Here is a 56,144-nt window from a genome sequence, read left to right as displayed (position 1 = left end):
ACCTGCGCCTCCTTGCCTTGCGGCTGATGGAACTCCTCGAACGTTTTCGTCCCCATCTCGTCGGTTCGGTCCTCAGCGGGGCAGTAACGGAGCGGAGCGATATCGACCTCCACCTCTTTGCCGAGTCGAGCGAGGAGGTAGAGGATTATCTGGAGTTGCAGGATATCCCCTTTGATGAGGAGGTTGTGACTATCCGTCATGGCGGCGAATTCGTCGATTATTCCCACATTTATCTCGATGAGGAGGGAGTGGTGGTCGAATGCACCGTTTACCCCCTGGCCGATCTACACCGCATCCCCAAGAGCAGTATTACCGGCAAAGCGATGGAACGGGCGACAACCAGGCAGCTGCGGCGCCTGATAGCGACAATGACCGCACAGCCGACCGCCGGGCCCTTGACATCCGGCCAAAGCCCCACATAATTAACCGGAATCAATTATTTGCAGGGGGCTGCTGCCATGGATCTTTCAAAGAGAAATACTTGCACTGTTCCGTCCTCCGTCATGAACGGGCGGACATCGACCGATGATCGGGTTTATACGATCGATCGCTGGTTGGCGCGCAAATTCCTCGCGGCCATGGGGAATCCTCCCCTGCGGCTGACCCTGTGGGACGGGACAATTATCACCGCAGGAACCACCTCTCCGGCAGTCGGGATGGTCCTGCGCGAGCGCAAGGTCCTCTGGAGACTGCTGAGCAATCCTCGCCTCCACTTCGGAGATGATTACAGCGCCGGCCGCATCGAGATCGAAGGGGGGCTGGTCCCCTGCATCAAGAGCGTTTATCGGGCGATGGAGCAGACACCGCGTTTCCGGCGGCGTTCTCTTCCGGACGCTTACCGTCGCAATCAACCGCGCCTCAACTCGCTAAACGGTTCCCGCGACAACATTCATCACCACTACGATATCGGTAACGATTTTTACAAACTCTGGCTCGATGCCGAGATGCTTTACACCTGCGCCTACTTTCCCGCCCCGTCCGTCTCCCTGGAAGCTGCCCAGCTGGCCAAAATGGAACTGGTCTGCCGCAAATTGCGCCTGCAGCCGGGACAAAGAGTGGTGGAAGCCGGCTGCGGCTGGGGCGGACTGGCACGCTACATGGCGAAAAACTACGGGGTCAGGGTGCAGGCTTACAACATCTCTGCCGAGCAAATTGCTTATGCCCGCCAGCGCGCCGGGGATGAAGGTCTGACCGGACAGATCGAGTATATCGAGGACGATTATCGCAATATTTCCGGTCACTACGATGCCTTTGTCGCGGTGGGGATGCTGGAGCACGTCGGGCCGGATCATTATCAAGAGCTCGGTCAGCTTATCAATCGATCCCTGACAGAGGACGGTCTCGGACTGATCCATACCATCGGCCAGAACCGGGCAGCGCCCCTCAGCCCCTGGTTTTTGCAGCGAATCTTCCCCGGCAGCTACCCTCCCACCCTGCGGGAGATGATGGCGCTCTTCGAACCCTGCGATTTTTCGGTCCTTGATGTCGAGAACCTGCGCCTGCACTATGCGAAAACCTGCGAGCACTGGTTGAACCGTTTCGAAAAGAATCAGGAGCGGATCCGGGAGATGTTCGATGAAGCTTTTGTCCGCGCCTGGCGCCTCTACCTCTCCGGTTGTATTGCCAACTTTCAGCTCGGGGATCTGCAACTCTATCAGGTTGTCTTTGCGCGCCCCGGCAACAACCGCATTCCCTGGACCCGCAGCCATCTGACGGTTCCCTGATGGAGAGCTGCGAGGTGCTGATTGTCGGCGGTGGCCCCGCCGGCTCGACCTGTGCTGCCAAACTGGTCGCCGCAGGTCTCGATGTCCTCCTCCTCGATAAGGCGAATTTTCCGCGCGTCAAACCCTGTGCCGGATGGATCACCCCGGCGGTGTTGACGGCACTGGCGATCGATCCCGCCGAGTATGGTCAGGGACGCGTTCTGCAGGCGATCAGCGGATTTCGCACCGGGCTGATAAATGGGCCCGAGGTTGTCACCCGCTACGATCAGATCGTCAGCTACGGCATTCGCCGTGACGAATTTGACCATTACCTGTTGCAGCGGAGTGGCGTTCGCCAAAGACCGGGCGAAGGGGTGATAAAAATCGAAAGCCAGGAAAGCGGATGGTTGGTGAATGGGCGGATCAAGACACGACTCCTGGTCGGCGCCGGTGGCCATTTTTGTCCGGTCGCCCGCCTTCTCGGCGCCCGGGTCGGTGCGGAAGCAGCGGTGGTTGCTCAGGTCGCTGAGGCAGTACTGAACCCGGAACAGGAGCAGCACTGCCCGGTTGCCGGCGACACCCCTGCCCTGCGCTTCTGCCCGGACCTGCAAGGGTATGGCTGGCTCTTTCGCAAAGGGAATGTGCTAAATGTCGGTCTCGGGCGGCGCGATCGGCAAGATTTTGCTCGCCATCTCCGTGAGTTTCGCACCTTTCTCGTTGCGCGCGGAGAGCTTCCCGCCGACTTTACCGGCCATTTTCAGGGCCATGCCTATTGTCTCTATAACCGCCAGACCGGACGGCAGTGCGTCGGCGAGAAGGCGCTGCTGATCGGCGACGCTGCCGGTCTCGCCGCAGTGCACAGCGGCGAAGGAATCCTCCCGGCCATCGAATCAGCTCTCCTTGCCGCCGCGACCATTGTTGCCGCGCAGGGCGATTATCGCTACGCTACGCTTGAATCTTATGCGGCCCGTTTGGCCAGGCACTGTGCCGGTTCCTGGCCGATGGCCCCCTCTCTGCCTCTCCCCGCACGCTTCACACAACGCCTTGGGGCCTGTCTGCTTGCTATCCCCTGGACGACCCGCCACCTGATACTGAATCGCTGGTTCCTCCATTCTTAAAAATAAAATAGTAGAAATAAAAACCAGAGGAAGAGCGGTTGTCCCTGCGCCAGCGTCAGGGAAATTCAGTCTTGACAGAGGTCGGTTCTGTCGATAAGGTCCGGCCTAGACTCTTGCAGAAATTATGAAAGGGCACGCAATGAATCGACTATTCAAGGGTCACATGAAATTTCGCAGTGAGGATTTTGCCAGTCATCGCGAACTCTTTCAACAGCTGGGCCGGAGTCACGATCCGCATACCCTCTTCATCGGCTGTTCTGATTCGCGGGTGGTGCCGAACCTGATTACCCAGACCCATCCCGGCGAGCTCTTTATTGTCCGCAATGTCGCCAATATCGTCCCCCCCTACCGCCAGACCGAAGAGTACGTCTCCACCACCTCGGCGGTTGAGTACGCAGTGCTGGTGCTCAAGGTCGATACCATCGTCATCTGCGGCCACTCCAACTGCGGCGGTTGCGCGGCGATGAACCTGCCGGACCACGAACTTGAGCACATCCCGCATGTACGCAAGTGGCTGGAACTGTCACAGGAGGTCAAGGGAAGGGTCGACCGCCTCATGACCGAGAATACGCCGGAAGAGCGGGAGTGGTTGACCGAGCAGGTGAATATTCTCGTGCAGATGCGCAACCTGCTGACCTATCCGTACATCAAGGAGAAGTACGAACGCGGCGAGCTCAATATTTACGGTTGGCACTACATTATCGAGACCGGCGAAATTTTCAATTTCAACGATGATACCCAGGAGTTCGAACTGCTCGGCTGAGCTCCGCCAAAATCTGAAAACAAGAAAGGGCGACCCGTGCTGCGGGCCGCCCTTTCTTGTTCCAATTGAGAAAAAGACTATTGAGCCGCCGCCACCTCGCGCTGCAGCGCGACCATGTCGACCACCGGCAGGGTCGGAACTTTGCTCAAGCCATAATCTCTGGCCAGATCGATATCCTTCGGCACCGCACCGAGCAGCGCCTCGGCAATCTTCTGATCGGCCTGACGATAACGCAGCTTTGCTTCGATCGTCAGCTTTTTGCTCCCTTTGGGTGCCGTCACCCCGTAATGGACATCGCGATAGCCCTTGGGGGGGATGGTTTCGTGGCGGGAGAAAGCGGTAATAACCCAGGGATCGACGGCAAAATGCATGTCCGATCCCATCCCGTCCGAATTAAAGAGCCGGGTATCTTTAGGCAGTGAACCGTCCGTCGCGACCGCACCGGTGGAGAGAATGACCTTGCCCTTTTCGTCTTTGACGATGACCTCCAGCCACATTTGGCGGATATTGGAGAGCGAGGTCGGGAGGTTATGACCGGCACGCACGTTCTTGACCCGCACCCGCACCTCGGCCAGCGCACCGTTGCGGTAAACCGGTTCAATCTCCAGTTCGGCCGCGTTCTGCAGGCGTTTGACCGCCATCTCATACTGATGCATCAGCCGCCCGGCCTGTTCCTTGTCGCCGGCCTTCTCCGCGGCCTGCGCACCGAGAAAATAGAGCAGATAGTTGGCGCCGTTGAAATAGTGCCGGTAATCTTTGCGCTCCGGCTTTACCAGTGTATCCGCAACCTTGACAAAGGTCTCGGTGCCGACCATGTGGCAATCCTGACAGTGAATATCATTCTGGGAGTAAAGGCTGTGCTTCCACTCATGATAGGTGGCTTCAATCGGGAAGTGCTTGTCGTAATGAAAGACCTGGTGACAAGAAGCGCAGAGATCAGCCTGGGCATGGAATTCCGTTTGCCGGCATTCATGAAAACCATCGCCGCAGCCCTCAGCGGGCAGGCGCGGGCCATGTTTGATCAGCACCGGTCCGTCCGGGCTATCCTCCCCCGGCTTGATCACAAAAGAACCGTTTCCTGGCTCTTTTGTGGGGGTTTTACCATGATTGACGGCACTGATCGAATGGCAGATATCGCAGGAAACGCCGGCCAGAGCCACTGGCGACAGACCGCTGACGCCCGGTCCCTTGATCTCGCCGGTGACAACGCCGGCTGGGGAGTGGCAGCCTTCGCACTGGCGGGAGATCTCGTGCCCCACCGCCTTGACCGCTTTGTTCAACTCACCCTGATAAACCGGATCGATGAAGGCCATGCTGTGCAGCGAGCCGTTCCACTCCCGGTATTTGTCTTCGTGACATTCGCCGCAGGTTTGGGGATCGGTAAATTCGGCGGCCGATTTTTCGTAGACGATGAGGGACGGATTGAACTTGAAGAGTTCGAGGTCAACCTTGAAGGGGGACGCTGACGCCGTTGTGCCGACGCAGACGGTGAGCAGTGTTGCCGCGAGCAGGGAAAGAAAATTCGATTTTTTGGCCATGGCCTTTTCTCCTTGGTGGGGAATGACGCGCCGATCAAGATTATAAGCAAATAATCATCAAGTCAAGGACGCTCGCCACCGCGAAATATTCAAGGATTCATTTGCCGTAAAAAACTGTTATAATCCGCCACTACCAGTCATATCCCGTCACCCCGAGGAGATGCCCATGCCGATTCAGCCGCCATCCGATGCCCTCTTTGCCCAACCGGCCCTGGAACCGATGGAGTTGTTCGGCCGAATGCGGTCTTTGACCATCGCCCGCAGCTTCTCCGGAACCCTGCCGGTCATCTGGCAGTGCTCCGACGAAAGCCAGGGAATCAAGCGCGCCCTCTTCGGTTATGCCTTTGACTGCCCTTCTTTCAATCTCGGCCGCGTTGGTGCTCTGCTCGACCCCACCCGACTGGCGACGGCGGCGCATCACGGCCACGACCTGGTGATCTTCGGCGGCAGCCATCTCGGCGCCCACGAAGAGGGCGGGGTCGGTTATATTGAGCGAATACATGGCCAGATCTCCCCCTGTTGCGGCCTCCTTTGCCGGGTGTTGCAGGAATACCTGGAGGTCTATCAGCGTGCCGCCCTCTTTATCCGCCTGCTACGCACCCCGGAGGGATTGCTTATCGAAATCCCTTACAAGTACCTCTTCCGTAAACCGGCGGGGACGACCGCCCGCATCCAGATCAATCTCGGTCGCTTGACTGCCGGCGAACCCCTCTACGATTCCTCCCTCGGCAAGGTTTACCACCTCCATCCGGCACTGATCGCGCAGCATGCTGCCGAACTTGTCAGTGTCACCGCCGAACCGGGTGCAATCGGCGCCCTCCTCGGGCCGGGTCTCTTCACCTTCAGCAAAGCCCTGAACCCTGACAGTCTCGATCCGCGGACGATGCTGGAAGTGGGGATTTTCGATTTTTGGTCCGATATCGTCACTTCCCCCAACCCGCACCGCCGCCTCGCCAACGTCAACACCTGGCGGCAGTTCCACCGCCTCGCCGCTTATCTCACTGATGCCTTCAGCGGTAAAAACCGCAACGTCCTCGTCGTCGCCGGCCTCACCCTCGACCATTCGATCCGTCGCAATACTGTCATCCCCCAGTTCGCCTGGCTGATGGAGCGGGAATCGTCGCAGCAGGGGCAATATCTCGATCCGCCAACCGTCACCGAGCTGCTGACGGCACAGCCGGTCTTCCGCCCGCCGAAGAGTTATCTCGAATATGCCGGGGTTTCTTAAGGGCGCTTGTTCGCAACCCAGGTTTCAAAGCGCTCGCGCGCTCCCTTTGACAAGATTTTGTTGAAGGTCTCGGGATCGTTGAGATAAAGGCAGTGGCGGATGGAGGAGTAGGGGGTGAAGATCCGTTCCGGGTTGTTGGCGATGAAGTCATCGCGATAATCGCGGATGATTTTGAGATTTTCAAGCAGGCTTTGATGCAAATCGGCGCGGGTAAAGTTGGCGTCGAGGTGCAGGATATCCTGAACAAAGTCATCGACTTTGTCATCCTCGAAGTCAAACTCCTTGAAGAAGTGCCCGGCAATGCGCAGGAAGTTAAAGGCGTTGACGATCTTTTCACTGGCCAGCGCACTGATCGCCCCGCCTTCTTCGCCGCGTTCGGCAACCGAGTCACTGACCGGCGCAGCGGTCGCCTGCTCGATGAGATCGGCGGTGGCGTTGCGGATCTCTTTGAACTCGCGGTCGGCGAGTTCGAAGAGGGCGGAGAGGACGTTGATGCGGCGCTTGAGTTCGATGGGGATCGACTTTTTGTATTTGATCTCGTGATCCAGGACGCTCCATGCATCCTGGATCAGTGAACGGATCTGCACCTCAAAAGGGCAGTCAGCAAAGGCAAAATATTTCGCTTGCACTGCCAGTTCGTCCGGCAGGGCGAGATCCATATGCAGCCCCTTGTAGCCAAAGGAATCCTCAGTACTCTCGATCGCTGCAATTTTGTTCGTCACCTCGATGAGGTTAAAGGACTGGGTCAGCAGCTGCGCGACGCTGGCGATGCGGTCTTCGTAGAGACAGATGATGCGGATACCGATGAGGTCGGAGATGTAGGTTCTGATTTCGTAAGGTTGTTCATCCGCTTCCAGTCGACCCCGGTATTTGCGGTCGAACTTCTTGATACACTCCTCTTTGTCCTTAACCCGACCCTCGATTTTGCTCACAGCATCGCCTGCACCCTGCTTGAGGCAGGCCATGATCAGGCTGACGTAAGCATTCTTCGCTGATTCGAAGTGCTGCCGGTTGCTGTCATAATATTTGCGGAAGGCGCGTTCTTCCCGGTCAAAGTCGAGGGAGGGCATGGGTCTTTCCTTGGGTGAGGTTGCGTGATTGATCTTGGTGCTGGAAGAATAACAGCACCAAGCGGCAGTGTCAAAAGGTGGGGGCCGGGGCGGAGACTAAGGCGTGGTGAGCTGATAAACGTTACTCTGCTCGCCGCCGGGGTTGATGACCTGTAGAGACAGTTCGCGGGCTTCGCGCAGAAAGGGGCGGCGGGTGTAGATCAGGGTGGAACAGTCGACGTAGCGCATCGATTCGCGCACGCTGCCATCAGCAGAGATGTTGCCAAGGGCTTTGCCGATGGCGCTGCCATTGGCGGTGAGGCGCGAATCGGCGAGAAAGTTTTTCCCCTGAACGATGAGCTCGTAACTGACAACGTTGTCGGCGCCACTCAGCACGGCTGTGATCTCCGGCGTGCTGGACAGGAAGAGGGCGTGGGTCAGGGAGCGCTGGCTGTCTGGATTGATCACCTGGACATGATGCAGTCCCGGTTTCACTGTCGGCAGGATAAATACGATTTCGCTGTCAGAGAATTTTTCGATGGGCAGGGCCGCGTTGTCAAGAAGAAGTTGGGCGCCGGGGCGGAAGTCCTGACCGCTGACTGTGATCTGCCGATCTCCCGCAAAGGTGCAGCTGTCGAGAGTGGCGGGAGATAGCAGGGTTAAGCGGGGCGGCGCTTGCACCACGCGCAACCGGAAAACTGGGGGAGTCTGTGTTCCGGCGCGTTCGACGGCCAGAGAATAATCTCCCGCCGGCAGTGTCGCCGGGAGGGTGAAAGTCAGGCGCGTTGGAGCCAGGGTGGTGGCGGCAACGCGCCGATCGCCGACCAATACCAGATCACCGGCAACAAAGGGGCCGCCGCTGAGGGTGACGCTGGCGCCGGGGTTGGCCGTCGATGGGGAGACGGCGGTGATCTCCAGCGCCGCGACCGGCACGACAAAACAGAGACAGAGCAGCATGACCAGCAAGCGGATGCGCATGAGTTTCTCCGGGGGCAGATGTGACTATAATCTTCTTTCCTACGGCACCAGAGTAAAGTCCTGAGTGGCGTCTGCCGTAGCAATATTCTTGGTGAATGACTGCGTCTGGTAGCCGATGGCGGTGGCGACGATGCTGTATTCTCCCGCGGTCGGGCTTTGTTCCGTTAAAGTAATCGGCAGGGTGCCGTCACCGTACGAACCGAGCCAGGGGGCAGCCGTTGGCAGCGACAATGAATAGGCGCTACTGAGAAGATCGACGGGTTGTGATTTGACGGTTATCGTCGTCGTTTCCGGCAGGGTCTGTTTGGCGGTTGCCTCGGCGATCTCGCTGGTACTTGGCGGGTTGAGGAGGATGGTGCCGCTGATGCTTTGCGTTGCCGAAGCTGCCAAGGTGACAGGGCTGTTTGCGCTGCTGATCATGGCGGTGCTGGTCGCGTTCGCGATCGGAACCCCGGAGACGACCGTCGTGGCATGTCCGTCGGCGGTGATGACCAGATCGTAAGTGTCCGGATCCAGGTGAGAAACGAAGAACTCGCCGGTGAGCGGATGCGGGACCGTGGAGCGGACAATCTCACCATTGATTTGGGCTGAGACTGTGACGTTCCCGGCCGGAGAAATAAACCCGCCGATACCGCTCAAGGTGATCGGCAGCACCCGGATGACAGGCTTGAGTCCGTAGCTGCCGTTACCGCGGGAAACCACCGACTTGCAGGCGTTGAAGTCAAGGAGGAGATCGACGCGTTCCCCGGCTAACACCTCGAATTCGTTAATCAGCTTGAGACCGCTCTGCAGGGCGCTGGGGGTATCAAGAGCTATTTCATCGGCTGTCCCGGTGGGAATGACCGAGTTAGAGAGGGTCATCCCTCTATTGTCGGCTAAGACCAGGCGGAGTTGGGTGTAATGACCCGCGGCCAAGGGGATTTCTCCTAACTCTTCCAAGGCGCCGTTGGTGAGACTGAGCAGGTCGATCTTGCGCACCGGGTTGAGGATGATCTCCTCCCAGCCGGGTGCGTTCTCTGCAGCGTTTGGACTTTGGTGGATCATGACTTTTCTGATCGTCACATTCACCGCATCGAAGCCGCAGGCTGGCGCATCAGTGATTGAAACCGCAAGGGTTCCTGTTTGCGCATCGGAAGAACTACTGTTGCAGCCGGGGATGATAAAGAACAGGAAGAAGGTCAGCAGGGTGACAGCCAGCAGGATCAGATGGATTTTTTGCGTAGAAGATCGGTTGGTTTTCATGCTTTCTGCCTCCGCCTTATCGCTTACCGTTTGTAAGCTATTGATTCTGTGCGCTTACCTCAGAGTAACACGAACTTTGATAAAAGCAAGGAGGGGTCCGGTCAAGACGTCAAGGCGGGGTGGAATAAAAAGGGCGGCCGCTGCGGGCCGCCCTTTCTCAGTTATTTTCCGCAGCACTTTTTGTACTTGCGGTCACTGCCGCAGGGGCAGGGATCGTTGCGGCCGATCTTGTTGGCGGTCAGCGGTTGCGGCTTCACCATGCTGCCATCGGTGAAGTACCAGCAGCCCTCAACCCGTTGAAACTGGGCGCGTTCATGGTGCGCCCGGATCTCTTCCTTCTCACGGAAACGGGCGATGAATTCGACCTCGCCGCGGCTATCCTCCGCGCCGCCCTGGACGGTATCGAGAATCTCCAGTCCGAGCCAGGTGGTCTTCTCGGCCCAGCTCTGCGTCGATTGCCGGTCGAGCCCTTGACGATGCTCGGGGTGGGTGCTGTCAAAGATGAAATCGACCTGCACGCCGACATGGGCGCTATAACGGGCGCGCATCAACGCTTCAGCAGTGGCCGCCGGCTTAACGCCGGTGATAATCGGTTCGCAGCAGGCAGCGTAAGGGTTGCCGCTGCCGCAGGGACAGTTGTTCATGGATGGTTCCTTTCGGTGGTGGTCAGAGGTGTTCGCGGGGAATTATTAACCAGATAAAGAACGAAATGTCAAAGGATTGCTGACCATCGCCAGAGTTCACAATAATCCTCACAAAAATCAAATGCCTGAAAATGCCGACCATGCTATACTCACTTCTGTTTTGTGTCGGACTCGTCCCCCTAACCCCCAACAAGAAGGAGAAAGCTCATGAGTAAGGGCATGGACAGCAAGAAGAGCGATAAGAAAGCCCCGGCGAAGACGATGAAAGAGAAGAAGGCCGAAAAAATCATCAAAAAGGCTGAAAAGAAGTAATGAAAATTCCCAAAAGCCTGGAACCCCTGCTGCATGACGGACTGATCGACGAAGTTCTCGGCCAGTTAATGAGCGGTAAAGAGGCCGAGGTTTATATCGTGCGTTGCGCCGGCGAAATCCGCTGTGCCAAAGCCTACAAAGAGGTCAAGCACCGCAGCTTCCACAAGCAGGCGCAGTACATGGAAGGCCGCAAGGTGCGCAACAGTCGCCGCTCCCGCGCTATGGACAAACACTCCAGCTTCGGGCGCAAGGAGCAGGAATCCGCTTGGCAGAATGCCGAGGTCGATGCCCTTTACCTTCTCGCCGCTGCCGGCGTCCGCGTCCCCAAACCCCACTGTTTTTTCGAGGGGGTCCTCCTCATGGACCTGGTGGTTGATGCTGAGGGCGAGGTGGCCCCGCGCCTCAACGATATCGACCTCTCTGCTTCAGTAGCCCGGCAGTATCATCGCCAGCTCATTGCTGAAGTCGTCCGCATGCTGTGTGCCGGCATCGTGCACGGTGACCTCTCCGAGTATAATGTGCTGGTCGCCGGCGACGGGCCGGTGATCATCGACCTCCCGCAGGCGATCGACGCCGCCGGCAACAACAATGCCGGTCGTCTCTTTATGCGTGATGTCGACAATCTCGCGGCCTACTTCGGTCAGTTTGCCCCGGAACTTCTCACCACCGCTTATGCCAAGGAGATCTGGCACCTTTACGAAAGTGGCGAGCTGCAACCGGAATCGATCTTGACCGGTCACTTCGAGAGTTCCGAAAAGGCGGCAAACGTTCACATCGTGCTGCGCGAGATCGAAGATTCGCGTAAGGAAGCGCTGGCCCGCGAGGCCGGTCGCGCCGCGGTGGCCTGAAACTTTGATCCAAGGTTGATTGAGCGGGGCACTCCTCACGGAGTGTCCCGCTCTTTTTCTGTCCTCCCTTCGTCGATTGACATGACACAAACCGGTGTTATCCTGATGTTGAAGGCCCTCCCCTTGGTGCACGGAGTCCGCGATGTCGTCGACAAGCCCCCCCATTCCCGATATCCTCCCGGTCTACCCGCTGCGAGAACAGGTGGTCTTCCCACACATGGTTCTCCCCCTCTTTATCGCCCCTGCCGGGATGGCGACCGTTGATGCCGCCCTGCGCAGCGACAGCCATCTATTTGTCGTAGCGTGGTGCAGCGCCCCGTCTGAGCCGATCTTCTTTGAGGACCTTTCCCGCATCGGCACCCTGTGCCGCATCAACCAGACGGTCCGTTTTCCGGACGGCGGCTGCAAAGTGGTCATCGAGGGGGTGGAGCGGATCCGCCTCATCAACCCCATTCAGATGACGCCGGCGATCTCGGCCCGTGTCGAGGTGGTTGAGGAGGAGGATGGCCGCGGTCTTGTCGCCGATGCGCTGGCGCAGAGCGTCAATGCCCTGCTCAAGATCGCCCTTGCCTACGGCCGCCCTCTGCCCGGCGACGTCCTCAAGATGATCGACCAGATCGATGACCCCGGCCGTCTCGCCGATCTGGTGGCGGTCTATCTTAACCTCCCTCTCAAGGAACAGCAGCGCCTTCTCGAACTCCTCAACCCGGTGGAGCGCCTCAAAGAGGTTTATCTCCTCTTGACCAGTGAGGTGCAGAAGATTCAGGTGCGCGGCGAGGTACAGGTCGATGTCGCCAAACGTCTCGGCCGCTCGCAGAAGGAATACATTCTGCGCGAGCAGCTCAAACAGATTCAGGAAGAGCTCGGCGACGACGACCCGCAACGCAGCGAGATCAGCGAGCTGCGGCAGCGCATTACTGCCGCGTCAATGCCGGAAGAGGTCGCCAGGGTGGCGGAGAAGGAGGTTGCGCGGCTCGAACGGATCAGTCCGGCTTCGGCGGAATATACTGTCGCCCGTACTTATCTTGACTACCTGTGCAGTGTGCCGTGGCAGCACAGCAGCGATGAAATTAATGATCTCCCCTTTGCCCAGCAGGTGCTCGACGAGGATCACTACAATCTCAAGGAGGTCAAGGAGCGCATCCTCGAACACCTTGCCGTGCGCACGCTTCGCCCGGAGAGTCGCGGCCCGATCCTCTGCTTCGTCGGCCCCCCCGGCGTCGGCAAGACCTCCCTCGGTCGCTCTATCGCCCGCGCCACCGGTCGCAAGTTCATCCGTATGTCCCTAGGCGGCATGCGCGACGAGGCGGAGATTCGCGGTCATCGCCGCACCTATATCGGTGCCCTTCCCGGCCGCATCATCCAGGAAATCTGCCGTGCCGACAGCAATAATCCGGTCTTCATGCTCGATGAAGTCGACAAGATCGGTCAGGACTTCCGGGGCGATCCGGCCTCGGCCCTTCTTGAAGTCCTCGATCCCGAGCAGAACAACACCTTTACGGACCACTACCTCGACATCCCCTTCGACCTCTCCCGTGTCATGTTTATCACCACCGCCAATCTCCTCGACCCCGTTGCTTCCCCCCTCAAGGACCGCATGGAGGTCATTACTCTGGCCGGCTACGGCGATGACGACAAACAGCAGATCGCCTTTACCTACCTGATCCCCAAACAGATCGAGGAGAACGGCCTCGGAGATGCCCCCCCCGAGTTCACCATCGCCGCTGTCGCCCAGCTGATTCGCGATTATACCCGCGAGGCCGGGGTGCGGGGACTGGAGCGGCAGATTGCCTCCATCTGCCGTAAACTCGCCAAGGAGCGGGCCCTCGGCTTTGTCGGCGAGCGGCGCGTCATCACTCCGGAGTTGGTCGAGGATCTCCTCGGGCCGCGCAAGTACTTCGCTGACGTTGCCGCCGAGGTCGACCGAATCGGGGTCGTCACCGGTTTGGCCTGGACCGAGTCAGGGGGGGATATCATCTTCGTCGAGGCTTCGCGCATGACCGGCAAGAAGGAGCTCCTTTTGACCGGCAGTCTCGGCGAGGTTATGCAGGAATCAGCCAAGGCTGCCCTTTCCTACGTCCGCGCCCATGCCGCTGACTTTGCCATCGATCCGGCCATCTTCGATAATAGTGATATCCACATCCATGTCCCGTCCGGGGCGACCCCCAAGGACGGACCGTCGGCGGGGATTACCATCGCCACCTCCCTTATCTCCCTTTTTACCCATCGCCCGGCGCGCCGCAACGTCGCCATGACCGGTGAACTCACCCTCTCCGGGCGCATCCTCCCTATCGGCGGGGTCAAGGAGAAGATCCTCGCCGCCCGTCGTGCCGGGGTGACGACGATCCTCTTCCCCGAACGCAATCGTGAGCATCTCTACGATCTGGATAGCAAGCTCCTCGCCGGGCTAGACCTGCGCTGTATCGCGTCTGTCGCCGAGGTGGTGGAGGCAACCCTGCTTCCGCCGGCCGGCTAACCAGTACAATTGCTGGTCTGAGAACTTTATTTTTCTGGCTGAGAAAGAGAGGCAGGGCTGGTTCCGGACGTTGCTGCTGGCGGAAAAGAGGCGGCTCTGAAGTTGGTGTTGATCACGCTCTCGACGACTCTTGCTATTACGATCTGCCGTCCTCCCTCGTCGCTACACATCCTCAGCAGAGAATAGGGCGCAGCGATGACCTCGATCGTTCAAGCTCTCTTCACGGCAGATAACTCACCTGTATAATCGCCGCCGCCATCTCCTCTCCCATGCATTCATACTGATGCGGAGAATCCGCCAGAAAGTGCAGAAACTCCCCTTCAACAATCTCAAATATCTTCTTCGCCACAGTGACCCTCAGTTTTCCTTTGGTCAAAAAGAGGTATTCATAAACATTCCCGTTATGTGGTTCACCATGAAAGACCGTCCCCGGATCGATCTCGAAATAATAGGTTTCGAAGGGCTGCTGCGGGCTGAAAGGAACCATCGGGAAGAGCCGGTAGCGTTCCCCTTCGGCGCTCAACGGCGTCCCGGCACGAAATGATTTTGCCTCGGCCTGAACCGGGGCATTACAGAGCAGTGCGGCAAAGGAAATCCGTAAGCCATTGGCGATCTTCCACAGGGTGGAGATCGTCGGACTCGATTTGCCGATCTCGATCTGACGCAGCATGCTCTTGCTGACCCCCGTCATCTTGGCAAGTTGATCGAGACTGAGGCTGCGGCTCTCGCGGTGGCAGCGGAGATTGCCGGCAATCGCTTCGACGGGCTGATCCATATAGCACTCCAATTGACAACATGTTAAACAATGATTATTTTAGCGCACAAAAGACCGTTAAATGGTATAGCAACGCCTCGCCTTTTTCAAGGAAAGATCGAAATGATGCCGAAAGAGAAGTCACACTATCTCCCCCTGATTGCCTTTGTCGCCCTGGGAGTGATCTGGGGGAGTAACTTTATCTATATGAAGATGGCAGTGAAGCTCATCTCCCCCCTGCAAATCGTCTTTTTAAGGGTCCTGTTCGGCTTTGTCCCAGTCGTGATCTATGCCCGCCTGCAAGGGGCCCTGCGCCGGGAGCACCTCCGGCACGGCGGTCATTTTTTTGTCATGGGCCTGCTGGCGACGGCGCTTTATTATTATGTCTATGTTAAAGGGACTTCCCTCCTCCTTTCCGGGGTGGCAGGAGCGGTCAGCGGGGCCATCCCCCTCTTCTCTTTTGTCCTGGCCATCGCCTTTATTGCCGAGGAAAAGGCGACCCGGTTGAAAGTGGCCGGAACGTTGATCGGCTTTCTCGGTGTCTTGATCATGGGGCGGCCGTCAGGGGCCGATCTCGCCGGCACCAATCTGCAAGGGGTCCTCTACATGGTTGCCGGTTCCCTCAGCGTCGGAGCCTCCTTCGTCTATGCGAAAAAGTTTATTATCCCGTTGAAGATTCCGGCAGCTGCTCTGACCACCTATCAGCTGGGGTTTGGCCTTCTCGTTCTGACCCTATTGACCGATTACCGCGGCATGACAAAACTCTTTTCCAACACCCATACGGCGATAGGCCTGATCGTCGGCCTCGGGATTCTCGGAACCGGTCTGGCCTACATCATTTACTACTATATCATCGCCAAACTCGGGGCGGTCGCCGCCGCTTCGGTCACCTATATCCCCCCGGTCGTAGCTTTGCTGATCGGGGCACTGCTGGTTGGCGAGCCGATTGACAGGGTCGATTACGGGGCCACGCTCCTGATCTTTGTCGGTGTTCTTTTGTTGAGGAAGAGATGAATGTTCCCGCAGAAATTTTAAAGCCACTGGTGCAGGGCTTTTCTCTTGGCGCCGGCCTGATCATTGCCATCGGCAGTCAGAACGCCTTTGTCCTGCGCCAGGGGCTGCGCAGGGAATATGTCTTTACTATCTGCACCATCTGTTTTCTCTGCGATGCTCTTCTGATCCTTTTAGGGTGCGGAGGCTTTGGCGCTTGGATCGCTTCTTCGCCGCTGCTGATGCTGGCAGCCCGCTGGGGCGGAGCCCTCTTCCTCTTCTATTACGGTGTGCGCTCTTTTCGCTCGGCGTTCCGGGCCGAGACCCTGCGGGTTGATGAAACCAGAACTCCGGCCGCAGGGCTGAGATGGGCGATTGCCACCACCTTCGCTTTGACCCTGCTGAATCCGCACGTCTATCTCGACACCGTGATCCTCCTCGGCAGTATTGCTGGTCAGCTCCCCGTGCAGGAGAGAGGGCTCTTTGCCGGCGGTGCAGTCGGCGCTTCGCTCTTCTGGTTTTACGGCATTGGCTACGGCGCCCGCATCCTTACGCCCCTTTTTCGTCAAGCAATCGCCTGGAAAATACTCGATGTCATCATCGGCGCAATCATGTGGTCCATTGCCGCCAGTCTGCTCAGGCCCATCATTGCAGGACCATAAATCGGTGAATTGCGGTGTGAAGGTCGATGCCAGAGGCAGAAAAGGCAAGACCCACGGAATGCGGGCCTTGCCTTTTCTGTCCCAGCTAAATCCAGATTGATCAGCCAAACTCACCGAGCAACTCCGCAAACGTTTCACGCGGCAGCTGCAGATCCGCTGCGACCAGCGGCGTGGCGCTGTAGCCGTGCAGCAACTCCTGATACGACCTCTTCTTCCCATCCTGATAGATTAATCCTGTCACCAGATCTTCATGCTCCAGCAAGGTACTCAGCGCCTGATTCTTGCTCGTCGCATCATAACCATCAACGTCGGCGAGGCTGGTCAGGTGCTGCGTGAACCATTCGTAAGTGTTGACCTTGTTGTAAGTGACGCAGGGGCTCATGACGTTGATGAAGGAAAAACCCTGGTGGCGGATGCCGGCGGCGATCAGGGCGGTGAGCTCTTCGGGGTTTTTCGAGAAGCCCTGGGCGACAAAGGTGGCGCCGGCGGCGAGGGCGAGCTGGAGGACGGAGAGGGGGGGCTCGATGACACCGTAGGGGGTACTCTTGGTCTTGAAGCCGAGACCGCTGTGCGGCGAAGCTTGCCCCTTGGTGAGGCCGTAGATCTGGTTGTCCATGACGATGTAGGTCATGTCGATGTTGCGGCGCAGGGCGTGCAGGGTATGGCCGATGCCGATGGCAAAACCGTCACCGTCACCGCCGGCAGCGACGACGGTGAGGTCGCGATTGGCCAGTTTCATCCCTTGGGCGACGGGGAGGGCGCGGCCGTGGATGGCGTGAAAACCGTTGGTGTTGAGATAACCGGACATCCGCCCCGAGCAGCCGATCCCGGAGACAAACATAAATTCGTGCGGTTCGCGGCCACTGGCGGCAAAGGCGCGTTGAATGGCGGTCTGGACGCCGAAGTCGCCGCAGCCGGGGCACCAGTTCGGTTTGATGTGGTTCTGAAAGTCTTTAGCTGTGGCCATGCAGCACCTCGCGGATTCGGGAGTCAATCTCCCCCGGCTTGAAGGGGTTGCCATCATATTTGCGCAGGGAGACGATCTTCTCCGCACTTGCCGGCACATGCATCTGCAAGAGTTGCGCAAGTTGACCGGTGGCATTCTGTTCGATGACGATGACCTGCCTGGCTGCCGCCAAAAGCGGGGTCAGGGTCGCGGTCGGAAAGGGCTGAAAGAGGCGCACCTGAGCGCAGTTGGCGCTGATATTGTCGGCTTCGAGGCGCTCCCGCGCTTCCGCGATTGCCCCACCCGTGGCGTTCCAGCCGACCAAGAGGAGGTCGGGGTTCGCATGGCGCTGATTTATGCGCACCGGGTCGGCAAAGGTCAGGGAGTCGAGCTTGCGCAGCCGTTTTTCTGTCTGCGCCTGGCGATTGGCGGCACTCTCTGCCGGCCGCCCGATTTCGTCATGTTCGAGGCCGGTGACGTGAAAGATACCGTTCTGTACCCCCGGCAAAAAGCGCGGCGAGATGCCATCGGCGGACAGGAGAAAGCGTTTACGCGGTATCGGCTCACTCTGCTCCGGCAGTTGCGGGTGCAGGTCGAGTTTACCGCGGCGGATCTGAATCCTCCCGTAATCGAGGTCAGAGAGGGTCTGCTGCGCCATGCCGAGCTGGAGATCGCTGAGCAGAATCACCGGACACTGAAACTCTTCCGCGAGATTGAGGGCTTCGATGCTGTCGTAAAAGGCGGCTTCGGCACTGTCGGGGGCGATGACGATCTTGGGGATCTCGCCGGGACTGGCGTAAAGTATCGCCAGGAGATCAGCCTGCTCCTCCTTGGTCGGCATGCCGGTACTCGGGCCGGCGCGTTGCACGTCGATGACCACCAGCGGAGTCTCGGTCATCCCCGCCAAGCCGATCGCTTCGGTCATCAATGCCAGGCCGGGGCCGGAGGAAGCGGTGATCGCCCGCACCCCGGCATGGTTGGCACCGATCGCCATGGTAACAGCGGCAATTTCGTCTTCGGTCTGCACCATCACCCCGCCGAATAGCGGCAGCTTTCTGGTGAGGTATTCCATGATGTCGGAAGCCGGGGTGATCGGATAAGCCGCCATAAATCGGCAGCCGCCGGCAAGAGCACCGAGGGCGGTCGTTTCGTTGCCGATCATGAAGAGGCGCTTCCTGCCGTCCCCGGGGGCGAGGCGGAGATCGGGATGCTGCTCCGGAAAGAGGGCGCGCAGGGCCGTCTCGCCGCTTTGCAGGGCCACAAGATTGCTGTTGACGACCGCTTCCCCCTTGGCAGCAAAGATCTCCCGCACCACATTTTGACAAAGCTCACTGCTGATACCAAGCAGGGCCAGGGATGCACCGATCGCAACCATATTCTTCATGCGGGCGGCACCGGCTTCGGTCGCAAGGGCAGTGAGAGGGAGGGGGCAGAGGATGGCATCCTTGCCGGGGGGGAGGTGCGGCTGGATGGCGCTTTCAGCCAGAATCATGGCACCGGGACGGAGCTCATGGAAACAGAAGTCGATGCTCTCCTGATCAAAGGCGACAAGGATGTCGACCTGATCGGCGATCGCCTGTACCGGTGTCGTGCTGATGCGGATATTATTATTGGTGTGTCCGCCCTTGATGCGGGAGGAGAAGTGGCGATAGCCGTAGAGATGATAGCCAAGACGATTCAGGGTCTTGGCAAAGATCTCGCCGGTACTTTCGATCCCTTCCCCCTGCTGTCCGCCAACCTTCCATGATACTTGTTGCACCATAATTTTAATCCCTGATTAGAAAAGATTTCCTGTATCCTGCGGCGATTTTCGCCGTATCGCTGTCAGATGTAAATATACTTTATGTATTTACCAAGTAAACTCAATAAAGATGATGTTTAAATGATAGACTTTTTCCGAGTGATTATTGTAATTATCTTCGATTATTGTCAGCGTGGCGCGGCAGCTTCTTCTGTTGCGGTGCCAGATCGATCTCCCCACGCAATCATGCGTAGAATGACACATAAGGAAGGTGACTCCCTATGAGCAAAGTTCTGATCATCGGCGCCGGCGGCGTCGGCCAGGTGGTAACCCATAAATGTGCGCAGCGGCGCGATATTTTTAGCGAGATTACTCTCGCTTCCCGCACCAGGTCGAAGTGTGATGCCATTGCCGCCCAGATCGACGGGCCGATCAAGACCGCGCAGGTCGATGCCGATAATGTTCCGGAACTGGTTGCGCTGATCCAAGCGGAAAAGCCGCAACTGGTACTCAACGTCGCTCTGCCGTATCAGGATCTGACGATCATGGACGCCTGTCTCGCTACCGGCGTCGATTATCTCGATACTGCCAACTACGAGCCGGTCGACACCGCCAGGTTCGAGTACTCCTGGCAGTGGGCTTATCAGGAGCGCTTCAAGGCCGCCGGCATCATGGCCCTTCTCGGCAGCGGCTTCGATCCGGGCGTGACCAACGTCTACACCGCCCTGGCCGCCAAAAAGTACCTTGATGTTATCGAAGAGCTCGACATTATCGACGCCAACGCCGGCAGCCATGGCCTCCCCTTTGCCACCAACTTCAACCCGGAGATCAACATCCGCGAAGTGACCGCCACCTGTCGCCACTGGGAAAATGGTGCCTTCGTCGAGACGCCGGCGCTGTCGACCAAGCGGGTCTTCGACTTCCCCGAGGGGATCGGGCCGATGAACTGCTATCGCCTTTACCACGAGGAGATGGAATCGATCGTCAAGCACATTCCGACGATCAAGAAGGCGCAGTTCTGGATGACCTTCTCCGACAACTACCTCAAACATCTCGAAGTGTTGCAGAATGTCGGCATGACCCGCATCAACGAGGTCGAATTCCAGGGACAAAAGATCGTGCCGATCCAGTTCTTGAAGGCCCTCCTCCCTGATCCCGGCACTCTCGGGCCGCTGACCAAGGGGAAGACCTGTATCGGTGTTATCGCCCGCGGCACCAAGGACGGCCAGCGCAAGCAGGTCTACATCTACAACATCTGCGATCATCAGGCCTGCTATCAAGAGGTTAAGTCGCAGGCGATCAGCTACACCACCGGCGTCCCGGCAGTCGTCGGGGCGATCATGATGCTCACCAAAAAATGGCATGCCCCCGGCGTCTGGAACATGGAACAGTTCGATCCTGAACCCTTCCTTGATGTTCTCGGACCGATGGGGTTGCCGACGGTGGTGATTGATGGCGGCGACTGGCCGGAGCTGTAATTCTTTGGTCTTAATGATAGCCGCAATTGAGGTAACGCTATGAAACGATTTATTCTCTTTGTTCTGCTTCTTTCTCTGGTGACGCCGTTGACGAGCTTTGCCGGCGGGCTGGACGATTTTCTTTCGCACGTCAATGTCCAGGCACGGGTTGACCTGCCCGGATTTTCAGCAAAAATAAGCAATCAATTCGGGGTGCCGCAGGTACAGGTACAGGCGGTTTTACGGAGCGTTCGCCAACCGGCTGATGCCTTTATGGTCTTTCAACTCGGGCAGATGACCGGAATAGCACCCGAGCGGGTCATGGAAGTTTATAGTCCCGACAAAGGCTGGGGAGTGATCGCCAAGGAACTGGGCATAAAACCCGGCTCCGCTGATTTCCATGCGCTGAAGAACGGCAATCTTTCTTTTACCGGTAAAGCTTCCGGTCATAATGATCCTGCCGGTCATGGCAAAGGTAAAGGCAAAGGACATAAATAGGGATTTATCAACGACGTGACCGGTATCGACATCCCAAAAATTCTCCAGCTTTCCCCGTCGCCGGCCTACGTCGTCGATCTCGGACGGCTGCGTCATAATCTTGCCATCCTTGATCAGGTGCAGCAGCGCAGCGGCGCCAAGATTTTGCTGGCGATGAAGGCTTTCTCCATGTGGAGCGTCTTCCCGCTGATTGCGCAGACGCTGCACGGCGTTTGCGCTTCTTCCCCGTGGGAAGCGCGTTTGGGTCGCGAGGAGTTCGGCCGCGAGGTCCACTCCTTTGCTGCCGCCTTCAAGGAGAGCGATATTGTCGATCTCCTGAAGATCTCCAATCACCTGGTCTTCAACTCTTTCAACCAGCTGGAGCAGTTCCGCCCCCTGTGGGAGCAGGCTGCCGGCCGTGTCTCCATCGGCCTGCGCGTCAACCCCGAGCATTCGGAAGGGCACACGGCTATTTACGATCCCTGCGCTCCGAATTCACGCCTCGGCATCCCGCGCCGCGAGTTCGACGGCAAGTCGCTGGCCGGGGTCGACGGACTGCACTTCCATACTCTCTGCGAACAGCTTTTCGAACCGCTGGAGCGGACCGCCAAGGTCTTTGAAGAAAAGTTCGGCGCCTTTCTGCCGGGGTTAAAGTGGATCAATTTCGGCGGCGGCCATCACATTACCCGCGAAGGCTATGATCTCGACGGTCTGGTAAAACTGGTCAAATATTTCCGCGCCAAGTACGGCGTCGAAGTCTATTTAGAGCCGGGGGAAGCGATCGCTATCGGCACCGGCATCCTCGTCGGCGAAGTCCTTGATGTTGTCAAGAACGGCATGGAGACTGCAATCCTCGACATTTCGGCGACCTGCCATATGCCGGATATCCTTGAAATGCCTTATCGCCCTGCTATTACCGGCGGTTTTGCTCCCGGCGTCAAGGCACATACCTACCGTCTCGGCGGACCGTCATGCCTGGCCGGCGATGTCATTGGCGACTGGTCTTTCGACCAACCGCTGCAGACCGGCGACCGCCTCGCCTTTGAGGACATGGCCCACTACACCATGGTCAAGACCACCACCTTTAACGGCATCCAGCATCCGGCGATCTGTACTTTTGAGCCGGACAGCGGCGAGCTGAAAGTGGTGCGGCGCTTTGGCTATGAAGATTTCAAGAGTCGTTTATCTTAATTTTGCCGGGACGATCCGCTCGGTCGCCCGAAGAAGAAAGGTCTCATTCATGGAAAAAAAATGGTCGATCAACGACTCTGATAAAATATACAACCTCAGCAACTGGGGGGCCGATCTCTTCTCGATCAACAAAAAAGGGAATATCTGCGTCCACCCTTCATCGACCTCCAAAGACTCCATCGATCTGCGCGCCCTGGTCGACGACCTGATCAAGCGCAAGATCAAACCGCCCATCCTGCTGCGCTTCATGGATATCCTTTCGGGGCGGATTGCCAATATCAACCGCGCCTTCAAGAACGCCATCACCGAAAACGAGTATCCGGCCAGGTACCAGACCTTTTACCCGATCAAGGTCAATCAGCAGCGCCAGGTGGTCGAGGCGATCGCCCACTATGGCAAACGGCACAACATCGGCCTTGAAGTCGGTTCCAAACCGGAACTGGTCATCGGCCTCTCCTTTGCCGCCGTCAACGCTATCCCGATTATCTGCAACGGTTACAAGGATACCGAGTATATTGAGACTGTCCTTTATGCCACCAAGCTCGGCTACAACATCACCATTGTCGTCGAGAAGATGTTCGAATTGGAGAAGATCATCGCCTTGGCGAAGAAGACCGGCATCCAGCCGCGCCTCGGCATCCGCGTCAAGCTCTCCTCCAAGGGGACCGGGAAGTGGGCGACCTCCGGCGGTGAAGATGCCAAGTTCGGGTTGCGCACTTCAGAGATCATCGCCGCCATCGACATTCTGCGCGAAGCGGAGCTGATCGACTGTGTCAAACTCCTGCACTTCCATATCGGCAGCCAGATTACCAAGATCGACAAGATCAAGACCGCTCTGATCGAAGGGACGCGGGTCTATACCGAGATGAAGAAACTCGGGGTCGGTATCGAGTATGTCGACATCGGTGGAGGTCTCGGCGTCGACTACGACGGCTCGAAGTCGAGCTACTTTTCAAGTGTCAACTATACGGTCGAAGAGTACGCCAATGACGTCGTTTACCAAATCAAGAATATCTGCGACGAAGCCGGGGTGGAGTGTCCCAACATTATCTCCGAATCGGGGCGGGCGACAGTGGCACACTACTCGGTGCTGGTCACCAATGTTCTCAACACCAATACCCAGCACCTCACCCCCGATTTTGAGGAGGAGCTGAACAGCGCCGAAAAGCTGGCGCCGACGGTCAAGAAACTCGCTGACATCTACAAAAGCATCGATCGGCACTCCCTGCGCGAAGATTACCACGATACCATGCAGCTCATTCAGGAAGCGGTCAGCCTCTTCAATCTCGGCTATCTCTCCCTCAACGAACGCGCCATGGCCGAATGGCTCTACTCGAAGATCCTGCGCAAGATCAACTCCATTGTCGAGAAGATCAAGCCGATCCCCGAAGAGCTGCAGAACTTTCAGCTGGCGCTACGCCAGACCTACTTTGCCAACTTCTCCCTCTTCCAGTCGATCCCCGACTCCTGGGCGATTGACCAACTCTTCCCGATCATGCCGATCCAGCGCTTGCAGCAGAAGCCGGATGTCATGGCCTCGATCGCCGACATTACCTGCGATTCCGACGGCGAGATCACCAGTTTTGTCGGCGAGAACGGCCGAACCAAGTTCCTCCCTCTCCACAAGATCCGCAAGGACGAAGATTATTACATCGGCTTCTTCCTGATCGGCGCGTATCAGGAGATCCTCGGCGATCTGCATAATCTCTTCGGCGATACCAACGCCGTGCACATCACCTTCAATAAAAAGACCGGCTACATGATCGACACGGTGATCAACGGGGACGCCACTTGGGAAAGCCTGAAATATGTCGAGTACAAAGGGCCGGAACTCCTCAAGAAGATTCGCGAAAGTCTGGAAAAAGAAGTGGCGCTGCGCAAGGTCTCGATTGAGGAGAGCAGTCATTTCATCGAACTTCTCGACCGCACTCTGCTCGGCTATACTTATCTTGGAGATTAGAGAGATTCGTTAGCAAGGCAGCAATGGCAAAGGGGTGGCAATGATGAAAAAGATCGGCATCTTGACCAGCGGCGGGGATAGTTCGGGGATGAATGCGGCGATCCGCAGCGCAGTGCGCACTGCCTTGCGGCTGGATGTCGAAATCGTCGGTTTTCGCAAGGGCTATCTCGGGCTGATGAAAGGGGATTGCATCCCCCTCGACAGCCGCGCCGTCTCCGGCATTCTCCATCGCGGCGGCACCTTTCTCCAGTCTGCCCGCTCTCCGGAATTCCGCACCCGCGAAGGACAGGAACTTGCCCTCGCCAATCTGCGCCGTCTCGGCGTCGAAGGGCTCGTCATCCTCGGCGGTGACGGTTCCCTCAGCGGTGCCCTCGCCCTGCATCAGCTCGGCTTCCCGACCGTCGGCATCCCTGCCTCCATCGACAATGATATCTCCGGCACCGATATGTCTTTAGGTGTCGATACCGCCCTCAACAACATCATCTATGCTGTCGACTGCATCAAGGACACCGCCAGCTCTCATGCCCGCGCCTTTGTCATCGAAGTCATGGGGCGCAACTCCGGTTATCTTGCCAGCATCAGCGCCATCGCCACCGGCGCCGAGTTCGCCCTCGTCCCCGAGCGCGAGTACGACCTTGCCGAGATCTGCCAGCAGCTGCGCGGCCGTTATGAGGAAGGGCGCGACAATGCTATTATCATCCTCGCCGAAGGGGTCGGGAATGCCCAGACCATTGCCGACACCATCAAAGATGCCATCGGTTTTGAGACCCGGGTCACCGTCCTCGGCCATTATCAGCGCGGTGGCGCCCCTTCGGTCTTTGACCGCCTCCTCGCCAGCCGTTTCGGCAAGAGTGCCGTAGAACTGCTGCTGCAGGGGGAACAAGGGGTAATGGTCGGGCTGGCGTGCAACGCCATGATCACCACCCCGCTGGAGACGGTGATCCGCGGTGCCAAACGCCCCCAGGACGAGATGGTGCGCCTGGCGGAAGAATTGGGAATCTGACGAATAAACGGAGTTAGCCGATGATACGTCCTAGTTTGATCCTCCTGTTCGGGGTTACAGTTGTCGTCCTTGGCGCCTGCGCGCCGCAGTCCCCTCTCCTCGGTAATCCGCAGGCCCCTTATCCACCGCCCACCAAGCCACAGGTTGGTGACATCCTCCACCTCCGCACCGGCCACTTCGTCAGCGCCGGGGAGATGGCGAGCGCTGCCACTGACAGCCGCATTATCTATGTTGCTGAAACCCATGACAATCCCGCTTCGCACCGCGTGCAGCTCGATCTCCTCAAGGCACTGGCACAACGCTATCCAGGGCGGACGGCCGTGGCGATGGAGATGTTCACCCCGGCGCAACAGGATACTCTCGACGCCTGGGTTGCCAATGCGCTCGATGAAAAGAATTTTCTCAAACTCTGGTACAGCAGCTGGAAGATGGATTTTGCTTATTACCGCGATATCCTGAACTATTGCCGGGAGGCAGGAATCCCGATTATCGGTATCAATGCCGAGAAGTCAATGGTACAAGCTGTAGGGCGCAAGGACTTTGCCGCACTGACGGCCGAGGAACAGGCCCGTCTCCCCACCACCCTCGATCCGGGCGATCCCTATCACCAGGCGCTGACCGCAGCAATCTTCGGTGGCCATATGCAGGGAAAGCCGCTTGACGGCTTCCAAAGAGTGCAGACCTTGTGGGATGAAACGATGGCCGGGAATATTGTCCGCTTCTTGACTTCACCGCAAGGGGACGATATTCACCTCCTCGTCCTCGCCGGCGGTAACCACGTACGCTACGGTTTCGGCATCCCGCGTCGGGTTTTCAAGCAACTCCCCCTCTCTTATACCCTGATCGGCAATGAAGAGCTGGAGGTGAGTGAAGCGAAGAAGAAAGAGGCTTACATGGATGTCAAACTGCCGAACTTCCCCATGCCGGCATACGATTACCTGGTTTTTACCCGCTATGAAGAGCTGGAGAAGAAGGACGATGTCAAACTCGGGATCATGCTTGCAGAAAAAGAGGGGAAAGTGATTGCCAGCGGCATCCTGCCGAATGGGGCTGCGGCGCTGGCAGGAGTACAGACCGGGGATGTGTTGCGCCGTCTCGACGGGGAAGAGCTGACAGAGTCGTTTGATCTCATTTATGCTTTGAAGCAGAAGAAGATCGGGGAGAAGGGACAGCTGACGGTGGAACGGGGCGGAGAAACGCTGCTCCTCGACCTGACCTACACCGCGACTCCGCCTCTCGAAGAGATGCACCACAAACCGTAGGGGCGATTCATGAATCGCCCGCCTTGCCTTGCCGCAGACCGCCGGGGATGTCAGGTATTTAAGGCACGGGGGGTATGAAGTGTTATCGGCAGGAGAGGCTGAAACAACGTAAAATCTTCATCCGTGGTGAATATGGGAATCTTGTGGCGCATAGCTATGGCGCAGATGAGAAAATCAGTATTTGATCCTTGAATGCCCTTGCCCCGGCAAAGATTAAAGAACTCAGCCGCTGTCTCGTAATCGCGGGTTGCTACTTCCATGTCGGGGAACGCTCGCAAGTGATTGCGCAATTTTTGAAACTGGATCTGGTTCTTGATCCCGGAGAGGAGTTCCTGGCGCACTGGTCCGATCATCTGACAACGCACTTCTCTGATTAATTCGATTAATTCAGTGACCTCCGGTTTATCAGCAGGCTGATTGCGCCGTAGTGCCAAGGACCATACGGATGTGTCAACAAGAACTCTCATCTCTTTTTACGCTGGTCTTTGTAGTCATAGTCGGAATTATACTCAACTTTATGAAACAGGTTGATGATTTCGGCTTGCTTGCGGCGTTGAACATACTCTGCAAGCGCTTCATTCACCACCGCCTTCTTGGTTGCATGTTTGCCGACGAGGCGGGCTTCTTCGAGCAGGTTGTCGTCAATAGCCAGATTTGTTGCCATGGGGCACCTCCTTTACACAATTGATTACACCTTGCATTGTGTAAAGTCAAATGGAACGGGAACAAAAAGCGGGCGAGGCACATTGAGTGCCCCGCCCGCTTTCTTCTTTTTAGCAGAAAATACGTTCCTACGCCTTACCAGCGCTGCCCAAAACCGCCTGATTTTTATGCTTGATCAACGTCACCAGCTCTTTGCGGGCGGCGCCGAGATATTTACGGGGATCGAATTCACCGGGATTCTTGGCAAGAAATTCCCGTACTTTAGCAGTGACCGCGAGGCGGCCGTCGGAATCGATATTAATCTTGCAAACGGCGCTGGCGGCGGCCTGCCGCAACTGCTCTTCGGGGACGCCGACGGCGCCATCCATCCTGCCGCCGTACTGATTGATCAGCTGCACATACTCCTGAACAACGCTGGAGGCGCCGTGCAACACAATCGGGAAGCCGGGGAGACGTTTTTGACACTCGGCGAGGATATCGAAGCGTAGCGGCGGGACCGACTCGCCCTCTTTGAGTTTGAATTTGTAAGCGCCATGGCTGGTGCCGATCGAGATGGCGAGGGAATCGACGCCGGTCTTCTTGACGAAATCCTCGACCTCCTCGGGTTGAGTATAAGTCGAGTGCTCGGCCGACACTTCGTCTTCAATACCGGCGAGGACACCGAGTTCTCCTTCGACACTGACATCAAATTGCCGAGCATAGTCAACAACCTGGCGGGTCAGGGCAACGTTTTCGTTGTAAGGAAGGTGCGAGCCATCGATCATCACCGAGGAAAAACCGCTGTCGATGCACGATTTGCAGATCTCGAAGGAGTCACCGTGGTCGAGATGGAGACAGATCGGGATGTTGGAACCCATCTCCCGCGCCATCTGCACCGCCCCCATCGCCATGTAGCGCAGCATGGTGGCATTGGCATATTCGCGGGCCCCCTTGCTGACCTGAATGATCACTGGTGAACTGGTCTCGGCACAGGCGGTGACAATCGCCTGCAACTGTTCAAGGTTGTTGAAGTTATAAGCTGGGATGGCATAGCCGCCATGCACGGCATTCTTGAACATCTCACGGGTATTGGCCAGTCCAAGTTCGCTAAAGTGCACTTTCTTTTCCATGTTGCTGCTCCTCCTGTGGAATGTGAGTGATCCGCCAACAAGTCTACTGCAAAAAACCGAATTTTTTCATGCGATAGCGAAAAGCATCGATGCCGAGATTCAATTTTTTGGCCGCCTTCGACTGGTTTCCTTCCGAGACTTCAAGGGATTGCCGAATCAGCTCCCGTTCGACATCTTCGATATCGATCCCTTCCGGCGGCAGGCGCAGAGTGAGGGGGCCGCTCGGTCCACTGCCGCTGCCGCTGCCGCTGCGGGAGACAATCTCTTGCGGTAGATGTTCCAACATGAGGGTCTCTTCACTTTCAAGGATAATCGCCCGCTCGACAATGTTTTTCAGCTCGCGGATATTCCCCGGCCAGGAGTATTCGACGAGGAATTTCTCCGCCATCTTCGACACCCCTTTCACCGATTTGCCGAATTCACGGTTAAAATGGCTGATGAAGTGGTTGGTCAACGGCAGGATGTCCTCACGGCGCTCCCGCAAGGGGGGGAGGAAGATGGGAATGACCTGCAAGCGATAATAAAGATCAGGACGGAAACTCTTGTCTTCCATCGCTTTGAGGAGATCTTTATTGGTCGCGGAGACGATACGGACATCGACCTGAATGTCGCGACTGCCGCCAACGCGGCGGACGATGCGATCTTCAAGAACGCGGAGGAGCTTGGCCTGCATCCCCGGTTCCATATCGCCGATTTCGTCGAGAAACAGGGTGCCGCCGTCGGCGAGTTCAAAGAGACCCTTTTTCTGCGCCTTAGCATCAGTAAAAGCGCCCTTTTCATGGCCGAGGAGTTCGCTCTCGAGCAGGGTCTCGGGGACGGCCGCGCAGTTGACGGCCATAAAGGGCATGTTGGCGCGGGCGCTTTCGTAGTGAATGGCTTTGGCAATCAACTCCTTGCCGGTACCGCTCTCTCCCTGAATCAGGACAGTGCTGGCGTCGCTCCTCGCCACCTTGGTGACCATCGCCAGAACATTCTGCATATGGCGACTGTCGCCGATCAGATTGGTAATGCCGTACTTCCTGGTCTGTTCGCCGCGCAGATGTGCGACCTCGCGTTTGAGGGCACCGGTTTCGAGGGCTTTTCTGATGACGATCGCCATCTCGTCAAGATTGAAAGGTTTGTTGAGATAATCATGAGCGCCCATGCGCATCGCCTTGACCGCGGTCTCAAGGACGCCGAGGGCGGTGACCATAATCACAATAATCTCTTCGTCAATTTCCTTGATCTTCTCCAGAACCTGCAGTCCGTTCATGCCGGGAAGCTGAACGTCAAGGAGGACGAGTTCCGGGGGATCTTCACGCAACAGGCGCATAGCGTCTTCACCGGAAGGTGCGGTCTGGACTTCGTACCCCTGTTTTTTGAGGTTTTGCTCCAAAGACCAGCGAATCAAATGTTCGTCATCAACAACCAGGATCTTATGTCGGCTCACTGTTGTTTACTCCTGTGGGTTCTCCCGATAAAGAGACAGCTGGGAGCAAGATACTGAAAGTTGTTCCTTGCTGGGGAGAACTATCCACCTCGATAATGCCATGGTTGTGTTCAACCAACTGCCGGCAGATCGGCAGACCGAGCCCGGTACCCTGCGTTTTGGTCGTGAAGAAGGGGACAAAGATCTTGGCCAGGAGTTCCGCGCCAATCCCCTTGCCGGTATCGCGGATGGTCACCCGCACAAAATCGTCATCACCCTGCTTGACGCGATCCGTCGTCAGGGTCAGTAATCCCCCCTCCGGCATGGCCTGAATGGCATTAATGATGATGTTGAAGAAGACCTGCTGAATTTGTTTGATATCGATCCAGACCGGCGGTAATTCCCGGGTCAATTCGAAGATCCGTTCGACATTTCGGGCTTCCGGGTGTTGCGCTACGAAAAAGAGGGTCTTCTTGAGGAGTTCGTTGATATCGACATAGGAGAACTCCGGCGTCCCCGGTTTGCCAAAAGCGAGGAGGTCAGTGGCGGTCTTGTCGAGACGGTTAATCTGTTCGAGGACTTTGCTGACGATCTCCCGCCGCGGATCGTTGATATCATAATCATCTGCTAAAACCGAGACAGCGCCACTGATGCAGGCCAGAGGGTTCTTGATTTCGTGGGCGATGCCGGTCGCCATCTCACCGACCGCAGCGAGGCGATCCGCCCGTTCCATCTGTTGATAGTGATACTTCTCCAGTTCGATCTTGGTCTGTTCAAGTTTGTCGACCATGGAGTTGAAGCTCCCCATCAGTTGGCCGATTTCATCGCGATTACGCGGGTCGAGACGGACCGAAAGATCACCGTTTTCAACCTTTGCCATCTTTTCGGACATTTCCTGAATCGGCTGGCGGACAAAACGGAGGAGAATAAAGGAGACACCGAGGGAAAAGATAGCGATAAGGATGAGCATCGAAGAGAAGGAGATATTGGCCGACTCATGCAGCCGCTGAATCGTCTTTTTCAGGTCGAAGTTCATATTGAGGACACCGACGACCCGGCGCCCGACGCCGTGGCAAAGATAGCAGCGTTCATCGGTGACAATCGGCAGGTTAATGGTCAGGGATTCGTGACCATTGACGCGAAATATCCCCTCGGATTTTCCCTCTTTAAAGAGATTGTAGTCGGCAGGATTGACGGGACGGCCGATTTCTTCGGGGTTGGCCGACTTGAGAATTGTGCCGTCCGGATGGAATATACGCAAATTGAGGAGTCGTTCGCCTTTACCGACGAGCTCGATAATCTGCTGAACCTGAGGACTGTCGCCATTCTTCATGGCGGTGAAAATCGATTTTTCGATAGTGGCAAGGAGAAGATTTGCCGTCTCCTGATTCGATTCGATAAGGTGAACCTGCTCCCGCCGGACATTGATCAACGTAAAGATGCCGATACCGACTGCCATCAGCAGGATATTCAGAAGGATAACCCTGACGATCAAACTTTTATATAGCAATCAGACCTCCTGGATTCTGGTGCCGGCGACAGGGGGACGATTCACTTTTTGTTTTCCCCGCCGACCATGTACGAAAGGATGATCTCGTCGAGACTCAGTCCCGCCGGTGGGGAAGGAGGGGGTGGCTGTTTTTTTTCCGGCGGGCTCAGCGGTGCAGAGAACGACGCCGGGGTGGTGGTCACGGAAGGTGCAGGCGGCGGGGGGGACAGGATAACCGGTGCAACGACAGGCGCAGTCACAGCAACAAGCGGCGGCGGGATGACCGGTGCAGGTGCAATCATTACGGCCACCGGAGAGAGGGAATCCGCAACTTTACGGGCCGGCGGGGTCAAGCCGAGGAGCTCGTCGAGATCACCATTTTTCAACAATCGCAACATCTCGCGATGCTGTGACTTCATCAACTCCTCGACAACGGCTTCGAGATTGTCGACCTTGATGATATCTGCATAGGAGGTCTTTTTTGAGGAAAGAATCGTTCCACCCCGATAAAGGAGGGTGATAATGTGCGGGTTTCTGACCCCGCTATCCTCGGTCTGGACGTGGTAGACCTGGCCTTTATAGCTGAAGTTGTGGTTAAAGCCGACGACCATACTCGATCCTTCGAGATGCTTAATTTTTCACAGTTTTAACATATTTGCCAAAATGGCACAAGGAGCTATTCAGTCTTTTGGCGGAATAGCTCCTTGATTTTCGCGACGGCTTCCAGGGCATCGGCGGCGTAAAGGTCCGCACCGATCAACGCGGCATAATCCGGAGTGACGACGGCGCCGCCGACCATGGTCAGCACCTTGATCCCTTCCTTGCGGAGCAGCGCGATCGTCTTCTCCATCTGGTTTAACGTTGTCGTCATCAGGGCGGAAAGACCGACGGCATCGACTTTTTCGGCACGAGCCGTGGCGAGAATTCTGGCTGCCGAAACATTCTTGCCGAGATCGATGACCTCAAAACCGTGATTTTCCAGAAGGGTGCAAACAATATTCTTGCCGATGTCGTGAATATCCCCTTCCACGGTCGCCATCAAAATCTTTCCCTGCGAAGCGCTGACGCCCTGCAACTCCTGCTTGAGGCGGGTAAAAGCTGCCTGCATGGTCTCCGACGCAAGCATGACCTGAGGCAGGAACATGCGATTATCGCCAAAGCGCCGCCCGACCTCTTCCAGTCCCGGCAGCAGCCCTTCATTACTGATCTCCAGAGGGAGCAGGCCGGCCGCCAGTGCTGCTTCGACGAGAGGGACGATCCCTTCCCGGTCGCCGTTGATGATGGCGTTGGTCAGTTTCGAGCGCAGCGGTTGTTCGCCGCTAGCGACGGGAGCAACGGGAACTGCCGGCAGATTGGCATAAGCGGCAATGTAGCGATCAGCCCGGATATCCTTACCGAGGAGGACCATCGCCCCGCGCCAGACATCGAGCATCCGTTCTTCCTTCGGGTTGACAATGGCGGCGCAAAGGCCAGCTTCCAGGGCCATGGCAAAGAAGGTGGCGGAGAGAACCGGTCGGGCAGGGAGGCCAAAGGAGATATTACTCACCCCGAGGACTGTCGGCAGTTGCAGCACTTCGCGCACCAGGCGCAGGGTACGCAAGGTCTCAGCGGCTCGTTTCTGTTCGGCCGAGACGGTCAGGGTCAGACAGTCGATGACAACATCTTCGCGGGGAAGACCGGCGGCGGTTGCAGCGTTGACAATCGCTTGTGCCACCGCGACGCGGTCTTCGGCACTCTCGGGGATACCGGCACCGTCGAGAGCCAGGCCGATAATCGCCGCTCCGTACTTGTACGCCAACGGCAGAATCGCTGCCTGGCTCTTGCTCTCGCCGGAAACTGAATTGATCAGGACCTTGCCATCCGCCGCCTTGAGGCCCCGCTCCAGAGCCAGCGGGTCCGAGGAGTCGAGGACCAGCGGCGCGGCGGCAACACCGCTGACCGCAAAGACCGCGCGCTCCAGAGCAGCGGCTTCGTCGATCCCCGGCGTACCGCAGTTGATATCGAGGAGAGAGGCACCGGCGGCGCACTGCTCTTGTGCTTCCCGGCGGATATATGCGGTCTTCCCTTCGCGCAACTCCTGCGAATACCCCTTCTTGCCGGTCGGATTGATCCGCTCGCCAATGAGGGCACAGGGGGCATTGTCGCCAATCTCGACGACCGCGGTCCGACTCGAAAGGAAAAGACGACGCGGCGGCGGACTCCAGCGCTGCTCTTTGCCGGGCAAGGCGGCGCGCATGGCGCGAATGTGGGCGGGAGTAGTGCCGCAGCAGCCGCCGATAATCCGCACTCCGAGGGCAATCATCCGCTCGTGATAGGCGACCATCTCGTCGGGGGTTCCGGGGAAGATGGTGACGCCGTTGCACAGGATCGGAAGACCGGCATTCGCCTGCGAGATGAGGGGACGTGACGTGACGGTACGCATCCGCCCGAGAATGTCGTAAATCCCTTCAACGCCGAGGCCGCAATTGGAGCCGATAATATCGACACGCAAGCCGTCAAGGGTAACCGCAGCGGCTTGCGGCGGGGTGCCGAGGACACTGCGACCGCCGTCGTCAAAGGTCATCTGGGCGATGACCGGCAACGTGCAGACTTCGTGGCAGGCGATGATGCCAGCGCGCAGTTCGCGGATATCAAGAAAGGTTTCAAAGCTGATCACATCGGCACCGGCCGCGGCGACGGCCCGAATCTGTTCCGCAAAGATCGTCACCATTTCGTCAAAACCGGCATCACCGACCGGTTCGAGAAAACGGCCGGTCGGGCCGATGGAGGCGGCGACAAAGGTGCCGGGACGGGCGGCGCTGCGGGCAATCTCCACGGCCCGGGCATTGATGGCAACGACCTGCTCTTCGAGGCCGTAGTGGGACAGCTTGCTGCGGCTGCCGCCAAAGGTGTTGCTGACAAGGATGTCGGCACCGGCCTCAGCATATTCGCGATGAATGCCGGCTACGACCTCGGGAGCGTGCAGATTCATCGCTTCGGGACAGCCGCCGGGAGGCAAACCCCGCTCTTGCAGCAGAGTGCCCATGGCGCCGTCAAGAATCAGGACCCGTTCCTGGATGGCCTGGAGAAAATGGTTCATGATTATAGACTCCGCTCCGAAGAGGTGCCGGGTTTAACCGGTAAAGTTGGCGGCAGGGCGCGTCGCACCAAAGAGAAATCGGCGGCAAAGGGCTCGTTCAGATCGACATGCCCTTTCAGTGTTTCGGCCGGGACGCCGTCGATCTCGATCGAAAGTTGCTGCACCCGGGGATAGTTAACCGCCAGCGTATTGACAAGGGCGGCAAGAACGAGGCGCTCACTCTGCACGCCGCCGGGAAGGTGCTGAATGGTTTCACGACTGAAATTGATGGTGGCGGTCGCACCCTCAATAAAGATCGAAGGAGGACCGTCGGGCAAACGCAGGACAGGAAAGAGCCCTGCGCCGGGATTCTCACTCAAAGCGAGGAGGAGATCCTCCAGACAGACCGCTTCATCCCGACAGGCAGGTCGCTTCTGAAGAATGCCGGAGAGGCCGCTGCCGTCGGCGAGGAGATAAAAGAGACTGACTGTTCGCCCGGGTTCTTCGGTTGCCGGAGCAGAGAGGACCGGCGACATGATGTTAATCGGCGGCACAGGGGGCTGAAGCCACAGGCGGTAAACAGCAAAACCGAGGGCGAAGGCGCAGAAGGCAACAAGGGCCAGGTGCCACCCCTTCAAACTCTTTGCGACAGTTTGCGGAGGGCGACGGGACCATTTCGGCACAGAGGAATCAGGTGAAGCCATGGCGACCAATCCGATCGATTAATCGATCTCTACCTGTTGTACATTGGAGAGCAGGTCGCCAAGAAAACTCCCGCCGACCAGCTCGAAACGGGTCGGGAGGTCGGTGACAAAAAAACGGGGCGGCGCCGGCGGAGACTGCCGTAACAGACCATCGCGATGCAGAACTTCGCGGACACTCATGGCCGTTTCGGCAGCAGAATCGACCAGGGTCACGTCATCGCCGAGGAGGGTGCGCAAGGTCGGTTTCAGCAGCGGATAGTGGGTGCAACCGAGGACCAGGGTGTCGATATCGTGCCGCAGCAACGGGGCAAGATACTCCTCGGCGATGAGACGGGTCACCGGATGTCCGGACCAGCCCTCTTCAACCAGAGGGACAAAGAGCGGGCAGGCGGCGGAGACGACTTCGATCTGTGGATCGATGGCATGAATCGCCCGCGTATAAGCTCCGCTCTTGATCGTCCCTTCCGTGCCGATGACGCCGACCCGTCGTTTCCTGGTGACGGCGACCGCTTTGCGCGCCCCCGGTTCGATGACACCGATGACCGGCAGACGAAAACGTTCTTCGAGATCAGCCACGGCCACAGCCGAAGCGGTATTGCAGGCAACAACAATCATCTTGACGCGATGACTGACAAGAAAGGTCGCAGCTTCCTGTGCATAGCGCAACACCGTACTCGGGCTTTTCGTTCCGTAGGGGACGCGGCCGGTATCGCCGAGGTAGAGATATTCTTCGAGGGCCAGTTGCCGGGCAATCTCCCGATAAACGGTCAGCCCCCCGACCCCTGAATCAAAAATGCCAATCGCTCTGTCTGCCACGTGAAGACCACTCATCCTTCTGAGAAATGAACCGGGGTCGTGAATCGCCCCTGTTTTTGTGCCCCTGCTGCACCAGACGTGGCAGGGAAAAAGAGGTGAGTACCCTAGCGAACATCTTTATGCAAGTCAAGAAGAACACCCGAGACAAGCATCGCTACGGCCGCGAGGAGAGGAGGACAGCAATCGTAAAAAAAAAAAACAATCAGGGACAGGAGCTATGCTAAAATAAATCATCTTTTTAAAAAGGGGTAAAAGATATGGCTGTATCCGTCGATTCCCTTCTGGGGCAGCTCAAGAAACTCGACAATGACTACATTATCGAGTTCCTTGGTGAGATGCAACTTGCCGAATATATCCATAACCCCTGGTTCCTCGGGGCCATGACCGCATTGGCGATCTGCTGCCTGGTCTTCAAATGGCGCGTTCTGCTGGCAACGATTATTGGCATGACCGGTTTGGCCTGGCTGGTCGATTATACGACGCGGCAGGGGACAGAAGTGAGTGAGGGGCTGCAAAGCAATAGTATGATCTTCTTTGTCGGCGGTGGGTTTTTGATCGTCGCCTTGATGATCTACCTTGTCTTTATCAAGGAAGAGTGAAGGTCAAATTATCCAAATGGAGTGTTCTGAATGAGTCTAAAAAAACGTGATGCTCTCTTTATTATTGTTGTTCTTGCTGTTTTCGGCACCTTCTTTGCCATTTCCGGCAAAGAAAAGACCAGGAAACTCCCGAAAGACCCGACGCATGCCCCCTTTGCCCAGATGCGGGCGGAAGGAAAACCGAAAATTGAAGTGGATGCCCTGTGTGCCAAGTGTCACGACGGTATCCAGATCCCCTTCCCCGAAACCCATCCCGCCAAACCCGGCGCCGGCGTTATGCGTTGTCTCTTCTGTCACAAGACCGATTAATCGACAAAGTGCGCTGCATACAGGTTCGTTGGCCCTAAAAGGAGGCAGCAGGTTTTTCCTGCCGCCTCCTTTGTTTATGGTTTTTTCTTGCGTAATACCAAAGCAATAACGCCGACGATCGCGAGAGTAAGGAATCCGCCGAAAACGCCGGCAGTTGAAGTTCCGGATTTTGACCCCTCCCCTCCCTTAAAATCATAATCGGGGAGAAGTGCAGTCTTTTCCTGTAAAGAAGCAAGGGAGGAGTGGATTCCGTGTTCCGGTGATTCTAACTCTCCTTTTCCCGAGACGATTGCCAACGACCATTCGAGGCCATCGGGATATTCGGAGGCAAACCAGCTGGCAAAGCCGCCGGTGAAGAGGGCGACGACCAGCAGGGAGACAGCGACCTGCCTGATGGAAAGAGCCGGAGCCTGCTCCAGTTCGCTGGCGCGGATAAAGTCCGGACGGGCTTTGTAGATAAAGGTGACAACCGCCGCCGTGACCAGTCCTTCGATGATGCCGATAGCGAGGTGGATCGGCTGCATGGCGAGGACAAAGGTATTGAAGGGGAGTTCGGCCACCCCTGAAAAGGTCGTTTCAAGGACGACACCGAATGCGCCAAGTTGCAGGCCGACCACTGCCGCCAGAAGGGAAACAGCCAGGATCCGGTTGACACCGGGATTGCTGCCGATCAGCGGCCGATAGACGAGAGGATAGGCAATAAAGCAGGTCGGCACGCCGAGATTGAAGATGTTGCAGCCGAGGGCCAAAAGTCCGCCGTCGGCAAAGAAGAGGGCCTGGACGGTGAGGACTGAGGCCATGGCAAGGAAGCCGGCCCAGGGGCCGAGGAGGATGGCGAGGATCAGCCCGCCGCCGAGATGTCCGCTCGAACCGGTGCCGGGGATGGTAAAGTTGATCATCTGTGCCGCAAAGATGAAGGCGGCAAGGACTCCCATCAGGGGAATACGGGGTTCATCGCTGTCCTTCCTGAGAACCCGGGCGCTACAGGCGAGAGTCGCGGCACTTGCCACCCAGAAAGTCGCGCCGACGGCCGGAGAGATGAGAGCGTCTGCCATGTGCATGATGTTGCCTCCGTGTACGGATAACAGCTGTAGTGCGCCTGTCGGTACCACCTGCCTGCACAACCCTTATAGCAAAATATTCACACGGTGGGAATGCCGGGGGCGGCCATATTGACCGCGCCGGGCCTCTGTGCTAAAGATTTTCAAGTATTTGTCTTATTCGATTGCCGAATTGACAAAACGTCAAGGATCTGTCCGGCGCTCCCTCATTCGGGCTTCATTTAAGGACACCTCGGGACTCTGATGGCCAAGATCGAATCCGCCTTCTTTGATATCGCCACCCTCGACCGGCTTGCCAGTCGCGATAACTTACTGAACCGTCTCGACCCCCGGGCTAAAGTCGTCACCACCCTGCTCTTTGTTGTCACGGTGGTCTCCTCCGGCAAGTACGAAGTCAGTGCCCTCCTCCCCTTCTTCCTCTTCCCCTGCACCCTCATCGCGGTGGCGGATCTTCCGTTCGATTATCTCCTGAAAAAATTACTGATCGCCGCGCCCTTTGCCTTGCTGGTCGGAGTCTTCAACCCCTTTTTCGATCCCGCTCCACAGTTATATCTGAACGGATTTTCGGTCAGTGGCGGCTGGCTCTCCTTTACCTCGATCATGCTTCGCTTCACCCTCACCGTCAGCGCCGCCCTGATTCTTATTGCCACCACCAGTTTTACCGGAGTCTGCCTCGCCCTTGAACGGCTCGGGGCACCCCGGGTCTTTGTATTGCAACTCCTCTTTTTGTATCGCTATCTCTTTGTCCTCATCGATGAAGGCGCCCGCTTGAACCGGGCACTGACCCTGCGCTCCTTTAGCGGGCGCGGGCGGAGTCTGAAGGTGCTGGGGAGTCTTCTCGGCCAACTGCTGCTGCGCACCCTGGATCGCGCCCAGCGGATTCACATGGCAATGCTCTGCCGTGGCTTCGATGGTGAAGTGCGCATGACCCGGCGGCTGCATATCGGCGGCCGCGAAGTTATCTTTGTCGGGGGCTGGGCCGGTACCTTTCTCCTCTTCCGGACCCATCATCTGCCGCAGTCCCTCGGACGGCTGCTCGAAAGGTTCATGGAATGAGTCACCATATCGTCGCCGTTCAAGACCTGCATTATACTTACGCCGACGGCACCCCGGCGGTGCAGGGAATCTCTTTCCGAATCGAACATGGCGAATCTGTCGCCATTGTCGGCGCCAATGGTGCCGGGAAGTCGACCCTCCTTCGCCATCTCAACGGTTACCTCACTCCGCAACACGGCACTGTACAGATCGGCGATTTCGCCCTGAGCAAAGAGCTCCTCCCACAGGTACGGCGCACCGTCGGCATGCTCTTTCAGGATCCGGACGATCAGCTCTTCATGCCGACCGTACGGGACGATGTCGCTTTTGGCCCCCTGAATCTCGGCCTGTCTCCTGACCAGATCGAAGATCGTGTCACTGCCGCCCTCCGGCGCGTCGGCGCCGAGCATCTCGCCGACCGCCCGCCTTATCGCCTCTCCGGCGGCGAGAAACGGACCGTCGCGATCGCGACGGTCCTGTCGATGCAGCCGCAGATTCTCGTCATGGATGAGCCGAGTACCGGTCTCGACCCAGCCGCCCGACGACGGCTCATTGAGCTTTTGGCGTCTTTTCATCATACCCGGATTATCGCCACCCACGATCTCGACCTGGTACTCGACCTCTGCACGCGCACCATCGTTATTCATCAAGGCAAGGTCATGGCCGACCGGCCGACCCTGGAGATCTTCGACGATGCCGAGCTCCTGCGACGCAGCCATCTCGAAGCGCCGCTGCGCCTGCAAAGCTGTCCGGTCTGTGCCCAAAGACTGCCGCCCCGCCACGACCCGGAAGCGCATCATCACAATCATTTAGTGGAGCCGCACAGCCATGCTTAGTACTTTTGCCGAACTTCCTACGCTCCTGCAAGCCCTTTTTGCCGGCCTCTTTACCTGGCTGCTGACCGCAGCCGGGGCGGCTTGCGTCTTCTTCTTTCGTACCGTCAACCGCAAACTCCTCGACGGCATGCTCGGCTTTGCCGCCGGGGTGATGATCGCTGCTTCCTATTGGTCGCTGTTGGCACCGGCGATCGAGATGACCCGCGCGGCCGGCGGCATCCCCTGGCTCCCCCCCGCCATCGGCTTTTTGGCCGGCGGCGCTTTCCTCTGGAGCATCGACAAGCTCATCCCCCATCTCCACCTCGGCTTCCCTCTCAGCGAAGCCGAAGGGCCGAAGACCCACTGGCAGCGCAGCGTCCTCCTCGTTCTCGCCATTACCATGCACAACATTCCAGAAGGACTGGCCATCGGAGTTGCCATCGGCGCCATCGCCGCCGGTCTCCCTGACCACAATCTTGCCGCCGCCCTGGCGTTAACGATCGGCATCGGCATCCAGAACTTCCCGGAAGGACTTGCAGTCGCCGCGCCGCTGCGGCGGGAGGGGATGAGTCGACTCAAAAGTTTCTGGTACGGGCAACTCTCCGGTGTGGTCGAACCGGCGGCAGCCGTCATCGGTGCTGCGGCGGTGCTGACGATGCGCCCCCTCCTCCCTTATGCCCTTTCCTTTGCCGCGGGAGCGATGATCTACGTGGTCGTTGAAGAACTCATTCCGGAATCGCAATTAGGAAAGAATACCGATCTGGCGACCGTCGGCACCCTGCTCGGCTTTACGGTGATGATGATTCTGGATGTCTCTTTAGGGTGATCCATAACAAAAGGAACAAACCATGACCACTTTCCGTCCCCGCAACAAGCGGCCGCAGCCGGCCAAGAGTCAGGCTGAAATTGACGCCACGGTCCGGCGCATGCGCGCCGAAGCGGAGTCATCAAGCAACTACCGCGAACGCTCTCTCAAGCTGCATGGCTGGATCTGCGCCAAATGTGCCCGCGAGGTCGATCTCGCCACCTTGCACCTGTTGACCGTCCACCACAAAGACGGCAATCACAACAATAATCCTGCTGACGGCAGTAACTGGGAGAACCTCTGCATCTTTTGCCACGATGACGAACACAGCCGCTCGCTCCTTGGCGACTATCTGCATGGAAAATCGTGATCCCCGATAAAGACTGAAATGCTTTTGAAGAGAAGGAAGGTTTCATGAACAAAGCCGCGATGATCGCCCTCTTCTGTGCCGGCGGGGGGCTGACGCGCTACTATCTTTCGGGCTGGGTTTATTCTCTGCTCGGCCGCGCCTTTCCCTACGGCACTCTCGTCGTCAACGTTATCGGCGCCTACCTGATCGGCCTGATCATGGAGTTGGCGCTGCGCAGCACCGCGCTCTCTGATACCGTGCGACTGGGGCTGACCGTCGGCCTGCTGGGAGGGCTGACAACCTTCTCTACTTTCAGTTACGAAACCTTCAAACTTTTAGAGGACGGACAGTTCCTCCTCGCCGCTGTCAATGTTCTGGCGAGCGTCTTCATCTGCCTCCTCTGCACCTGGCTGGGGATTGTGACGATCCGTGCCCTTTCTTAGGGGGAAGAGATCATACAGAAAAAGGCGCAGCAGCTGATTCCTTCCAGCCCTGCGCCTGCATCTTTTTCAAATCGACCTTCCTGTTCCTACCCCAAAAGAATCTTGTCCCGACAGATCAGAATCTCGAACGCAAGGGCGGCTTTGTTCAAAAGCCGCTGCACCTCCGGCAGCCTGTCAGCAAGATCGCCTTCCCCTCCTTCGACATAAAGAATATCGACGACCCGGCCAAGGACGACCACCGGCATGACCAGCACCGATGCCGGGGCTTGCCCGCAAAGAGCGGCAAGCAGACGTTGATTGAGGGGGTTGGCTGTCAATGGTCCGAGGTAATAACTCTTCCCTTCCGTCACCGTCTTTAGCACCGAAGGCCGGGCAAAAGGGATATGTGTCATCTCAAAGTCGGAGATTTCGACACCGTTCCGGAATGCCCGCCACCCGGAGGCATTATCGCCACGAACAATAAAGAGCGCCGCACAATGGAACTCCAAGGCTAATGCTTCCAGGACAACAGCGGCAATCTCTTCACGGTCTTCGACATAAGCAAGACGCCGGGAAATTTCGTCAATCGCATAATGCTGCAATTTTTCGACCCAGGCACCCTCGACCGGCTCACTGTCGGCAGCCGGGATGAGCCCCGCTGCCGCAGCGTCAATGGGGCGCAACACTTCTTCATCAAGATCGACAAGATCGATCACGCCCTCAGCAGAACCACTTGCCGCCGCAATGACAGCGGGAGGTGCAGTGACCGCCGGCGCCGCAGCCGCCATGGGCTCCACCCAGCTCGCCGCCACGGCTTCGCTCTGCAAGCGGTCGATAATCCGCTGAAAGCGGGTGCTGATATGCAGTCCATAATAAAGATTGAGCGCTTGCAGCAGACGGAATTCCGGGGCGATCATCGGCTTGATGACAAAACCGGTGATAAAACTGATTTCGTCGACAGCCGCCAGATCCGCCGGATCGGACATGACCAGCGACAAACGCTTCTGCTTCATCTCCAGAGGAATAACCCGATATTTAAGAGCCATCTCTTTGGGGATGCAAGCGATCGTCTCGGCCGGAATGTTGAGGAGGGCTTCGGGAGAGATATAAGGAACCATCAGCTTGCGGCCGAGGAACCGGGCGAGATCCTCTTCACGCAAAAAACCGAGTTCGACCAGACTTGTTCCGATCTTGCCGCCAAAGAAGACGCGATTTTGCAGCGCATCGTCGATCTGCGCCGGCGTAACCATTTTGGCATTCAGCAACATGTCGAGCAGTGTAATCGCCATGAGCGCACCTCCAGGCAGCAACGGATTCAGGACATTACCACGGGTAGACCTGCGGCTCACCCTTGCCGAGAAAGATAATCTCGCCGCCGCGAATACAAAAACGATCGCCGGTGGCGCGAACCGTCCATTCATCCCCTTCTTCCGGAGGGAGGGGGAATTCCCGACTGCCGAGATAATGATCTTCGCCGTCTATGATGGTCCACCACTCAAGGGCACCGGTCTGCCATAACTGATTTTTCAAATTATATGCCATTGTTCATCTCCTTTAGATCCTTCCGGGCGCATCATACGGGAGCGCCGTTCCTAGGTCAACCGTCGTGCGGCTACCGGTCAAGGGCGCGATCACTCACCCGCGGGAGTTGCCAGTTGCGCCAGATCGCCAGCAGCCGGATGGCGATGGTAACAACGGCGGCGACGATAACGGCAACGGTCGGCGGGACCGCGGTGCCATGCAATACCACCAGGATGGCACCGCCGGCGATACAGGCGGAGGCATAAACTTCCCGCTGCAGAACCAGGGGCACCTGTCCGGAAAGGACATCGCGCACCATCCCGCCGGCGGTGGCCGTCGCCACCCCCATGAGAATGGCGGTAAGCGGTCCGGCCTGCATCGCCAGCGCCTTGCCGGTACCGATGACGACAAAGGTGCCGAGACCGATGGCATCGAAATAAAGGAGCGGATGATGGAGACGCTCAAAATGGCGATGCCCGACAAAGACGGCGAGGGAAACGATAATCGACGTATACAGGTAGGTTTCGTCCTTGAGGGAGAAAGGAGGAAGATCGCCAAGGAGGATGTCGCGGAGGGTGCCGCCGCCGGTGGCGGTCACCAGTCCAAGGACGATGACGCCGAGGAGATCCATCTGCCGCCGGATTCCCGCCCAGGCCCCGGACGCGGCAAAGGCAGCGGTCCCGATGAGATCAAGCGCATAAAGAAGTGACATAAAAGTATCCCTGCCCGCACTCAGGCGACGGTAACGCTGAGACTGCCGACCTCAGCGATGGTGGCGGTCACCTTATCCCCGGAGTGCAGACGACTGACCCCGGCCGGGGTGCCGGTGAGGATGACATCACCGGGCTCCAAGGTAAAGATGGCGGAGATTGCTGCGATCAACTCGGGGATGGAACGGAGCATCAGCGCCGTTGAAGCGTCCTGCCGCACTTGACCATTGACCCGCAGGGAGATGGCGAGGTTCTGAGGGTCGTGCACCGTATCGCCGGCAACAAAGTCGGAGAGGGGACAGGCGGTGTCGAAAGCCTTGGCAACCTCCCAGGGGAGGCCCTTGCTCTTCAATTCGTTCTGGACATCGCGCAGAGTCAGATCGAGGGCAACACCGTAGCCGGCCACGGCACTCAGCGCTTCGGTGGCGGCAATCCCCTTGATGGTGCAGCCGATGAGAACGGCGAGCTCGACTTCGTGCTGACAGTCCTGTGAATACGGCGGGATGACGATGCTACCCCCGGCGCTGATGACGCTGCTCGCCGGTTTCATGAAGAAGACCGGACGATCCGGGACTTCATTGCCGAGTTCCCGAATATGTTCGGCGTAATTTCGCGCAACACAGACGATCTTCCCCAAGGGAAGAAATGCCTCTTTTCCGATAATCCGCACTTGCCGCATCGCTGATCTCCCTTGCCTTCCACGGATTCATTTTCGACCTGCCGCCGCACAAATTACCTTGTCATTCCGCCAATTGCAATCGCTTATCAGTGATCATGCCGCGAACCCTTTCCGTTCGGATTTTGCCCCACTATTTTTTACCGATACCGATACAAATGTTAAAAGACGTTTCCCTGCTGGACGAACTCCCTCCTTTTCTTTATAATGCCGCCATTAAAAATGGAAGAGACCGGCCACGCCCTGATTGCGGTGGTCATTTCAGGAGACATCATGACTATTTCCGATCGTTATCGGCAGATTGTTGCAGAGCTTGAAACCTGCCAAACCCTCCTCGCCGCCGGTAGCGAAGACCTCTCCGGAGAAAGCCGTATCGTCGCCGGAGCCGCGACTCAACTCCGTGAATTGCTTGATCAGGTCGGGGAGATTCCCCGCATCCGTCTCGAAACCCAACTGACACCGGTCCTGCTCAAGGCCCACAGCCAGCTCGATCGCGCCCGCCTCCTTTTGGAAGAGCGCGATCAGGACGAAGCGGCGGACAGCGTCTGGGATTTGCAGCAGGCGATTTACCGCCTCCTCAACGATCTTTGAGGGGTTATGACCAACTTTTTTTCCTTGATTTTCCACAGTCATCGAAGCGGCGCAAGACCTGATGACCAGCGAAAAGGTGATGTTTATGAGTAAAAACCTATGGTTGGCCTGCATAATCGCGACGGCGCTGAGCCTGCTGACAACTCTGGCGAGTGCCAAAGACTTTGTTGACATCTCAATCTCTGCGGGCGTGGCTGACGACGGACTCGGCAAGGGGGTCGCTTTCGCCGACATCAATAACGACGGACTCGTCGATCTTTACGTCTCCAATAAAGGCGGTGTCAACAAACTCTTTCTCAATAAAGGCAACGGCAGGTTTGAAGAGATCACCGCAAGGGCCGGCAAGGGGATCGATCATCCGGGCTTCTCGATGGGAAGCGTCTTTGGCGACTATGACAATGACGGTTATGCTGACCTCTACCTCGCCACCGGGGGCCAGACTCAAGCCGAGGCAAACCGCCTCTTCCGCAATAATGGCGACAACACCTTCACCGATGTCACTGAAAAAGCCGGCGTCGGCCTGAAAGCCTTTACCTCCAGCGCTTCCTTTGTCGATTACGACAATGACGGCTGGCTCGACATTTTCTGCGCCAACTCCGGTGACGACCAGAAGAATATTCTTTATCGCAACAATGGCAACGGCACCTTCAGCGATGTCACCGAACTGGCCGGCGTCGGCGACCGCTCGTCGAGCTGGATGGGGATCTGGTCCGATATTAACAACGACAATTTCCCGGATCTTTATGTCGTCAACGGCAGTTATTCCCGCGGTCAGCCGAACAAACTCTACATCAACAACCGGAACGGCACCTTCACCGAGACGGCACAGCCGGCCGGTGTCGACGATCCGAACTGGGGCATGGGCGCCACCTTTGCCGATATCGACAACGATGGCGATCTCGATCTCTACGTCTCCAACTATGTCGGCCCGCACAACCTCTATCTCAACAACGGCAAGGGCAGCTTCACCAAGACGATCAGCCAGATCAAGGGTGGACACGATGGCTGGGGCAAAGGCCCGACCTTCGGTGACATCGATCACGACGGCGACCTCGACCTTTACGAAGGGGATTGCAAGCTCGCCAACCAGCTCTACATCAACGACGGCAAAGGGACGTTCACCAATCAGATCAGCAAACAGCCGATCCTCAAGTGCGAAACCGTTCGCACCAAGGCAACCGCCTTTGCCGATATCGATAACGATGGCGACCTCGATCTTTACGTGGTCAACTGGGGCGCGCCGAACAAACTCTTTAAAAATACCCAGGATGACAAAAACTGGCTGAAAGTGAAGCTGACCGGCACCGTCTCCAATCGTGACGCCTACGGCAGCAAGATCAAAATCTTCGAAAACAGCAAGAACAAGCTTCTTTCCCTGCGCGAGGTCCGCTCCGCCACCGGTTTCTCTGCCCAGGAGCCGAAGGTTGCCCACTTCGGCCTGGACGCTGCCAAAAAGTATGATGTTGTTGCGATCTTTCCCAGCGGCATCGAAGCAAAAATCTTCGGAATCAAGACCGGTCAGACAATTGAAATCATCGAACCGGCCCTGCAGAAACCGAACATGCTCACCAGACTTGTCCCCTGATTTTTCGCCGCACCCATCCATGAAGCCCAAGGAGAAGAAGAATGGAAAAGAAAGAACAGAAACTCGAAATCCAGATCGATGAAGCAACTGCCCAGGGGATCTATGCCAATCTCGGGATCATTAATCATACCGACAGCGAGTTCACCATCGATTTTGTATATCTGCAACCGCAAACACCGCAGGGGAAAGTCCGGGCGCGCATCATCACCTCCCCCCGCCATGCCAAACGTCTTCTCCTCGCCCTGGAAGAGAATGTCCGCCGCTTTGAAGCCAACTTCGGTGCTATCGAGCCCGGCCCGGCCGGTAACGAGGGGGCCATTATCCAGTAAGCCGGTGACGGTGCCGGCGACAGGGGAGGTCGTATGGATCGTCGTGAATTTATCCGTTCCAGCCTGCAACTGGCCATCGCCGCGGCCGCTATCGGCGGCACGCCCTGGCTCGACCTGACCGCCCTGGCGTCCCCCGCGCCCCTGACCCCGCCCCTGGCAGTGCGCAAGGGGAAGGATATCCCCACCACCGTCCGTGCTGCCGTTACCGCCCTCGGCGGCATGAGTGCCTTTGTCAAGGCCGGTGAAGTGGTGGTGGTCAAGCCGAATATCGGCTGGGACCGTACCGTCGAACTCGCCGCCAATACCCACCCCCTGGTTGTCCGCACCGTTGTTGAACTCTGCCTCGAAGCCGGCGCCAAAAAGGTTCTGGTCTTTGACCGCACCTGCAACGATCCGCGCCGCTGTTATGTGCAGAGCGGCATTGCCGGCGCTGTCGAGGGTCTCAAATCGCCAAAAGTCAGCATGGAACAGATCGACCGCCGCGCCTTTATCGATGTCGATATCAAGGGAGGCATCGATCAGCAGCGCTGGTCCTTTTACCAACCCGCTCTGGACGCCGACCGCTTCATCAATCTGCCGATCGCCAAACATCACAGCATCTCCACCGTCACCGTCGGCATGAAGAACATCATGGGGGTGATCGGCGGCAATCGCGGCACCATGCACCGCAACATCGCCGAAGCCCTTGCCGACATCAACACCGTTATCCGCTCCGATCTCACCATCGTCGACGCCACCCGTATCCTGGTCGCCAACGGCCCGCAGGGCGGGCAACTGAAGGATGTCAAGATCCTCGACACCATCATCGCCTCACCCGATATCGTTGCCGCCGATGCCTACAGCGCCACCCTCTTCGGCCTGCAGCCGCGCGATATCTCCTTTATCGTCGCCGGCGCCAAACGCGGCCTCGGCACCCTCGATCTGCAGAAAGTCCGAATGGTGTGAGCAGCGTGAATCGTTGGCGCCGCCTGCGTCGTAGCGTTCAACTGATCTGCCTTCTCGGCTTTCTTGCCCTCTTTGTCGCCACCGAGTACCGGGGGGAGGACCGTCTTTCCTGGCCGGTCTCCCTCCTCTTCCGGATTGACCCCCTGGCGCTCCTCGCCGACCTCTTTGCCCCCGGTGCGCCGCACCTGAACCTCCTCTGGCCGGCCCTCCTCGTCCTCCTCTTAACCGCCGTTGCCGGCCGTTTCTTCTGCGGCTGGATCTGCCCGCTCGGCACGACCCTCGACGGCTGCGGCACTGTCATCGGCCAAGGGAGAATCATCGTCAAGCCGGGCTGGCGGCAGATCAAGTACCTGCTCCTCATCGTCCTCAGCGTCGCCGCCCTCCTCGGCGTGCAACTCTTCGGTCTTTTCGATCCGCTGGCAATCTTCCTGCGCACCCTGACCTTTGCCCTGTATCCGACTTACAATCTCGGCGCCAACGCCCTCTTTGACGCGGCCTGGCAGCACCCGGTGCCGGTGGTTTCGCCGGCGATTAATCAGCTCTTCCCTTTCTGGCGCGACCATCTGATGGCCTTCCGCCCCCCTTTCTTCACCCTCGGCCTCTTCACCCTGCTGATCTTTCTGTGCATCCTCGCCCTGGAGCGGGTCGAACGCCGCTTCTGGTGCAAGAACCTTTGCCCCCTCGGCGGGCTCCTCGGCCTCTCTTCCCGCTATGCCCTGCTGCGCCGCACCCCGTCTAAACTCTGCAGCGACTGCGCGCTCTGCGCCAGCGCCTGCCGGATGGCGGCGGTGGGGACGGAAACAGTGCGCAAGTCGGAATGTATCCGCTGCTTCGATTGCGGCGATTACTGCCCACAGCGCCGGGTCACCTTCAGCTGGTCGCCGCAGCCGAGCCCCGAGGTCAGCACCGATCTCACCCGGCGCGGCGTCCTGGTTGCCGCCGCCGGCGGGCTCCTGATCGCGCCGTCGATCCGCATTGAACCGGATGCTCGTCTGCACAACTCCACGCTGCTGCGGCCCCCCGGCGCCGTCGACGAAGCAGAATTCCTGCGCCGCTGCATCCGCTGCGGCGAGTGCATGAAGGTCTGCATCGGCAGCGCTCTCCACCCCGCCTTCCTCCAGGCCGGGGTCACCGGCCTGTGGACGCCGCTGCTCATGGCCCGCCTCGGCTACTGTGAATACAACTGCACCCTCTGCGGTCAGGTCTGCCCGACCGGGGCGATCAAGGAGCTCAGCCTCGAGGTCAAGCGCAAGACGGTCATCGGCCTGGCGGTCTTCGACAAGAACCTTTGCCTCCCCTACGCCCGCGGCGAAGAGTGTCTGGTCTGCGAAGAGCACTGCCCGACCGGCAAGAAAGCGATCATCTTCGACGAACGTGACATCACCTACGGCGGCGTCACCCGTCGCCTCAAACAGCCGGTGGTGGTCAAGAAGCTGTGTATCGGCTGCGGGATCTGTGAAACCAAGTGCCCGGTCGAAGGGGTCAGTGCGATCAGGGTGATCCACGAAGGGGAGAGCCGCCGCCAGCGCGATGCGGCCTCCGGATTGGACGGTTACTGATGCAACGACGGATTCTTTTTTCTTTACTGTTGCTCGGCGCCGGAGTGGCGACCGCCCTGGCCGGGGAGATCCTCCGCATCGACGATTTTGAGCAGGGGCTCAGTCCGCGCTGGGAAGAGAAGTCTTTTCGTGGCAAGACCAGCTATCAGGTCGTGACGGAGAAAACGGGCAAGGTGTTGCAGGCACGAAGTCAGGGGGCAGCCTCCGGCCTCGTCTTCAAGAAAGAGTACCTCTTGCAGGACTATCCCATCCTCAGCTGGCGCTGGAAGGTCAAGGGGATCATCCCCAAGGCCAATGAAAGGACGAAGAACGGCGACGACTATGCCGCCCGCGTTTATGTGATCTTCCCGCACTGGTTCTTCCCGAAAACCAGAACGATCAGCTATGTCTGGGGGAACACCCTCGCCAAAGGTACGACGGTGCCGAGCCCTTATACGGGGAATGCAATGATGGTGGCGGTGGAGAGTGGCACAGAGAAAGTCGGAGAATGGCAGAGAGCGAAGCGCAATGTGCTGGAGGATTACCGGAACCTCTTCGGTGCAGAGCCGCCGGCGGTCGGGGCGATCGCCATCATGACCGATACTGACAACACCGGCGCCAGTGCCGAGGCGTGGTACGACGATCTGCAGATTGAGAAACCGTAAGAATTGGTTACAGCCAGTTCGACAACATCACCCCGATTCCGAGGGTGTTGATGCGGTGGTCGTAGTCGATGAGACTCTCGCCGTAGCCGGAGAAGTATTGCAGGTAGCCGCGCAGCTGGTTATGGATCGGAAAGTTATAATCGAGCTGCACCGCGCCGCGATTGTTGGCGGCGAAGCGCAGGTTGTTGCGGAGCATGATGCCGAGACTCTGATTGCGCCAGTTCTTGAGGGCATAGAATTCAAAGTTGCCAAGATATTTCTCGATATCGGGATTGTCATCATCGCTGCGCGACTCGGGGAGACGCCACCAGGGTTTAAGCGCAAAGTAAAGATCCCCCTGCTGGAATATGAAGAGACCATAGATCCGGTTCCAGCTGCGGGAGACTTCCCCCCACTGGCCGTTGGACTGGTGCATCAGACCGAGATTGGCCCCCTTGAAGTGGAGGGAGCCGAGCTGGCGGTCGGTGGCAAAATCGAACCAGGCCTCGGGTTCATGGTTGGTTTCCCGAAAAGGGGAGGAGCGTTGGGCGTTGAAAGCCTGCCAGAAGCTGCGATTGGTGTAGCCGACCCAGAGATCGCCGGTTTTGCCGATCAAATCGGAAATCAGCAGGGTCTTGAGACTGAACTGGAACTTGAGTTCCACCGGGCTGATACTGATATCCTCTTCAGGGAACTGGGCTTCAAAAGGGGCGGTTTGCGGTGCGGAGAAGTAGTAGCTGCCAATCAGGTAATTCGGCTTGTGCGCAACCAGCGCCAGCGGGCGCAGCGACTGCTTCTTGTCGAGCCGCCGCTTCTCTTCGATGAGCTGGCCGGACGGGGCGATGAGCGGATCGACCGGGGCAACGAGGATCACCTCCGGCACCGGGACGGGTTCGACAATTCCAGCCGTCGCCGACGCAGTCAGAATCAGTAGCAAGAAGCAGGTCACGAGGCCGTAACGGTTCACCGGAGGTCCTTTCTTGGTACGGAACAGTAGAACCTGCACACGGATGACACGGATTTGACGGATAACTTCAGATCAAGCCAAAAACTGACTCTTTGATTTTAACCTCAAAAAGCCCTTAATCCGCCCTGATCCGTCTCATCCGTTAAATCCGTGTGAAACGCTTTTTGTCATTCGTCAAAAGGATTCTCTTAAATTCCGGTTTTTTCCCAAAATTCAGCAGCAACCCGACTTCTTTCTCAGTCGCCTTCAAATAATTGGTCAATTGCGCAAAGTGCTCACACCTTAATGAGTCAGCAGCTTTCAATTCCAAAATGACCAAACCATTGACGACCATGTCGGCATAATAATCACCAACCTGTTCCCCCCGATAAAAGACCTTGACGCCCTCTTGCTGCCCAACCTGCAGGTCGCTCTTTCGCAATTCCAGTGCAAGGGCGTTCTCGTAGACCTTTTCCAAAAAACCATAGCCGAGCATGTTGTAAACATTGTAATAAGCACAAATAACTCTGTTGGTTAACTCTTCATGCAGCATAATCCCCCCTCCTCATTGGTTTACTCGCACTTCATCCCGCCGTCGATCCAGGCATTTACCTCCGCCTTCCAGCGCTCCATCCCCCCTTTGACCAGATCCGTTTCGGCCTTGCCGCCAGGGAGCTTGCCACTGTTAGCCGTCGCCCCTTCAATCCCCCACAATACGCGCGGATCTTCGAAGAGGTGCTTCTTCATCTCTCTGGCCAGCAGAGCCTGACTCTTGAACTCGGCATGCGCCGCCTTCTTGATCGTTTCGCAGGTTTCACGGGCATCCATCCCCGACTTATAAAGATCGGGCTGGGCAAACCACTCCTCGGGGTGCTCAAAACCGGTCACCGCCTGACGATGGCAGCCCGTGCAGGAGACAGGAGCGCGCCCCTTGTGGCTGGCAAAGGCAAGGCCGCCGCGCTCCTGACTGTGAAAATCGTGGCAGACCGTGCAGGCTTTTACTTGAAACTTGGCAAAGAGATGGGTGCTGAAGAGGCTCTCGTCCGCCGCCTGCGCCGCCATTGCCCAAACCATTACTCCCGCTATAACCAGCAGTATCTTTTTCATCGTTTCCTCCTTCAGAATCGGAAATGGATTAAATTGAAGTGATAGGACTTCCTGTAAAAACTTTTACATCCAGCACACGGATGACACGGATCTGACGGATAGCTGCGGATCAAGCGAAAATATGCCTTTGATTTTAACCCCACAAAAGCCTTTAATCTGCCCTGATCCGTCCCATCCGTTAAATCCGTGTGAAAAATGCTCTCTGAACTACGGCTTGCTATAAGCGTTCAAGGCGATGGTGATTGACCTGCCAGGCGGCGGCAAAATTACAGCTTCTCCTGCACGCTCGCGATCTTCTCTTCCATACTCTGGGCCCGATCGGTCCGCGTCCCCACCTTGATCGTGGTGGTGATCCGCGGCGCCCCCAGCTCATGCACTGCTTCATGGCAGCGCTTGACCGCGGCAAAGACCTCATCCCACTCCCCTTCCACATTTGTACCATACGCATGAAGCGCCGTCTTCAGTCCCGCCGCACTGAGGACTTTTTCGCAAGCAGCAATATAAGGGGAGAGGGAGACCCCGACCCCGAGCGGAACAATACAGAGATCGATCATGACCTTCATTTCTGTTCTCCTTTGGCTATTAATCCAGCACTCGCCATCTCCAGCGCCCGTGCCAACTGATCCGGGCACGAGGTGTCGCCCTGACAGGCGATCCCCTTGAGGCGGCGCACCGCCTCGTCGACCTCCATCCCCTTGACCAGGACGGCCACTGCCGTGGTATTGCCGGCGCAGCCGCCGATGAAGTCGGCGCTGGCGATCAGCCCGTCCTCAATCTCGATATCGATCTGTTTGGCGCAAGTGCCGATGGGGTTGTAACTGAGTCGCATGCAATATCCTCGTTATAAAGATGGTGTCGTGGTCGAATATAATACAACAGCGCCCCCCTTAATCTCAAGGAAGGCGCGATGAGTCGGTAGCGCCGCTGTCTCTTTTATAGCCGGCACACGGATGACACGGATTTGACGGATAACATCGGATCAAACTAATCCAGTCTCCTGGTGTTTACCTTCCCAAAGCCTTTAATCTGCCCTGATCCGTCCCATCCGTTAAATCCGTGTGAAAAATGCCTTTTGCCGACAAAGACTACGGCTTGATATAAGCATTCAAGCCGATAGTGATCGGCTTGCCGTCGACCTCGGCGGTGGTGACGGCATTGCCGCGGGTGCTGGCGACGACCAGGGTCTTCCTGGAGGCCGAGGGGGTCGGTTTTTCGAGATCGATCTCGATACAGAGCTTGTTCCCTTTGATTTCTACGGTCATGGCCATGAGGTTTGCTCCTATTGTTGTGGGGATGATAACAATGCTGACGGATGGAAAGCCGGCGGCAGCGGGTCAATTGCCAGCCCCCTCCTCTGGTCACTGCGCCCACTGCTGCAGGGTGGTGCGAATGATTTCGAAATAGCCAGGCACCCGCACGACCTCCTGATATCCCGGAACAGCTCCCACCCACTTGCCCAGTCGGACGTTGCGTTCCCGGGTGAGATAAAGGGTGGACAATCCCATCAGCGCCGGTCCGTCCATGCCGGCAGTGGTCACGCCAATCTGGCCCACCAGAGCGTGGCGGCATCGCAACTCTTCAAAGAGTTGCAGTTGAACCCGGCGCATCTCCGGCCCCTGGAAGAGCGGCTCTTTCCAGCACAGGGTCAGGTTGACTCCCCTCGCCGTAACCAGCTCCAGAGGGACTCTATCGCCGAAAAAGATCGGTGTGAGCCCGGCCTTCAGTACCAGTTTGGATAGCTGACGCAACTCATCGCAACAGGTATTGCGCTGGGCATCGTGGTCACCCGTTCGGACCCAAAGGAGCACCTTCTGTTCTGCCTTTCCTCCCACCTTGCCATCGATCCATGCTCGTAAGGTCGCCGACGGCGATTCGTCCCCCAGAAAGGCGGCGCGGAGGGTGGACTGTGCTCCTGCCGCATCGGCGCGAAAAGCCGCGGCGATGATATGCGTCAGATGCTTGGGACTCGCCGGACGAGACCGATAGGGGCGAAGGGCTCCTGTTAAGCCGGCATCGTGTAGGAATCGCTTGGCCTGCAATTCCTGGAGAGCGCCGGGTCTGATCTGGATGGAAAGGCCGGTCAACAGGGCCGCGGCAGACAGGTACCAGCCTTCGCCAAAGGAGAAGCCGGGATCGGCATGGAACGTATAAGCGCGGTTGCGCTCCAGGACGATTTTCCTGGCGGCGATTGCGGCAACCTCAGCTCTGCGGGCCAGCGCTCTCGCTTTGGCCGTATCCAAAGCCTGAGCAAAACCTGCGGCCGCCCATGCCGCCTCTTCGGCATTGCCAGCAATCTCCTCGACCCGCTGCCAGCCGTCTTCGCAATCTTCCCATGTCGGCGCCCGCTGAGAACCGCGCGAGAGCTGCCCGGCACCATAGCGCGCATCCTCGGCCCGGGCCCCCAAAGCCCGAACCAACACCCATTGGAGCAACGCAACCTCTCGACTTTCCCCCGCGCCCTCCAGCGCCCTGGTGGCCAGCAGCACAACCTCCTCCAGCCGGGAGCGATAATCATCGCGCACACCGGGCAGATGCAGCGATCCCTCCAAAGCCGTGGCCTGTGCCAACAGAGTGGCGGCCTTTTCGGCGAGCGCCCCGCTATCAGGTTCGTTCAGAAGCAGCCTGGTCACAGGATCTTCTGCGACCAAGTCTTCGGTGCGAGGGGTCCGTCTATTTCCAACTCAACATTGTGGACAAAAGGGCGGGGACCGCGAGCCTTTATCCAGTCGATCATCACGGCCAATCCCTCTTCGAGTTTCACCTTCGGCTGGTAATCAAGGAGTCGACGGGCTTTGTCGGCGCAGCAGTTGGCAAAGAAGACCTCCTGGGGGCGGCTTTCGATCCGGTTCGGCTGCAGATCAAAATCGAGGAGCCGGGCGATGGTAGTTGCAAGTTCGTTGATGGTCACAAACTCATCGTCAGGGCCGATATTGATGATCTCATGGACACAGCGGTTGTCGGTGGCCATCCGCAGCAGAGGATCGACCACATCGGAGACAAAACTGAAGCAGCGGCGCTGATTGCCGTCCCCGTAGATATAAGGTTGGCGTCCCTGCAACATCAGGTTGATGAAGATCGCGGCGACATTGCGATAAGGATCGTCGTAGCGCTGCCGGGGCCCGATGATATTGTGAGGAACCGCCACCACCCATTCCATGCCGTGGGTTTCGGCAATATTGGCCAGCAGACGTTCCGCACACCATTTGGCGATGCCGTAGGGATCCTGAGGAGCCGGTACCATATCCTCGGCAAAGGGAACCTTGTTGGTGCCGTACCTGGCCATGGAGGAACAGAGAACGAAGCGCTTCACCCCTCCGGCCGCGGCTGCGGAAACAACGCCACTGGTCGCCGTGACAACGTTCCGGGTGACCAGATGCGGGCTGAATACGGAGAGGCCTTCATAGGCTGTGGCAGCGCAATGGTAGACAATATCGACGTCTTTCATCAAAGCGGCCAGGGACGCAAAATCATTGCAGTCGATTTGATGAAACGCAGCGCCATCCGGAACATTGTCCAGATAGCCACCCATCAGATTGTCACATCCCGAAACCCGGTATCCTTCAGCCAGACACCTCTCGGCAATATGACTCCCTAAAAAACCGGCTATACCCGTAATGAAAATTCGTTTACCGCTCAATTGAAACACTCCATACCTGATTTTTTATGAGAAGCTGAATCAGTTGTGATCACTAATCCTGATACCGTATTAATAGTTCTTCGACTCCAGAACGAATATATCGAGCAAGCGATTGATCAGAAGATGATCGATCTGCGCGACCCGGCCGCGATGCTCGATGCGGAGATCATGGTTCGCCGCCCAGTTCTGCGAGTCTTTGTAATTGAAATCGAGGTAATAGGCGGAGTTTTGATTGCAAGACCTGACCCCGGCGATTTTTTCTAGTGAAGCGATCTTCTCCTGCTCTTCGCCACGGAGGATGACGATTTCGATGTTGGAGACGTAGTGAAGCGGGGCGCCCCGGTGGATGGGGGTGCGGGATTTTGTGGAGAGGGAGATTTGGTGGGGTTTGATGAGCATATTGTGAAAAAAACTATTTTTCTGTTACAGCAGCAAGCAAATCAATTCCCATCTTCTTGGTTTTAACCGAGAACTCTTCGGCTTCACGCGACAGTTTAAAAAACGGCTCTTGCTTTTTAATCCATCCCATTTCTAACAGCTGAGTTGTCATCTCATCTTGCTTCCCTGCATAGAGCAATGCCAATAAACCAACTTCAATTTGAGACAGTGCAATTCCATTCAGCCGATAGTCGAGAAATGCTTCCCATACCATAGGAACCCATTTACTGACTATCTCATTACCAATAACATTTGCATATTGCCTGATTTCGTACTGAGCGTGAGAGTCCATCCTGAGGGCAAGAAAATGAAGCAGGTTATGAAGATCAATTTTCCAGTAAGCTTCTGTATAGGTCGAAAGTGGAAGGTCTTTGCGAGCCTGCTCGCGTGCTACTCGAGGGTGTAAAAAACTTTGTGTAAATGGTCATCGTCGGTTACAACCCGTAACCACTGGAGGAACCGATGGCCATACCGAAAGACGTGCTCGACTGCC

59 protein-coding genes and 1 pseudogene (1 of these 60 running past the window's edge) are annotated in these 56,144 nt (G+C 57.5%); 28 read left to right on the top strand and 32 right to left on the bottom strand.

What is annotated here, in order from left to right:
• From CVU69_06225 to CVU69_06210, 4 genes are all read left to right on the top strand, one after another.
• Positions 1-422 carry the 3' portion of a hypothetical protein gene (locus CVU69_06225; GenBank protein PKN12630.1) on the top strand. Its footprint begins 232 nt before the window's first position, so the window shows 422 of its 654 coding nt (coding positions 233-654); its start codon lies off the left edge, out of view; it ends in the stop codon at positions 420-422.
• An 81-nt stretch (positions 423-503) separates the two neighbouring features.
• Positions 504-1,724, top strand: a complete 1,221-nt coding sequence (locus tag CVU69_06220; GenBank protein PKN12629.1) for a cyclopropane-fatty-acyl-phospholipid synthase — start codon at positions 504-506, stop codon at positions 1,722-1,724.
• Positions 1,724-2,821 (top strand): NAD(P)/FAD-dependent oxidoreductase, encoded by a 1,098-nt coding sequence (locus CVU69_06215; protein PKN12628.1) that lies wholly within the window; start codon positions 1,724-1,726, stop codon positions 2,819-2,821. The genes CVU69_06220 and CVU69_06215 overlap by 1 nt, the downstream gene beginning before the upstream one ends.
• Before the next feature lie 139 nt (positions 2,822-2,960).
• Positions 2,961-3,584 (top strand): carbonic anhydrase, encoded by a 624-nt coding sequence (locus CVU69_06210; protein PKN12627.1) that lies wholly within the window; start codon positions 2,961-2,963, stop codon positions 3,582-3,584.
• 77 nt (positions 3,585-3,661) lie between these two features.
• Here the strand turns inward: CVU69_06210 and CVU69_06205 are convergent, their stop codons facing one another.
• Entirely contained in the window at positions 3,662-5,122 is a 1,461-nt protein-coding gene (locus tag CVU69_06205) for a cytochrome C (GenBank protein PKN12626.1), read from the bottom strand.
• Positions 5,123-5,288: 166 nt separating this feature from the next.
• On the opposite strand from CVU69_06205, the gene CVU69_06200 reads away from it, so the two are divergent.
• Positions 5,289-6,350 (top strand): hypothetical protein, encoded by a 1,062-nt coding sequence (locus CVU69_06200; GenBank protein ID PKN12625.1) that lies wholly within the window; start codon positions 5,289-5,291, stop codon positions 6,348-6,350.
• Here CVU69_06200 and CVU69_06195 read toward each other — a convergent pair.
• From CVU69_06195 to CVU69_06180, 4 genes are all read right to left on the bottom strand, one after another.
• Positions 6,347-7,420: a (p)ppGpp synthetase gene (locus CVU69_06195; protein PKN12624.1), complete on the bottom strand. Its 1,074-nt coding sequence runs from the start codon at positions 7,418-7,420 to the stop codon at positions 6,347-6,349. The genes CVU69_06200 and CVU69_06195 overlap by 4 nt on opposite strands.
• Before the next feature lie 96 nt (positions 7,421-7,516).
• Positions 7,517-8,377: a hypothetical protein gene (locus CVU69_06190; GenBank protein PKN12623.1), complete on the bottom strand. Its 861-nt coding sequence runs from the start codon at positions 8,375-8,377 to the stop codon at positions 7,517-7,519.
• 39 nt (positions 8,378-8,416) lie between these two features.
• Entirely contained in the window at positions 8,417-9,619 is a 1,203-nt protein-coding gene (locus tag CVU69_06185; protein PKN12622.1) for a hypothetical protein, read from the bottom strand.
• A 161-nt stretch (positions 9,620-9,780) separates the two neighbouring features.
• Complete coding sequence (locus CVU69_06180; GenBank protein PKN12621.1) at positions 9,781-10,263, bottom strand: hypothetical protein; 483 nt, start codon at positions 10,261-10,263, stop codon at positions 9,781-9,783.
• Positions 10,264-10,574: 311 nt separating this feature from the next.
• Between CVU69_06180 and CVU69_06175 the strand changes: the two genes are divergently transcribed.
• Both CVU69_06175 and lon read left to right on the top strand, forming a co-directional pair.
• A complete protein-coding gene (locus CVU69_06175; GenBank protein PKN12620.1) occupies positions 10,575-11,423 on the top strand; it encodes a serine protein kinase RIO in 849 nt (282 codons plus the stop codon).
• 142 nt (positions 11,424-11,565) lie between these two features.
• Positions 11,566-13,899, top strand: coding sequence for an endopeptidase La (lon, locus tag CVU69_06170; protein ID PKN12619.1), 2,334 nt, complete (start codon positions 11,566-11,568; stop codon positions 13,897-13,899).
• A gap of 220 nt (positions 13,900-14,119) precedes the next feature.
• On the opposite strand, the gene CVU69_06165 is transcribed toward lon, so the two are convergent.
• Positions 14,120-14,674 carry a hypothetical protein gene (locus tag CVU69_06165; GenBank protein ID PKN12618.1) on the bottom strand — a complete coding sequence of 185 codons (555 nt, stop codon included), beginning with the start codon at positions 14,672-14,674 and terminating at the stop codon, positions 14,120-14,122.
• 105 nt (positions 14,675-14,779) lie between these two features.
• Here CVU69_06165 and CVU69_06160 point away from each other — a divergent pair, with 105 nt between their 5' ends.
• Positions 14,780-15,667, top strand: a complete 888-nt coding sequence (locus tag CVU69_06160; protein PKN12706.1) for an EamA family transporter — start codon at positions 14,780-14,782, stop codon at positions 15,665-15,667.
• Positions 15,664-16,305, top strand: a complete 642-nt coding sequence (locus tag CVU69_06155) for an amino acid transporter (GenBank protein PKN12617.1) — start codon at positions 15,664-15,666, stop codon at positions 16,303-16,305. The genes CVU69_06160 and CVU69_06155 overlap by 4 nt, the downstream gene beginning before the upstream one ends.
• 100 nt (positions 16,306-16,405) lie before the next feature.
• Here CVU69_06155 and CVU69_06150 read toward each other — a convergent pair whose 3' ends face one another.
• Positions 16,406-17,272 carry a 2-oxoacid ferredoxin oxidoreductase gene (locus tag CVU69_06150; protein ID PKN12616.1) on the bottom strand — a complete coding sequence of 289 codons (867 nt, stop codon included), beginning with the start codon at positions 17,270-17,272 and terminating at the stop codon, positions 16,406-16,408.
• A complete protein-coding gene (locus CVU69_06145) occupies positions 17,259-19,013 on the bottom strand; it encodes a 2-oxoacid:acceptor oxidoreductase subunit alpha (protein PKN12615.1) in 1,755 nt (584 codons plus the stop codon). Before CVU69_06145 ends, CVU69_06150 begins: the two co-directional genes overlap by 14 nt.
• 260 nt (positions 19,014-19,273) lie before the next feature.
• Here CVU69_06145 and CVU69_06140 point away from each other — a divergent pair, with 260 nt between their 5' ends.
• From CVU69_06140 to CVU69_06115, 6 genes are read left to right on the top strand one after another with little or no spacing between them, the layout of a single operon-like run.
• Positions 19,274-20,470, top strand: a complete 1,197-nt coding sequence (locus CVU69_06140; protein ID PKN12614.1) for a saccharopine dehydrogenase — start codon at positions 19,274-19,276, stop codon at positions 20,468-20,470.
• Between the two features lie 39 nt (positions 20,471-20,509).
• Positions 20,510-20,947 (top strand): hypothetical protein, encoded by a 438-nt coding sequence (locus CVU69_06135; protein PKN12613.1) that lies wholly within the window; start codon positions 20,510-20,512, stop codon positions 20,945-20,947.
• 15 nt (positions 20,948-20,962) lie between these two features.
• Positions 20,963-22,117, top strand: a complete 1,155-nt coding sequence (nspC, locus tag CVU69_06130) for a carboxynorspermidine decarboxylase (GenBank protein ID PKN12612.1) — start codon at positions 20,963-20,965, stop codon at positions 22,115-22,117.
• 49 nt (positions 22,118-22,166) lie between these two features.
• Entirely contained in the window at positions 22,167-24,077 is a 1,911-nt protein-coding gene (locus CVU69_06125) for an arginine decarboxylase (GenBank protein ID PKN12611.1), read from the top strand.
• A gap of 43 nt (positions 24,078-24,120) precedes the next feature.
• Positions 24,121-25,080, top strand: coding sequence for a 6-phosphofructokinase (pfkA, locus tag CVU69_06120; protein PKN12610.1), 960 nt, complete (start codon positions 24,121-24,123; stop codon positions 25,078-25,080).
• Between the two features lie 20 nt (positions 25,081-25,100).
• Positions 25,101-26,342 (top strand): hypothetical protein, encoded by a 1,242-nt coding sequence (locus CVU69_06115; GenBank protein ID PKN12609.1) that lies wholly within the window; start codon positions 25,101-25,103, stop codon positions 26,340-26,342.
• A 50-nt stretch (positions 26,343-26,392) separates the two neighbouring features.
• Here CVU69_06115 and CVU69_06110 read toward each other — a convergent pair whose 3' ends face one another.
• From CVU69_06110 to CVU69_06070, 9 genes are all read right to left on the bottom strand, one after another.
• Positions 26,393-26,809 (bottom strand): PIN domain nuclease, encoded by a 417-nt coding sequence (locus CVU69_06110; GenBank protein ID PKN12608.1) that lies wholly within the window; start codon positions 26,807-26,809, stop codon positions 26,393-26,395.
• Positions 26,806-27,006, bottom strand: a complete 201-nt coding sequence (locus CVU69_06105) for a DUF2191 domain-containing protein (protein ID PKN12607.1) — start codon at positions 27,004-27,006, stop codon at positions 26,806-26,808. Before CVU69_06105 ends, CVU69_06110 begins: the two co-directional genes overlap by 4 nt.
• 127 nt (positions 27,007-27,133) lie before the next feature.
• Positions 27,134-28,114 (bottom strand): fructose-1,6-bisphosphate aldolase, class II, encoded by a 981-nt coding sequence (gene fba / locus CVU69_06100; GenBank protein PKN12606.1) that lies wholly within the window; start codon positions 28,112-28,114, stop codon positions 27,134-27,136.
• Positions 28,115-28,157: 43 nt separating this feature from the next.
• Positions 28,158-29,543 carry a DNA-binding response regulator gene (locus CVU69_06095; protein PKN12605.1) on the bottom strand — a complete coding sequence of 462 codons (1,386 nt, stop codon included), beginning with the start codon at positions 29,541-29,543 and terminating at the stop codon, positions 28,158-28,160.
• Positions 29,530-31,032 (bottom strand): histidine kinase, encoded by a 1,503-nt coding sequence (locus tag CVU69_06090; protein ID PKN12604.1) that lies wholly within the window; start codon positions 31,030-31,032, stop codon positions 29,530-29,532. Before CVU69_06090 ends, CVU69_06095 begins: the two co-directional genes overlap by 14 nt.
• Positions 31,033-31,073: 41 nt before the next feature.
• Positions 31,074-31,622, bottom strand: coding sequence for a hypothetical protein (locus CVU69_06085; GenBank protein ID PKN12603.1), 549 nt, complete (start codon positions 31,620-31,622; stop codon positions 31,074-31,076).
• 65 nt (positions 31,623-31,687) lie between these two features.
• Positions 31,688-34,093 (bottom strand): 5-methyltetrahydrofolate--homocysteine methyltransferase, encoded by a 2,406-nt coding sequence (locus CVU69_06080; protein PKN12602.1) that lies wholly within the window; start codon positions 34,091-34,093, stop codon positions 31,688-31,690.
• Entirely contained in the window at positions 34,093-34,773 is a 681-nt protein-coding gene (locus CVU69_06075; protein ID PKN12601.1) for a hypothetical protein, read from the bottom strand. The genes CVU69_06080 and CVU69_06075 overlap by 1 nt, the downstream gene beginning before the upstream one ends.
• Positions 34,774-34,791: 18 nt before the next feature.
• Positions 34,792-35,589 carry a glutamate racemase gene (locus tag CVU69_06070; protein ID PKN12600.1) on the bottom strand — a complete coding sequence of 266 codons (798 nt, stop codon included), beginning with the start codon at positions 35,587-35,589 and terminating at the stop codon, positions 34,792-34,794.
• 257 nt (positions 35,590-35,846) lie between these two features.
• Between CVU69_06070 and CVU69_06065 the strand changes: the two genes are divergently transcribed.
• On the top strand, positions 35,847-36,188 hold the full coding sequence (locus CVU69_06065) for a hypothetical protein (protein ID PKN12599.1): 342 nt from the start codon (positions 35,847-35,849) through the stop codon (positions 36,186-36,188).
• Positions 36,189-36,218: 30 nt separating this feature from the next.
• A complete protein-coding gene (locus CVU69_06060) occupies positions 36,219-36,497 on the top strand; it encodes a cytochrome C (GenBank protein ID PKN12598.1) in 279 nt (92 codons plus the stop codon).
• Between the two features lie 74 nt (positions 36,498-36,571).
• On the opposite strand, the gene CVU69_06055 is transcribed toward CVU69_06060, so the two are convergent.
• On the bottom strand, positions 36,572-37,558 hold the full coding sequence (locus CVU69_06055) for a cobalamin biosynthesis protein CbiM (GenBank protein ID PKN12597.1): 987 nt from the start codon (positions 37,556-37,558) through the stop codon (positions 36,572-36,574).
• A gap of 243 nt (positions 37,559-37,801) precedes the next feature.
• Here CVU69_06055 and cbiQ point away from each other — a divergent pair, with 243 nt between their 5' ends.
• The 5 genes from cbiQ to CVU69_06030 are packed head-to-tail and all read left to right on the top strand — an operon-like array spanning position 37,802 to position 41,005.
• Positions 37,802-38,614 (top strand): cobalt ECF transporter T component CbiQ, encoded by an 813-nt coding sequence (gene cbiQ, locus CVU69_06050; protein PKN12596.1) that lies wholly within the window; start codon positions 37,802-37,804, stop codon positions 38,612-38,614.
• Positions 38,611-39,429, top strand: a complete 819-nt coding sequence (locus CVU69_06045) for a cobalt ABC transporter ATP-binding protein (protein ID PKN12595.1) — start codon at positions 38,611-38,613, stop codon at positions 39,427-39,429. The genes cbiQ and CVU69_06045 overlap by 4 nt, the downstream gene beginning before the upstream one ends.
• Positions 39,422-40,234, top strand: a complete 813-nt coding sequence (locus tag CVU69_06040; GenBank protein PKN12594.1) for a ZIP family metal transporter — start codon at positions 39,422-39,424, stop codon at positions 40,232-40,234. The genes CVU69_06045 and CVU69_06040 overlap by 8 nt, the downstream gene beginning before the upstream one ends.
• A gap of 22 nt (positions 40,235-40,256) precedes the next feature.
• The gene (locus tag CVU69_06035) at positions 40,257-40,583 is read left to right on the top strand and encodes an HNH endonuclease (GenBank protein PKN12593.1); all 327 of its coding nucleotides are present in this window, start codon (positions 40,257-40,259) and stop codon (positions 40,581-40,583) included.
• Positions 40,584-40,627: 44 nt separating this feature from the next.
• Positions 40,628-41,005 carry a fluoride efflux transporter CrcB gene (locus CVU69_06030; protein PKN12592.1) on the top strand — a complete coding sequence of 126 codons (378 nt, stop codon included), beginning with the start codon at positions 40,628-40,630 and terminating at the stop codon, positions 41,003-41,005.
• 86 nt (positions 41,006-41,091) lie between these two features.
• Here the strand turns inward: CVU69_06030 and CVU69_06025 are convergent, their stop codons facing one another.
• The 4 genes from CVU69_06025 to CVU69_06010 form a co-directional block, all read right to left on the bottom strand.
• Positions 41,092-42,273 (bottom strand): general secretion pathway protein GspE, encoded by a 1,182-nt coding sequence (locus CVU69_06025; protein ID PKN12591.1) that lies wholly within the window; start codon positions 42,271-42,273, stop codon positions 41,092-41,094.
• Positions 42,274-42,307: 34 nt separating this feature from the next.
• Complete coding sequence (locus CVU69_06020; protein ID PKN12590.1) at positions 42,308-42,526, bottom strand: hypothetical protein; 219 nt, start codon at positions 42,524-42,526, stop codon at positions 42,308-42,310.
• Positions 42,527-42,596: 70 nt separating this feature from the next.
• Complete coding sequence (locus CVU69_06015) at positions 42,597-43,217, bottom strand: hypothetical protein (GenBank protein PKN12589.1); 621 nt, start codon at positions 43,215-43,217, stop codon at positions 42,597-42,599.
• Between the two features lie 20 nt (positions 43,218-43,237).
• Positions 43,238-43,894 carry an acylpyruvase gene (locus tag CVU69_06010; protein PKN12588.1) on the bottom strand — a complete coding sequence of 219 codons (657 nt, stop codon included), beginning with the start codon at positions 43,892-43,894 and terminating at the stop codon, positions 43,238-43,240.
• Positions 43,895-44,164: 270 nt separating this feature from the next.
• Here CVU69_06010 and CVU69_06005 point away from each other — a divergent pair, with 270 nt between their 5' ends.
• The 6 genes from CVU69_06005 to CVU69_05980 all read left to right on the top strand — a co-directional run bounded on the left by CVU69_06005 (position 44,165) and on the right by CVU69_05980 (position 49,544).
• Complete coding sequence (locus tag CVU69_06005) at positions 44,165-44,482, top strand: hypothetical protein (protein ID PKN12587.1); 318 nt, start codon at positions 44,165-44,167, stop codon at positions 44,480-44,482.
• 61 nt (positions 44,483-44,543) lie between these two features.
• Positions 44,544-46,067, top strand: a complete 1,524-nt coding sequence (locus CVU69_06000) for a hypothetical protein (GenBank protein PKN12586.1) — start codon at positions 44,544-44,546, stop codon at positions 46,065-46,067.
• A gap of 41 nt (positions 46,068-46,108) precedes the next feature.
• Positions 46,109-46,396, top strand: a complete 288-nt coding sequence (locus CVU69_05995) for a DUF3467 domain-containing protein (protein ID PKN12585.1) — start codon at positions 46,109-46,111, stop codon at positions 46,394-46,396.
• Between the two features lie 33 nt (positions 46,397-46,429).
• Positions 46,430-47,341: a cytoplasmic protein gene (locus tag CVU69_05990; protein ID PKN12584.1), complete on the top strand. Its 912-nt coding sequence runs from the start codon at positions 46,430-46,432 to the stop codon at positions 47,339-47,341.
• Complete coding sequence (locus tag CVU69_05985) at positions 47,338-48,900, top strand: hypothetical protein (GenBank protein ID PKN12583.1); 1,563 nt, start codon at positions 47,338-47,340, stop codon at positions 48,898-48,900. Before CVU69_05990 ends, CVU69_05985 begins: the two co-directional genes overlap by 4 nt.
• Positions 48,900-49,544: a hypothetical protein gene (locus tag CVU69_05980; protein PKN12582.1), complete on the top strand. Its 645-nt coding sequence runs from the start codon at positions 48,900-48,902 to the stop codon at positions 49,542-49,544. Before CVU69_05985 ends, CVU69_05980 begins: the two co-directional genes overlap by 1 nt.
• A gap of 7 nt (positions 49,545-49,551) precedes the next feature.
• Here the strand turns inward: CVU69_05980 and CVU69_05975 are convergent, their stop codons facing one another.
• The 10 genes and pseudogenes from CVU69_05975 to CVU69_05930 form a co-directional block, all read right to left on the bottom strand.
• The gene (locus tag CVU69_05975; GenBank protein ID PKN12705.1) at positions 49,552-50,472 is read right to left on the bottom strand and encodes a phospholipase; all 921 of its coding nucleotides are present in this window, start codon (positions 50,470-50,472) and stop codon (positions 49,552-49,554) included.
• 160 nt (positions 50,473-50,632) lie between these two features.
• Entirely contained in the window at positions 50,633-51,022 is a 390-nt protein-coding gene (locus tag CVU69_05970; protein ID PKN12581.1) for a GxxExxY protein, read from the bottom strand.
• A gap of 20 nt (positions 51,023-51,042) precedes the next feature.
• Positions 51,043-51,576, bottom strand: coding sequence for a hypothetical protein (locus tag CVU69_05965; protein PKN12580.1), 534 nt, complete (start codon positions 51,574-51,576; stop codon positions 51,043-51,045).
• A 266-nt stretch (positions 51,577-51,842) separates the two neighbouring features.
• Positions 51,843-52,139, bottom strand: a complete 297-nt coding sequence (locus CVU69_05960) for a hypothetical protein (GenBank protein PKN12579.1) — start codon at positions 52,137-52,139, stop codon at positions 51,843-51,845.
• Complete coding sequence (locus CVU69_05955; protein PKN12578.1) at positions 52,136-52,405, bottom strand: TIGR03905 family protein; 270 nt, start codon at positions 52,403-52,405, stop codon at positions 52,136-52,138. Before CVU69_05955 ends, CVU69_05960 begins: the two co-directional genes overlap by 4 nt.
• 256 nt (positions 52,406-52,661) lie before the next feature.
• On the bottom strand, positions 52,662-52,844 hold the full coding sequence (locus CVU69_05950) for a hypothetical protein (protein ID PKN12577.1): 183 nt from the start codon (positions 52,842-52,844) through the stop codon (positions 52,662-52,664).
• Positions 52,845-52,934: 90 nt separating this feature from the next.
• Positions 52,935-54,224: a hypothetical protein gene (locus CVU69_05945; GenBank protein ID PKN12576.1), complete on the bottom strand. Its 1,290-nt coding sequence runs from the start codon at positions 54,222-54,224 to the stop codon at positions 52,935-52,937.
• Complete coding sequence (locus CVU69_05940) at positions 54,203-55,222, bottom strand: epimerase (protein ID PKN12575.1); 1,020 nt, start codon at positions 55,220-55,222, stop codon at positions 54,203-54,205. The genes CVU69_05945 and CVU69_05940 overlap by 22 nt, the downstream gene beginning before the upstream one ends.
• 60 nt (positions 55,223-55,282) lie before the next feature.
• Complete coding sequence (locus CVU69_05935; protein PKN12574.1) at positions 55,283-55,612, bottom strand: hypothetical protein; 330 nt, start codon at positions 55,610-55,612, stop codon at positions 55,283-55,285.
• 13 nt (positions 55,613-55,625) lie between these two features.
• Positions 55,626-56,045: pseudogene (locus tag CVU69_05930) on the bottom strand (thymidylate synthase (FAD)).
• Positions 56,046-56,144: the final 99 nt, after the last annotated feature.

The organism is Deltaproteobacteria bacterium HGW-Deltaproteobacteria-4, from assembly GCA_002841765.1.
GTDB lineage: Bacteria > Desulfobacterota > Desulfuromonadia > Desulfuromonadales > UBA2197 > UBA2197.
Note: the sequence above shows the minus strand (reverse complement) of the source record. Positions and strands in the feature narration are given on the sequence as shown.

Bases quoted from the DNA above. Each gene is read 5' to 3' on its own strand.
- CVU69_06200 (PKN12625.1), top strand. From the start codon at position 5,289: ATGCCGATTCAGCCGCCATCCGATGCCCTCTTTGCCCAACCGGCCCTG.
- cbiQ (PKN12596.1), top strand. From the start codon at position 37,802: ATGGCCAAGATCGAATCCGCCTTCTTTGATATCGCCACCCTCGACCGG.
- CVU69_06190 (PKN12623.1), bottom strand. From the start codon at position 8,377: ATGCGCATCCGCTTGCTGGTCATGCTGCTCTGTCTCTGTTTTGTCGTG.
- CVU69_05980 (PKN12582.1), top strand. From the start codon at position 48,900: ATGCAACGACGGATTCTTTTTTCTTTACTGTTGCTCGGCGCCGGAGTG.
- CVU69_06220 (PKN12629.1), top strand. From the start codon at position 504: ATGAACGGGCGGACATCGACCGATGATCGGGTTTATACGATCGATCGC.
- CVU69_06140 (PKN12614.1), top strand. From the start codon at position 19,274: ATGAGCAAAGTTCTGATCATCGGCGCCGGCGGCGTCGGCCAGGTGGTA.
- CVU69_06210 (PKN12627.1), top strand. From the start codon at position 2,961: ATGAATCGACTATTCAAGGGTCACATGAAATTTCGCAGTGAGGATTTT.
- CVU69_06055 (PKN12597.1), bottom strand. From the start codon at position 37,558: ATGCACATGGCAGACGCTCTCATCTCTCCGGCCGTCGGCGCGACTTTC.
- CVU69_06125 (PKN12611.1), top strand. From the start codon at position 22,167: ATGGAAAAAAAATGGTCGATCAACGACTCTGATAAAATATACAACCTC.
- CVU69_06205 (PKN12626.1), bottom strand. From the start codon at position 5,122: ATGGCCAAAAAATCGAATTTTCTTTCCCTGCTCGCGGCAACACTGCTC.
- CVU69_06145 (PKN12615.1), bottom strand. From the start codon at position 19,013: ATGGTGCAACAAGTATCATGGAAGGTTGGCGGACAGCAGGGGGAAGGG.
- CVU69_06035 (PKN12593.1), top strand. From the start codon at position 40,257: ATGACCACTTTCCGTCCCCGCAACAAGCGGCCGCAGCCGGCCAAGAGT.
- CVU69_06025 (PKN12591.1), bottom strand. From the start codon at position 42,273: ATGGCGATTACACTGCTCGACATGTTGCTGAATGCCAAAATGGTTACG.
- CVU69_05935 (PKN12574.1), bottom strand. From the start codon at position 55,612: ATGCTCATCAAACCCCACCAAATCTCCCTCTCCACAAAATCCCGCACC.
- CVU69_05950 (PKN12577.1), bottom strand. From the start codon at position 52,844: ATGGCCATGACCGTAGAAATCAAAGGGAACAAGCTCTGTATCGAGATC.
- CVU69_05960 (PKN12579.1), bottom strand. From the start codon at position 52,139: ATGAAGGTCATGATCGATCTCTGTATTGTTCCGCTCGGGGTCGGGGTC.
- CVU69_06135 (PKN12613.1), top strand. From the start codon at position 20,510: ATGAAACGATTTATTCTCTTTGTTCTGCTTCTTTCTCTGGTGACGCCG.
- CVU69_06150 (PKN12616.1), bottom strand. From the start codon at position 17,272: ATGGCCACAGCTAAAGACTTTCAGAACCACATCAAACCGAACTGGTGC.
- CVU69_05990 (PKN12584.1), top strand. From the start codon at position 46,430: ATGGATCGTCGTGAATTTATCCGTTCCAGCCTGCAACTGGCCATCGCC.
- CVU69_06075 (PKN12601.1), bottom strand. From the start codon at position 34,773: ATGGCTTCACCTGATTCCTCTGTGCCGAAATGGTCCCGTCGCCCTCCG.
- CVU69_06030 (PKN12592.1), top strand. From the start codon at position 40,628: ATGAACAAAGCCGCGATGATCGCCCTCTTCTGTGCCGGCGGGGGGCTG.
- pfkA (PKN12610.1), top strand. From the start codon at position 24,121: ATGAAAAAGATCGGCATCTTGACCAGCGGCGGGGATAGTTCGGGGATG.
- CVU69_05955 (PKN12578.1), bottom strand. From the start codon at position 52,405: ATGCGACTCAGTTACAACCCCATCGGCACTTGCGCCAAACAGATCGAT.
- CVU69_05970 (PKN12581.1), bottom strand. From the start codon at position 51,022: ATGCTGCATGAAGAGTTAACCAACAGAGTTATTTGTGCTTATTACAAT.
- CVU69_06115 (PKN12609.1), top strand. From the start codon at position 25,101: ATGATACGTCCTAGTTTGATCCTCCTGTTCGGGGTTACAGTTGTCGTC.
- lon (PKN12619.1), top strand. From the start codon at position 11,566: ATGTCGTCGACAAGCCCCCCCATTCCCGATATCCTCCCGGTCTACCCG.
- CVU69_06105 (PKN12607.1), bottom strand. From the start codon at position 27,006: ATGGCAACAAATCTGGCTATTGACGACAACCTGCTCGAAGAAGCCCGC.
- CVU69_06110 (PKN12608.1), bottom strand. From the start codon at position 26,809: ATGAGAGTTCTTGTTGACACATCCGTATGGTCCTTGGCACTACGGCGC.
- CVU69_06060 (PKN12598.1), top strand. From the start codon at position 36,219: ATGAGTCTAAAAAAACGTGATGCTCTCTTTATTATTGTTGTTCTTGCT.
- CVU69_06015 (PKN12589.1), bottom strand. From the start codon at position 43,217: ATGTCACTTCTTTATGCGCTTGATCTCATCGGGACCGCTGCCTTTGCC.
- CVU69_06000 (PKN12586.1), top strand. From the start codon at position 44,544: ATGACCAGCGAAAAGGTGATGTTTATGAGTAAAAACCTATGGTTGGCC.
- CVU69_06040 (PKN12594.1), top strand. From the start codon at position 39,422: ATGCTTAGTACTTTTGCCGAACTTCCTACGCTCCTGCAAGCCCTTTTT.
- CVU69_06165 (PKN12618.1), bottom strand. From the start codon at position 14,674: ATGGATCAGCCCGTCGAAGCGATTGCCGGCAATCTCCGCTGCCACCGC.
- CVU69_05995 (PKN12585.1), top strand. From the start codon at position 46,109: ATGGAAAAGAAAGAACAGAAACTCGAAATCCAGATCGATGAAGCAACT.
- CVU69_06195 (PKN12624.1), bottom strand. From the start codon at position 7,420: ATGCCCTCCCTCGACTTTGACCGGGAAGAACGCGCCTTCCGCAAATAT.
- CVU69_06020 (PKN12590.1), bottom strand. From the start codon at position 42,526: ATGGCATATAATTTGAAAAATCAGTTATGGCAGACCGGTGCCCTTGAG.
- CVU69_06160 (PKN12706.1), top strand. From the start codon at position 14,780: ATGCCGAAAGAGAAGTCACACTATCTCCCCCTGATTGCCTTTGTCGCC.
- CVU69_06175 (PKN12620.1), top strand. From the start codon at position 10,575: ATGAAAATTCCCAAAAGCCTGGAACCCCTGCTGCATGACGGACTGATC.
- CVU69_06155 (PKN12617.1), top strand. From the start codon at position 15,664: ATGAATGTTCCCGCAGAAATTTTAAAGCCACTGGTGCAGGGCTTTTCT.
- CVU69_06185 (PKN12622.1), bottom strand. From the start codon at position 9,619: ATGAAAACCAACCGATCTTCTACGCAAAAAATCCATCTGATCCTGCTG.
- CVU69_05965 (PKN12580.1), bottom strand. From the start codon at position 51,576: ATGAAAAAGATACTGCTGGTTATAGCGGGAGTAATGGTTTGGGCAATG.
- CVU69_06045 (PKN12595.1), top strand. From the start codon at position 38,611: ATGAGTCACCATATCGTCGCCGTTCAAGACCTGCATTATACTTACGCC.
- CVU69_06010 (PKN12588.1), bottom strand. From the start codon at position 43,894: ATGCGGCAAGTGCGGATTATCGGAAAAGAGGCATTTCTTCCCTTGGGG.
- CVU69_06215 (PKN12628.1), top strand. From the start codon at position 1,724: ATGGAGAGCTGCGAGGTGCTGATTGTCGGCGGTGGCCCCGCCGGCTCG.
- CVU69_06005 (PKN12587.1), top strand. From the start codon at position 44,165: ATGACTATTTCCGATCGTTATCGGCAGATTGTTGCAGAGCTTGAAACC.
- fba (PKN12606.1), bottom strand. From the start codon at position 28,114: ATGGAAAAGAAAGTGCACTTTAGCGAACTTGGACTGGCCAATACCCGT.
- CVU69_06085 (PKN12603.1), bottom strand. From the start codon at position 31,622: ATGGTCGTCGGCTTTAACCACAACTTCAGCTATAAAGGCCAGGTCTAC.
- CVU69_06180 (PKN12621.1), bottom strand. From the start codon at position 10,263: ATGAACAACTGTCCCTGCGGCAGCGGCAACCCTTACGCTGCCTGCTGC.
- CVU69_06065 (PKN12599.1), top strand. From the start codon at position 35,847: ATGGCTGTATCCGTCGATTCCCTTCTGGGGCAGCTCAAGAAACTCGAC.